The sequence below is a fragment of the Aquirufa sp. genome, from assembly GCF_044342065.1.
Taxonomy (GTDB): Bacteria; Bacteroidota; Bacteroidia; order Cytophagales; family Spirosomataceae; genus Aquirufa.
Genome location: NZ_JBIIQN010000023.1, coordinates 1 through 41,892 on the forward strand (window position 1 = coordinate 1; position 41,892 = coordinate 41,892).

At 41.2% G+C, this 41,892-nt stretch carries 43 protein-coding genes and 4 tRNA genes; 18 read left to right on the forward strand and 29 right to left on the reverse strand.

Annotated elements, in window-relative coordinates; all coding sequences use genetic code 11:
- The 7 genes from ACIQZ2_RS08615 to ACIQZ2_RS08645 all read right to left on the reverse strand — a co-directional run.
- A partial coding sequence (locus ACIQZ2_RS08615) for a GTP-binding protein (RefSeq protein WP_395768489.1) occupies positions 1-107 on the reverse strand: 107 nt, incomplete at its 3' end.
- 76 nt (positions 108-183) lie between these two features.
- Positions 184-255 (reverse strand) — tRNA-Thr (locus ACIQZ2_RS08620).
- Between the two features lie 94 nt (positions 256-349).
- Positions 350-422 (reverse strand) — tRNA-Gly (locus ACIQZ2_RS08625).
- Positions 423-470: 48 nt separating this feature from the next.
- Positions 471-553: transfer RNA gene (locus tag ACIQZ2_RS08630), tRNA-Tyr, on the reverse strand.
- 102 nt (positions 554-655) lie between these two features.
- Positions 656-1,891 (reverse strand): hypothetical protein, encoded by a 1,236-nt coding sequence (locus ACIQZ2_RS08635; RefSeq protein ID WP_395768449.1) that lies wholly within the window; start codon positions 1,889-1,891, stop codon positions 656-658.
- The gene (locus tag ACIQZ2_RS08640; RefSeq protein WP_395768450.1) at positions 1,888-2,631 is read right to left on the reverse strand and encodes a hypothetical protein; all 744 of its coding nucleotides are present in this window, start codon (positions 2,629-2,631) and stop codon (positions 1,888-1,890) included. The genes ACIQZ2_RS08635 and ACIQZ2_RS08640 overlap by 4 nt, the downstream gene beginning before the upstream one ends.
- Positions 2,628-3,185, reverse strand: a complete 558-nt coding sequence (locus tag ACIQZ2_RS08645; protein WP_395768451.1) for an RNA polymerase sigma factor — start codon at positions 3,183-3,185, stop codon at positions 2,628-2,630. The genes ACIQZ2_RS08640 and ACIQZ2_RS08645 overlap by 4 nt, the downstream gene beginning before the upstream one ends.
- A 98-nt stretch (positions 3,186-3,283) precedes the next feature.
- Here ACIQZ2_RS08645 and murI point away from each other — a divergent pair, with 98 nt between their 5' ends.
- The gene (murI, locus tag ACIQZ2_RS08650; RefSeq protein ID WP_395768490.1) at positions 3,284-4,093 is read left to right on the forward strand and encodes a glutamate racemase; all 810 of its coding nucleotides are present in this window, start codon (positions 3,284-3,286) and stop codon (positions 4,091-4,093) included.
- Here murI and ACIQZ2_RS08655 read toward each other — a convergent pair.
- The 18 genes from ACIQZ2_RS08655 to ACIQZ2_RS08740 all read right to left on the reverse strand — a co-directional run bounded on the left by ACIQZ2_RS08655 (position 4,090) and on the right by ACIQZ2_RS08740 (position 22,283).
- The gene (locus tag ACIQZ2_RS08655) at positions 4,090-4,380 is read right to left on the reverse strand and encodes a hypothetical protein (RefSeq protein WP_395768452.1); all 291 of its coding nucleotides are present in this window, start codon (positions 4,378-4,380) and stop codon (positions 4,090-4,092) included. The two genes, murI and ACIQZ2_RS08655, sit on opposite strands and share 4 nt — an antisense overlap.
- Positions 4,373-4,909 carry a DUF420 domain-containing protein gene (locus ACIQZ2_RS08660; RefSeq protein ID WP_395768453.1) on the reverse strand — a complete coding sequence of 179 codons (537 nt, stop codon included), beginning with the start codon at positions 4,907-4,909 and terminating at the stop codon, positions 4,373-4,375. Before ACIQZ2_RS08660 ends, ACIQZ2_RS08655 begins: the two co-directional genes overlap by 8 nt.
- Before the next feature lies 1 nt (position 4,910).
- A complete protein-coding gene (locus ACIQZ2_RS08665; protein ID WP_395768454.1) occupies positions 4,911-5,627 on the reverse strand; it encodes an SCO family protein in 717 nt (238 codons plus the stop codon).
- A 25-nt stretch (positions 5,628-5,652) separates the two neighbouring features.
- A complete protein-coding gene (locus ACIQZ2_RS08670; protein WP_395768455.1) occupies positions 5,653-5,964 on the reverse strand; it encodes a cytochrome C oxidase subunit IV family protein in 312 nt (103 codons plus the stop codon).
- An 18-nt stretch (positions 5,965-5,982) separates the two neighbouring features.
- Positions 5,983-6,750 (reverse strand): cytochrome c oxidase subunit 3, encoded by a 768-nt coding sequence (locus tag ACIQZ2_RS08675; RefSeq protein WP_395768456.1) that lies wholly within the window; start codon positions 6,748-6,750, stop codon positions 5,983-5,985.
- A 10-nt stretch (positions 6,751-6,760) separates the two neighbouring features.
- A complete protein-coding gene (locus ACIQZ2_RS08680) occupies positions 6,761-7,339 on the reverse strand; it encodes a heme-copper oxidase subunit III (protein ID WP_395768457.1) in 579 nt (192 codons plus the stop codon).
- Positions 7,336-8,190, reverse strand: a complete 855-nt coding sequence (gene cyoE / locus ACIQZ2_RS08685; RefSeq protein ID WP_395768458.1) for a heme o synthase — start codon at positions 8,188-8,190, stop codon at positions 7,336-7,338. Before cyoE ends, ACIQZ2_RS08680 begins: the two co-directional genes overlap by 4 nt.
- On the reverse strand, positions 8,191-9,084 hold the full coding sequence (locus ACIQZ2_RS08690; RefSeq protein WP_395768459.1) for a heme A synthase: 894 nt from the start codon (positions 9,082-9,084) through the stop codon (positions 8,191-8,193).
- 68 nt (positions 9,085-9,152) lie between these two features.
- On the reverse strand, positions 9,153-11,051 hold the full coding sequence (locus tag ACIQZ2_RS08695; RefSeq protein ID WP_395768460.1) for a cbb3-type cytochrome c oxidase subunit I: 1,899 nt from the start codon (positions 11,049-11,051) through the stop codon (positions 9,153-9,155).
- 39 nt (positions 11,052-11,090) lie between these two features.
- Positions 11,091-12,170, reverse strand: a complete 1,080-nt coding sequence (locus tag ACIQZ2_RS08700) for a cytochrome c oxidase subunit II (RefSeq protein WP_395768461.1) — start codon at positions 12,168-12,170, stop codon at positions 11,091-11,093.
- 33 nt (positions 12,171-12,203) lie between these two features.
- Positions 12,204-13,565 carry a quinol:cytochrome C oxidoreductase gene (locus tag ACIQZ2_RS08705; RefSeq protein WP_395768462.1) on the reverse strand — a complete coding sequence of 454 codons (1,362 nt, stop codon included), beginning with the start codon at positions 13,563-13,565 and terminating at the stop codon, positions 12,204-12,206.
- A 31-nt stretch (positions 13,566-13,596) separates the two neighbouring features.
- A complete protein-coding gene (locus ACIQZ2_RS08710; protein ID WP_395768463.1) occupies positions 13,597-14,205 on the reverse strand; it encodes a c-type cytochrome in 609 nt (202 codons plus the stop codon).
- A gap of 38 nt (positions 14,206-14,243) precedes the next feature.
- The gene (locus ACIQZ2_RS08715; protein WP_395768464.1) at positions 14,244-14,762 is read right to left on the reverse strand and encodes a DUF3341 domain-containing protein; all 519 of its coding nucleotides are present in this window, start codon (positions 14,760-14,762) and stop codon (positions 14,244-14,246) included.
- A gap of 28 nt (positions 14,763-14,790) precedes the next feature.
- Positions 14,791-16,191, reverse strand: a complete 1,401-nt coding sequence (nrfD, locus tag ACIQZ2_RS08720) for an NrfD/PsrC family molybdoenzyme membrane anchor subunit (RefSeq protein WP_395768465.1) — start codon at positions 16,189-16,191, stop codon at positions 14,791-14,793.
- A gap of 30 nt (positions 16,192-16,221) precedes the next feature.
- Complete coding sequence (locus ACIQZ2_RS08725; protein ID WP_395768466.1) at positions 16,222-19,269, reverse strand: TAT-variant-translocated molybdopterin oxidoreductase; 3,048 nt, start codon at positions 19,267-19,269, stop codon at positions 16,222-16,224.
- Between the two features lie 45 nt (positions 19,270-19,314).
- Entirely contained in the window at positions 19,315-20,526 is a 1,212-nt protein-coding gene (locus ACIQZ2_RS08730) for a cytochrome c3 family protein (RefSeq protein WP_395768467.1), read from the reverse strand.
- A gap of 212 nt (positions 20,527-20,738) precedes the next feature.
- Positions 20,739-20,809: transfer RNA gene (locus tag ACIQZ2_RS08735), tRNA-Cys, on the reverse strand.
- A 238-nt stretch (positions 20,810-21,047) separates the two neighbouring features.
- The gene (locus ACIQZ2_RS08740; protein ID WP_395768468.1) at positions 21,048-22,283 is read right to left on the reverse strand and encodes a metallophosphoesterase; all 1,236 of its coding nucleotides are present in this window, start codon (positions 22,281-22,283) and stop codon (positions 21,048-21,050) included.
- Positions 22,284-22,334: 51 nt separating this feature from the next.
- On the opposite strand from ACIQZ2_RS08740, the gene ACIQZ2_RS08745 reads away from it, so the two are divergent.
- Positions 22,335-23,123, forward strand: a complete 789-nt coding sequence (locus ACIQZ2_RS08745) for a hypothetical protein (protein WP_395768469.1) — start codon at positions 22,335-22,337, stop codon at positions 23,121-23,123.
- Positions 23,124-23,141: 18 nt separating this feature from the next.
- On the opposite strand, the gene ACIQZ2_RS08750 is transcribed toward ACIQZ2_RS08745, so the two are convergent.
- Positions 23,142-24,338 carry a M20 family metallopeptidase gene (locus ACIQZ2_RS08750; protein ID WP_395768470.1) on the reverse strand — a complete coding sequence of 399 codons (1,197 nt, stop codon included), beginning with the start codon at positions 24,336-24,338 and terminating at the stop codon, positions 23,142-23,144.
- A 174-nt stretch (positions 24,339-24,512) separates the two neighbouring features.
- On the opposite strand from ACIQZ2_RS08750, the gene ACIQZ2_RS08755 reads away from it, so the two are divergent.
- Both ACIQZ2_RS08755 and ACIQZ2_RS08760 read left to right on the forward strand, forming a co-directional pair.
- The gene (locus ACIQZ2_RS08755) at positions 24,513-25,031 is read left to right on the forward strand and encodes an HNH endonuclease (protein ID WP_395768471.1); all 519 of its coding nucleotides are present in this window, start codon (positions 24,513-24,515) and stop codon (positions 25,029-25,031) included.
- On the forward strand, positions 25,028-25,819 hold the full coding sequence (locus ACIQZ2_RS08760; RefSeq protein ID WP_395768472.1) for a DUF2520 domain-containing protein: 792 nt from the start codon (positions 25,028-25,030) through the stop codon (positions 25,817-25,819). The genes ACIQZ2_RS08755 and ACIQZ2_RS08760 overlap by 4 nt, the downstream gene beginning before the upstream one ends.
- Here ACIQZ2_RS08760 and ACIQZ2_RS08765 read toward each other — a convergent pair.
- A complete protein-coding gene (locus tag ACIQZ2_RS08765; RefSeq protein ID WP_395768473.1) occupies positions 25,812-26,276 on the reverse strand; it encodes a hypothetical protein in 465 nt (154 codons plus the stop codon). The two genes, ACIQZ2_RS08760 and ACIQZ2_RS08765, sit on opposite strands and share 8 nt — an antisense overlap.
- Positions 26,277-26,372: 96 nt before the next feature.
- Here ACIQZ2_RS08765 and prfA point away from each other — a divergent pair, with 96 nt between their 5' ends.
- Positions 26,373-27,443: a peptide chain release factor 1 gene (gene prfA, locus ACIQZ2_RS08770; RefSeq protein ID WP_395768474.1), complete on the forward strand. Its 1,071-nt coding sequence runs from the start codon at positions 26,373-26,375 to the stop codon at positions 27,441-27,443.
- A gap of 70 nt (positions 27,444-27,513) precedes the next feature.
- Here the strand turns inward: prfA and ACIQZ2_RS08775 are convergent, their stop codons facing one another.
- Entirely contained in the window at positions 27,514-28,542 is a 1,029-nt protein-coding gene (locus tag ACIQZ2_RS08775; protein WP_395768475.1) for a sensor histidine kinase, read from the reverse strand.
- A gap of 58 nt (positions 28,543-28,600) precedes the next feature.
- Here ACIQZ2_RS08775 and purB point away from each other — a divergent pair, with 58 nt between their 5' ends.
- The 12 genes from purB (at position 28,601) to ACIQZ2_RS08835 (ending at position 40,057) form a co-directional block, all read left to right on the forward strand.
- Positions 28,601-29,956: an adenylosuccinate lyase gene (purB, locus tag ACIQZ2_RS08780; protein ID WP_395768476.1), complete on the forward strand. Its 1,356-nt coding sequence runs from the start codon at positions 28,601-28,603 to the stop codon at positions 29,954-29,956.
- Positions 29,957-29,992: 36 nt separating this feature from the next.
- Positions 29,993-30,376 carry a VOC family protein gene (locus tag ACIQZ2_RS08785; protein WP_395768491.1) on the forward strand — a complete coding sequence of 128 codons (384 nt, stop codon included), beginning with the start codon at positions 29,993-29,995 and terminating at the stop codon, positions 30,374-30,376.
- Between the two features lie 188 nt (positions 30,377-30,564).
- On the forward strand, positions 30,565-31,974 hold the full coding sequence (locus tag ACIQZ2_RS08790) for an anthranilate synthase component I family protein (RefSeq protein ID WP_395768477.1): 1,410 nt from the start codon (positions 30,565-30,567) through the stop codon (positions 31,972-31,974).
- A gap of 6 nt (positions 31,975-31,980) precedes the next feature.
- Entirely contained in the window at positions 31,981-32,547 is a 567-nt protein-coding gene (locus tag ACIQZ2_RS08795) for an anthranilate synthase component II (protein ID WP_395768478.1), read from the forward strand.
- 2 nt (positions 32,548-32,549) lie between these two features.
- The gene (gene trpD / locus ACIQZ2_RS08800) at positions 32,550-33,539 is read left to right on the forward strand and encodes an anthranilate phosphoribosyltransferase (protein WP_395768479.1); all 990 of its coding nucleotides are present in this window, start codon (positions 32,550-32,552) and stop codon (positions 33,537-33,539) included.
- A gap of 60 nt (positions 33,540-33,599) precedes the next feature.
- Complete coding sequence (trpC, locus tag ACIQZ2_RS08805; protein ID WP_395768480.1) at positions 33,600-34,385, forward strand: indole-3-glycerol phosphate synthase TrpC; 786 nt, start codon at positions 33,600-33,602, stop codon at positions 34,383-34,385.
- Positions 34,385-34,984, forward strand: coding sequence for a phosphoribosylanthranilate isomerase (locus ACIQZ2_RS08810; protein WP_395768481.1), 600 nt, complete (start codon positions 34,385-34,387; stop codon positions 34,982-34,984). Before trpC ends, ACIQZ2_RS08810 begins: the two co-directional genes overlap by 1 nt.
- Entirely contained in the window at positions 34,981-36,174 is a 1,194-nt protein-coding gene (gene trpB / locus ACIQZ2_RS08815) for a tryptophan synthase subunit beta (protein WP_395768482.1), read from the forward strand. Before ACIQZ2_RS08810 ends, trpB begins: the two co-directional genes overlap by 4 nt.
- A 1-nt stretch (position 36,175) precedes the next feature.
- Positions 36,176-36,955, forward strand: a complete 780-nt coding sequence (gene trpA, locus ACIQZ2_RS08820) for a tryptophan synthase subunit alpha (RefSeq protein WP_395768483.1) — start codon at positions 36,176-36,178, stop codon at positions 36,953-36,955.
- Positions 36,956-37,062: 107 nt separating this feature from the next.
- Complete coding sequence (gene rplS, locus ACIQZ2_RS08825; protein ID WP_395768484.1) at positions 37,063-37,416, forward strand: 50S ribosomal protein L19; 354 nt, start codon at positions 37,063-37,065, stop codon at positions 37,414-37,416.
- Positions 37,417-37,535: 119 nt separating this feature from the next.
- Complete coding sequence (locus ACIQZ2_RS08830) at positions 37,536-38,684, forward strand: Gfo/Idh/MocA family protein (RefSeq protein WP_395768485.1); 1,149 nt, start codon at positions 37,536-37,538, stop codon at positions 38,682-38,684.
- On the forward strand, positions 38,681-40,057 hold the full coding sequence (locus ACIQZ2_RS08835) for a Gfo/Idh/MocA family protein (protein WP_395768486.1): 1,377 nt from the start codon (positions 38,681-38,683) through the stop codon (positions 40,055-40,057). Before ACIQZ2_RS08830 ends, ACIQZ2_RS08835 begins: the two co-directional genes overlap by 4 nt.
- Here the strand turns inward: ACIQZ2_RS08835 and ACIQZ2_RS08840 are convergent.
- Positions 40,054-40,764: an ABC transporter ATP-binding protein gene (locus ACIQZ2_RS08840; protein WP_395768487.1), complete on the reverse strand. Its 711-nt coding sequence runs from the start codon at positions 40,762-40,764 to the stop codon at positions 40,054-40,056. The genes ACIQZ2_RS08835 and ACIQZ2_RS08840 overlap by 4 nt on opposite strands.
- Positions 40,765-40,892: 128 nt before the next feature.
- Here ACIQZ2_RS08840 and ACIQZ2_RS08845 point away from each other — a divergent pair.
- A partial coding sequence (locus ACIQZ2_RS08845) for an acyltransferase family protein (protein WP_395768488.1) occupies positions 40,893-41,892 on the forward strand: 1,000 nt, incomplete at its 3' end.

The window sequence follows — 41,892 nt, forward strand, 5'->3', positions numbered from 1 at the left end:
AGAACTTTAGTGATAGCAGCTGTTAAAGTTGTTTTACCGTGGTCAACGTGGCCAATTGTACCAATGTTAACGTGGGGTTTACTTCGGTCAAAATTCTCTTTTGCCATGATTATTTAGTTCTTAATTAAGTTATAAAAAATTTCAAATTATACGTTTTCAAATTCGGCTTGCTTCCATGCCTAGAGCCTTTGAGCAGGATTGAACTGCCGACCTCTTCCTTACCAAGGAAGTGCTCTACCACTGAGCTACAAAGGCAAAACCTTGCGGCCATTCGGTTCGTCTCTTTCGACTCCCCATAAATAAAAATACTACTCAGGAAGCTTTTCCCTAAGTAATATTCTTTATTCTGAGCGGGAGACGGGGCTCGAACCCGCCACCTATAGCTTGGAAGGCTATCGCTCTACCAAATGAGCTACTCCCGCTGGCTTAACTTCTCCTGTAAAAAGAAGCTAAATGCATTTAAATAAATGTGGGGACAGATGGATTCGAACCACCGTAGGCATTCACCAGCAGATTTACAGTCTGCCCCATTTGGCCGCTCTGGTATATCCCCTCACTTTATTTCAACGAAACGTTTTGCTGAAATAGTTCGCAAAAGTACCTCCTTTTTTGATTTCTGCAAAGCACTCGCTAAAAAAAATGTGATATTTTTTTATTATAGTTTAAATCCGAAGCTAAATGCGGTTAATTGAGGACCATAATTCTTCTCAAACAAAGGTGTTAAATCATAATTAAAGAACAATTCTCCCACATGTTTTAATGCTACCTCTGCCTTCACCCCGTAACGGACCTGGTTCAAGTTGAAATTAGAACCATTTCGAGTTAAGTTATCAGTCTTTTCTTCAATGGTCTTCGTCCAACTATCCAATCGGTAACTCACATAACCCCCTAATCCGATCATTTTGATCGCCGACTGCTTGCTAAATACCACATGGGGTACAATCGGTAAAGAAATATAGGATGCGGTTAATTTATTTTTATTCAATTGAATTTCATTCTGCTGTGCATCCAGGATAGGTTGGAAATTCGTTGCCGATGCGGTTTTGGTTACCACGCGGTTATGATCAAACATGAAATTATACCAATCAAATGCAAAACCATATCCCAACTTAAAGGCACTTTTCTTGCCGCGTGCAATCGTAGCCGCAGAGGTGAAATCCAGACTTACAAATCGAGAACCTAATGGCTTAAGTTCTTTATCTGTATTGAGAAAGGGGCTCGGGTAAATGGCAATGACATTTTCTGGCATATCACCTGTCAGGCCATTAAGCCCAATATATACATTAAAGCCTTTTCTTTCATATAAATTCATTTTTTTATCCTTAGACTGGGTTTTGGTTGAATCTCTCCCCCAGATGACTTTTGTCTCCTCCCCATTCGCCTCTTTTACTTGGACACCATTCCAATCCACGTGTACTTCTTCCTTGCCATCTTTGACATGAATGCCATTCCATCCCACGCGAACTTCCTCTTTTCCATCACTTCGAATAACGATGGATTTTCCTAAGCTATCTTTTTTCACCCTAAAAACACGCTCATCATTCGGATAAGTCATTTTAAATGTTTTTTGAGGCGAATCGTATTGGGCTCCCGACTTGATTACACCAATTTTCACTTTACTATTCCCAATTTGTAATGAAAGACTACTATCGCCCTCCGAGTCGGTCCGAATAACCGTCCGAATTTGTTGCCATAAACTATCCGACAATACTAAGCCCTTGCTTTGAAAAACTTTATCCAATTCCTCCCGCAATGTTTTATTTTTATCGGGTTTCTCCCCAATGAGGGTTTGATTGCGTTTGTCAATTTTCAATAATAAACTATCTGGATTAGTTTTTCCAAAAAGTTGCTGGGTCAAGCCCAATAGTGCGATAATTAATAATGTTCTCATTGTATTTGAAATGTTTGTTTAATACTTTGTTCGGTACGATAAAAGGTATTTACTACCAGATGAATCCCGTCTTCTAAGGGGCGGTTCCCTTCTTTTAATTCCTGCCAGTTGAGCTGTTCACCTGCGGCTACTTGTTTAACTTGTTTCAAAATGCGCCCAATGAAGGTTTTTTTCTTGGTTATCACAGGGGAATCCTGCTGGGCTAACGCAATGGGTTTCGCGTTTTCCTCTACTGGATTGATGTCAATACGTACCCAAATCTCCTCTGCTTGCTCGGGTTTTTCCGCTGCCTTTGCTAGGGCCACACCCGGCTGTTCACTAACCACAACTTGCTCAATGTTTGATGTTGCTTCTTCCTGAGAAGGACTAAGGATTACGGGTTTCGGTTGGTTCTTTACAACATATGTATGGCGTATGTCTTTTTCCTCTTTCTTTTCTTGAACAACTACGTTAATCTGCTCGTTAACTGGCGCTTGAACCTTTGCCTTAGCCACGGTGTGATGGGTAGTGGGTGTGCTACTTTCCCAGTTAATTCCAATTACAATAGCTATTATTGCCGCCGCTGACCAGGTCCATGGACTTAAACTCACACGTGTCCACAGAGGCCTTGCCGGTTTCTCATCTAAACGGGTCGCCAGTTCATCCCATAATCTTGACGGGACCTCGTCGCTCGTCTCTTGAATTTGCTTTTGCCAAGCTTTTTCAAGCGCTTCCCAAGAAGTATTATTTGGCTCTTTCATGATTCAATTAATTTTAATTTTTGTTGGATCAACGTTCTTGCTCTTGATAATTGCGACTTAGAGGTTCCCGCTGATATGTTTAACTGGGTAGCTATTTCGTCATGTGTGTACCCTTCAATGGCATATAAATTAAAAACGGTTCGATAACCTGGAGGTAATTCTGCAATTAATGCTTCGATTTCATTTGTTCGTAAATGCATCAATACATCCTCAGGCTGTCCAATATCCCAAACCTCTTCAATATCTTGTGTTTTAACATCCCCTCGCTTTCGGATTTTCATCAAACACTCATTGACCATGATTCTTCGAATCCAACCTTCAAAACTTCCGACCTCATTAAATGTTTCCACTTTGGAGAATACCTTCATGAATCCTTCCATAAGCGCATCCTCTGTATCTGGACCTTGTCCCAAATAACGCCGACAAACGGCCATCATTTTTCCCGAATACCGATTAAATGTCGCATGTTGCCCTTTACGATCCTGTTTTTTGCAGGAATGCACCAATGCGCGCTCTTGTTCTTCGGGAGGTAAATGATTGTACAACGTTGGCAAAATGTTAATTAAACGTAAAGATGGCAAAAATGCAGAAATGGTTGCGTAGGTTTGAAAAGAAACCCAAAATTCCGTTCTTTACGGGGAATTACATAGCTATGCCAAACGCACAACCAATTGGGATTTTTGATAGTGGAATCGGCGGATTAACGCTGGCACATGCCATTACGGAGTTAATGCCCCAGGAAAATATTATTTACTTTGGTGACACCGCGCATCTTCCCTATGGAGACAAATCCGCGACATCAATCCAATCCTACTCGTTGAAAATTTGTAATTTTTTAATGGAAAAGAATTGCAAACTTATTTTAATTGCCTGTAATTCAGCATCAGCTGCAGCTTATGATTTAGTGAAGACCTACGTGGGCACGAAAGCCATTGTGGTCAATGTGATTGACCCTGTGATTGATTATTTAAACGATTCATGGGAAGGAAAGACCTTGGGTCTTATTGGTACCAAACAAACCGTTAATTCAGGTATCTATGCCTCGAAAGCCGAAGCATTAGGTAAGGGTATTCATATCAAATCACTCGCCACCCCTTTGTTGGCCCCCATGATTGAAGAAGGGTTTTTCAACAACAATATTTCTGAACAGATTATTAAAGAATATTTGGGTCACCCTAATTTAGCCCATATTGAAGGATTGATTTTGGGATGTACTCACTATCCGTTAATCAAGAAACAGATTGATGCCTATTTCCAGGGTACCATACCTGTGATTGATACGTCACGCATTGTCGCGGCCACGATTAAGGCGATTTTGTCCGAAAGAGATTTATTGATTGAGAATCAATCGATTCCTACACGCCAATTTTACGTTTCGGATTACACAGACTCATTCGAAAAGTCAACGCAAATTTTCTTTGGCGAGACGATTAAGTTGACCCAATACCCGATTTGGGATTAATTACTCTTGTTGAGTAATTGCGAAACGCGCTGACGTAATTGCCATTTAGCTATGCGTTCTTTTTGCTCCTGCTTGCTCTGTCTGAACCAAAGCCATGCAATAACGGCAACCAGTAAATACGGAGCTGTCAATAAATATAAAATTCCCGTGTTTAAGCCTGTTGCGATATTTGAACGGCCATTAGAAAGGGTACTTTCAACGGTAGTTCTACACATGGCGCATTGTGCCTGTGCATCCAATTGAAATAACATAATCAGTAAGGCGAGAAATAGAATACGCTTAAACATAATAAGGGGATATCATCAAATAAACAATTACTCCTGAAACTGAAACATACAACCAAATAGGATAGGCCCATTTAACCGATTTTTTATGAGCCTCAATTTCCCCGGTTAATGCGTGATATAATGACATTAGCACCAAACGCACCACACCAATCGAAAGAATAATGTGTGAGGAAAGCAAGAAAAGGTACACAGATTTAATAAGACCTTCACCACCAAATTTTGTTGATTCATTTGAAATGTGGTAAAGAATATACAAAACCAAAAATATGGCCCCTTGTAATACAGCGGCCCCCATGGCTTTACGGTGCCCTTCAATATTCTTCTTTTTAATAGCAACTAACGCTATAATTAAGCTGATCGCCGTAGTACTATTAATTACGCCAATAAAATGCGGCAAAATTTTCGTCCAATCTCCCAACGGTAATTTACTTGGTAAAGACAAGAGTCCTGCAACCGCTAAAGGAATAGCGACGGAGATCACATTAATGATCAAATTGTTTTTAGGTGATTTAGTTAATGTCAACATCATTTTATTCTGTACTATATATATTTTTCAAAACCTTGATTTCCATAATCATGCGGTCTACTTCTTTCTTATCTGTTCCGTTGTAAAATCCCCGAATAACGCCTAGCTTATCAACTAATACTAAACGCTCAGAATGGATAAAAGTTTCGTCAGGTGTTTTTATGGCAGCATCATATTCTGACGCATCAGCCAAAGGCACATGGAAGCCTTTCAAGATTAAAGGATAAATCACCTTTTTTGCCCCTGTTAAAAAGCTCCAGCGGGTAGAATCTGCATCAAAACGTTTGGCATAGGCTGAAAGCTTGCTAGGTTCGTCAAATTTTGGGTCAACCGAAATGGATATAAAACGAACTTCGGGGTCTTGGTTGAAAACGTCAGTTGCCCGGCTAACCTGTGAAGTGATTTTAGGGCAGATGGTTCCGCAGCGCGTAAAGAAGAAATTCGCTACGTAAATTTTCCCCTGTAGTGATTTTGATGAAAAAGCTTTACCTGATTCGTCGGTAAGTTCAAAAGCTGGAATCGTTTGAAAAACGGTATCCATTTCGGATTCATTCCAGCGAGGATTAAGGCGCTTTGCCATTTTGATTTCACCAGTAGCAGAATCAATTGCTGGGACATAGCGTGGCAAAGTGTAATGATTCGTGCCGAAAGTCTTTAGCCCTAAAAAGATAAAGACAGGCACTATTAACGTAAGTAATAAGATGCCTGTCTTCTTATTCATAATTCCTAAAAGGAAAATGGGTTGACTAATACATGTTTCCGCCTTCGTAGATCAAAGCTACTAATAGCCAAACTACAAAGAGTGTCGGAACTAAAATCATCCAAATCAATGACTTCACTTCATGCTTTAAGTGCATGAATTCCCCTACGATGTAAAATGCTTTTACGATGGTCATACCACAGAATATAGCAACGCGCAAGGTGTTTGCGGGCATTGTGAATGCGATAACGAATTCAATAGCCGTAAGGACTAATAAGATCCAAAATGTTTTCCAAATCGCTCCGGTGTTTGGAGGGGCAATTTCTTTTTCAGAAGTGTCGTGTGCTACGTGAGCCATAATATCAATGAATAAAGATTATACTAAATAGAAGAAGGTAAATACGAATACCCAAACCAAGTCAACAAAGTGCCAGTAAAGACCTACTTTCTCAACCATTTCATAATGTCCTCTGCGCTCGTAAACGCCAGTTGCCGCATTAAAGAAAATCAAGATATTCAAAATAACGCCTGAGAATACGTGGGTACCGTGGAATCCTGTAATGAAGAAAAATAGATCGGCAAAGGCAGGAGGACCATACGGGTTACGTACTAAATTCGCGCCTTCGATGGGTGTCATTACTCCGTCAACTAATTGCTTCGCTGCCAACGATAAATCTTCTGGCCCGTGAATAAAGTGTGTCCACTCCCAAGCTTGTGAACCTAGGAATGTAAAGCCACCTACAATTGTCCAAAGCATCCATTTCTCTACGTCTTTGCGATCACCACGGTGGCCAGCTTCTACGGCTAATACCATGGTTACCGAAGATGCAATCAAAATGAAAGTCATGATACCTACGAAAACCAAGGGCAATGACATTCCATGTAAAAATGGAACCGCCTCAAACACCTTTTCAGGGATAGGCCAGTGTGTCGTTGCAAAATAGAACGTATCAGGAGTTCCTTCCCATGCAGGTTGGCTGAAACGAATCATTCCGTAAGTAATTAATAGGGCTGAAAACGTAAAGGTATCCGATAGTAGGAAAAACCACATCATTAACTTTCCGTAACTCGCTTTTAAAGGTTCTGAACCACCAGACCATGAAAGGTTTTCGGGTACAGCAGGGGCAGTGTGTGCAACTGACATTGGTAATTGCTTAATTGTTAAATACTAAAAATAAAAATAAATATACCCATAAAGCATCTAAAAAATGCCAATAGGTGGCACAAATCTTAATTTGTGTCAAGGCTTTTGCGTTAATTTTCAGACGGAAGGCCCCTACTAAAGCGACCAACAATACAATCAATCCGGAGATTAAATGTAGCCCATGTAGGCCTGAAAATACATAAACAAAAGAACCTGACGGATTGCCTACAAAAAATACGTTTTTCTCCACTAACTGGATCCAACCATAATATTGCATTAGTAGGAAAACCAATCCGAGCACAAAAGTAATAGAAATACTAATTCGAAGCGCATTAAATCGGTCTTTTTTTGCAGCTAAATATGCAAAATGCATGGATATACTACTGCCTAGTAAAACCACGGTGCTGGAGTAAAACAAATCGGGCAATTCGAATTCAACCCAGTTGCCTTCTGCTTTTCTTACTAAGTATGCACTTGTGAATGCGGCAAATAACATGACAATGGAAACGATGAACAACCACATCGTAAAGATTTTTGGATTGACTGAGCGGGTCTCGTTCGCCGCTAATAGTTCTTCTGGATTTTTCATAACTTAACTTTATCAAATAAAAAGGCGATTTGAACAATTAATAAATAAATGAAGGAACCAAACATCATCCAGCGAGCGGCCTTATCTGTTGGCTTCATCATGAGGTAAAAGGTCTGTCCTAAGAACAAGCTACCTGCCACAATTGTTATAATGGCAGATGTAATTCCGGTCATTTGCATGATATATGGTAAGAATCCCAAAGGGATCAAAAATACCGTATAAATCATGATCGTAAATGCGGTCTTTAAATCTTTCTTACCCTCGTTTGGTAACATACGAAAACCCGCTTTTTTGTAATCAGCATCTGCTACCCATGCAATAGCCCAAAAATGTGGGAATTGCCAAAAAAATTGAATAGCAAATAAGATGCCGGGCTCCCAACCAAAATGTTGAGTAGCGGCCACCCACCCGATCATCGGTGGAAATGCACCGGGAAACGCACCTACAAATACGGAAATCGGACCTACACGCTTCAAGGGTGTATACACATAGCCATATAGTATGTAGGATAGCAATCCAATTGCTGCAGCTTTCCAAGTAAAATAACTCAAGATTCCGATTGCTAGCGCAGCAATGATTAGCCCATAAATTTGTGCATTTTGGGGAGTCAATGTTTGCGTAGGTAAGGGGCGATTAGCCGTTCGCTTCATCAACTTATCGAATTCAATTTCTTTTAATTGATTAACAATGTTGGCCGCTCCAGTTAGAAGAAATCCACCTAATGAGATTAGAACAATATCGATTGCCTTGTGCTCAACAGGCGCAAGTAAAAAACCAAAAGTACCCGAAAACGCCACAGTCATGGATAACCGTGATTTTAATAGGGCGATATAAGGTTTTATACGTGACATTTATGCGTTTTTTGTTTGAATCCAAGAGCTAATGTGCCAGCCCATTATAACAAGAGAGATTAATAAATGCACAGCTTGGCTGCCAATTGGTAACTCGAAATAGGCCATTAAAATGCCCGTCATAAATGAAATACCAATTAAAAACATAATCCCATGGCGGTAATATTGCAATGAGGAGTATTTAATTTTATTCCAAAGAATCAAGTGCCCTAAAACGATAAACCAAGAAAAAGTTCTGTGGATGATGTAGACAAAATCCAATTGAGAAATCCATTGGTTTTTTGCGCCTTCACCTAAAGACTTAATCACATGATCCATATTCTCACGCACTTGGGTGCCTAAGATTATTTGAATTAACACGAGAACCAAACTTATGCCTATCCATTGACGATTCTTCAGCGCAATAAGCTCTGATGAAGATTGATTGTTAATTGCTTTGACTAAAAAATAGATAACTCCAATTGACAATAACATATGGGTTGTCACCACACCTGGTAAAAGAAAGGAGTCTACCACATATTTTCCTAATACGGCATTGGCTAGAATGAGTAGGAGTCCAGCCAAAGTAGGGATGAATACATTACGTCCTTCACGGTATGCTAAAACAGTTGTGATTAAAACGATAAAGCCAGTCAGCGCACCAATCAACCGGTTGATGTATTCAATCCAGGTTTTGGTGGCATTGAATTCTACTTCCCCGTGTAATTTGTCTTGGTAAATTTGCTCGTAATGCAATGGTAATTCCTCCACCTTTGTAGGAGGGATAAAACGGCCAAAACACTTGGGCCAATCTGGACATCCCATTCCTGATCCCGTACTGCGAACGATACCGCCAGCGAGGATAAGCAAATAAATGCTCAGGAGTGAAAGAGTTGCAAATTTTTTAAAGGCCATTTTGGGGTAAAAAAAAGATGCATCTAAATGAGATTCATTCGGATGCATCTTTGATTTTTTCAGTTTAATTAACGGTTATAACTTTCGTTTTGAGCAGCCAATAAACTTTCAATTGCTTTTTCTTTTGCAACTTCCTCATTTTCCTCAGGTAAGTTTGATTCTGGTGTTGCAGAATATGGAACGTTTTGAGGGATGAAATCTGATTCAGCACCTGGCTTTGAATAATCATAAGGCCAACGGTATACCGCAGGAATTTCACCTGGCCAGTTTCCGTGACCTGGTTCTATCGGAGTCGTCCACTCCAACGTAGTTGAATTCCAAGGATTCTCTGTTGCTTTTTTCCCTTTAAACATCGAATAAAAGAAGTTCCAAAAGAAAATGGCTTGTGATGAGAATGTTAAGATTGCAGCAATCGAAATGAACATATTCAAATCAGTGAATGCTTCTTCACGACCATTGCCTAAGGCTGTAAATGAATAATACCGACGAGGAAAACCTGCGATACCCGTGTAGTGCATTGGGAAAAATACGCAATAAACACCTACGAAAGTCGCCCAGAAGTGAATGTATCCCAAGGTTTTATTCATCATACGCCCAAACATTTTTGGATACCAGTGATAAACCCCTGCCATCAATCCAAAAAATGAAGCAGATCCCATTACTAAGTGGAAGTGAGCTACTACGAAGTATGTATCATGTAAGTTGATATCCAACGCTGAATTACCCAGAATAATTCCTGTTACCCCACCTGAAATAAATAGGGAAACAAGTCCAATAGAGAATAACATAGCTGGGGTAAAGATCAAGTTACCTTTCCAAAGCGTCGTGATGTAGTTGAATGCTTTTACTGCAGAAGGCACCGCAATAATCAAAGTAAGGAACATAAATACTGATCCTAAGAACGGATTCATACCGGTTACGAACATGTGGTGAGCCCATACGATAAACGCGAGTACCGTAATTCCCATCAAGGATCCAATCATCGCGCGGTATCCAAAGATTGGCTTACGTGCATTGGTTGCAATGATTTCAGATGTCATACCCAATGCTGGTAACAATACGATGTATACCTCTGGGTGACCTAGGAACCAGAATAAGTGTTGGTAAAGAATAGCTGAACCACCTACATTTGGTAGTGCTTGTCCTTGAATATAGATTTCTGATAGGTAGAATGATGTACCAAAGCTTCGGTCGAAAATCAATAACAAGGCAGCTGATAATAATACTGGGAAGGATAATAATCCCAAAATAGCCGTAAAGAAGAATGACCAAATTGTTAATGGCATTTTGGTAAATGTCATACCACGAGTACGCAAGTTAATAATCGTACAGATGTAGTTAATTCCACCCATTAAAGATGACACAATGAAAAATGCCATTGAAGTCAACCACAATGTCATTCCTAATCCCGAACCTGGCATGGCTTGTGGCAACGCACTTAGTGGCGGATAAATTACCCATCCACCGGATGCAGGGCCTGTCTCAATAAATAACGATGAAAACATGATGGCAGATGACAAGAAGAAGAACCAGAAGGATAACATGTTAATGAATCCTGAGGCCATATCACGTGCACCAATTTGCAATGGTATCAAAAAGTTGGAGAAAGTTCCAGATAAACCTGCCGTTAATACAAAGAACACCATAATAGTTCCGTGCATTGTCACTAAAGCTAAATAAAACTCTTTGTCTAATTTACCAGACTCATCGATCCATCCTCCTAACAAAGGACGTAGCCATTCCAACTGCATTTCTGGGAAACCCAATTGTAAACGGAAAAGAATCGATAAAGATCCACCTAAAAATGCCCAGAGTATACCCATGATGAGGTATTGTTTGGCAATCGTTTTGTGATCTTCTGAGAAGATATACTTCTGAATAAAATTTGGCTCATGATGCTCGTGTTCGTGATCATGATCATGTGAATGAACGTGAACTTCTTCAGCGTGTGTTGTAGCAGTTGACATAGTAGTATATTTTTCTTCTTAGTGTTTTTATATAAATCTTTATAATGCTGCAGCGCTTGCAGTACTATCTGTCGTGATTGGTTCAGCAGGAATGTATTTGCTTGCTTTTGCTTTCAAGTTTGCAGGAACTTTTTCCAAATAAGCTGGATTCATCGCTAAGAATGGTTTTTGTTCAGCGCACCATTTTTTATAATCTTCTGGTTCATCTACGAATACCGTAATGGCCATTCCGAAGTGACCGCGGCCACAAATCTCCGTACAGTTTAATTTAAAGTTGAAATCCTTGTTGTTCAACTTCGCACGCATTTCGTCCGTTGACATGTTAGGCGTAAACCAAAATTTTGTTGGCATACCCGGCACGGCATCCATTTTTACACGGTGGTAAGGTAAATATACCGAGTGCAAAACATCTTGTGCATGAATTTTTAACAATACTGGCTTTCCTTTTGGAAGGTGTAATTCTGATGCTGTAAAGTCATCAAATGAATTCTTATCCGTATAGTCGATACCGATGCTATTTGTTTCATCGATTAACTTGTAATTATAATTACCTAATTGGTTATCATCATTACCCGCATAACGCACATACCATCCAAATTGGTGACCTGTGATTTCGATAACAACCGCATCGCTTGGCGCTTGAGACGTAATATCGCGCCAAGTTCTCCAGCCTGTGAAAACCAAGATTGCCATCACAACGGCAGGAATTACTGTCCAGATTAATTCCAACTTGTGGTTTACTGGATAGAATGTCGCTTTTCTATATTTATTGTAGCGGTATTTAAACGCAAAATATAGCAATAAGGTATTGGTAATAAAGAAAGCAAGTGTAACAACCGCCATAGATACCCAAAACATTTTATCGGTATCCAGACCGTGTTTAGATGCTGCTTCTGGTAGAAAATCAGGTAAGCTGTTTAAGAAAGACCAAACCCCTGCGATAGTTCCCAACAACCAAAAGATTAACATCCCGTATGCATTGGCATTATTACTCGAATCAACGGCTGATGACTCATCTTCTGCTTTGGCAAGGTTCTTATTTATTTTCATGCTTTTAGCAATTACAGAAATTGCTAAGATGAAGAAAACGACGGATAAAAGACCAATTAGGTAATTCATATATGTATTTGTTAAAATCGTAATCGCTTAATACTAAATATCGTGATGTAATGCTTCTGGTAAGAATGGGTGATTCTTTGCAATTAAAGAAGCTTTTGTCAATTCATCTGAAATCACATAAATGAAAGCAGATGCAAAAACGGTAACCATTCCAAACTCAACTAAACCGTAACCCCCATGTTTTCCTACTACACCTGGCATAATCATTTGGTAAAAGTCTATATAATGACCTGCAATGATTAAGAATGCCGCGATTTTCAAGAAAATTCGAGTTCTTTTGGCATCACGTGTCATAAGAACTAAAAAGGGCAGTAAGAAGTTTAAGATTACCATTAAAATTTCTGATGTTTTGTATAATTTATTATGTCCTTCCCATCGCTCTAAGAAATAAATGGTTTCCTCTGGTAGGTTGGCATAGTAGATCAACAAGAATTGCTCGAACCATACGTAAGTCCAGAAAATAGAGAATGCAAACATAAACTTACCTAAATCGTGTAAGTGGTTATCATTTACATAGCCCATTAGCCCTTTATCTTTTAAGTATAGTATAGCTAATACAATAACAGCATAGGTTGTTACATGCCAAGATGCGAACATGTACCAACCGAACATGGTTGAGAACCAGTGTGTATCGATGGACATTACCCAATCCCATGCAAAGATTGAACTAGACGCACCAAATACGACAATAAATGCAGTTCCGATTTTAACCATTTGTGTAAATAAATCAGTTCCACCAATGAGATCTTCCTCCAAAGATTTTTTACGCAACATGTTCCATAATAGAATCCATAATGCGCCAAAACCTACTAAACGGATTAAGAAGAAAGTTTTGTTCAAATAACCCGATTTGCCCTCAATGATTTTATCATAGTTCTCACTTCCTACTTCAGTTACGCCGTGGTGCATCCAGTGGAAAATAACATCTCCCTTGAATAAAAATACAGCTACCAAGATTGGCAAAGAAATATATAAAAACTTTGGGAAAGCCTCTGGAACACGCTTCATGACCGCAGACCAGCCTGATTTTGTTAAGTATTGCAAGGAAACAAAAAACATTCCGACAACGGCAATTCCCGTAAAGAATACAGCATTTAACCAAACGTTTGCCCAAATACGGTTTGTCCAATCGTAATGTTCTTCGGCACCTTCTTGGTGAGAAACGGCTCCGCCTGAAAGGTGTTCGCCAGCTGTTTCATGTCCTGCTTTAACTGCATCGTGTCCTGCATTCGCTACTTCGTGACCGCCAGCTTCCCCTTTTGACAAAAGGTAAATACCGAGCGCTAAAGCTACTAAACCAGCGATGAAAGCATAAATTATACGTTTTTTGCCTTCAGCACTAAATTCAAAATGCTCTTCAACGTTTGCTGGGGAAAAATGTGAATGTCCCGCCATCTTGATCTCTATTTAATTTAAATTGATTGAATTATTGTTTTTGTAACTCGTGAACATAAAGCACGATTTTCCACCGGTTTTCCGAAGTTATTTGAGAGCCATGTGGCCACATTCTTCCTTTTCCGTGCGTAATGACATGGTAAATATGTCCGTCATTCATTGTTTTTAATGCATCACTTGAGTAAACAGGTACTCCTTTGTAAGCCTTTGCCACTAACCCATCTCCCTTACCTGTTTCTCCATGACAATGCTGGCAAAAACGCTCATATTGAGTTTTACCTGCCTCGATGTTCTCTGGAGTAGCGGCGATTGGATTGTATAATGATTTCTCAGAATACGAAATACTATCATTTGGAATCGTTTTAGCGATCATTTCCTGAGCTAAAAATGCTTGCTTTAAGCTATCTGAACCTGTATAGCGTTTGCGAGCTACAGTACCTTGAACAGGTAAACGCATGTTCATGCCTAATGGGTTGATGGTATTGGTGTCTCCTTGGGTTTGAGTCATGGGTTCGTACCCAACCGAATGATACATGTTGGGAGCAAATTCTGTTCCCGTATCGTTCGGGTCTGTACCGCATGACATTAAGCCTGCAACTACACCAGCTAATAAAACGAATTTAATTCTTGGATTAAACATCTTGTTATGCTTCTTCGTGAACAATTGTTCTTGGTTAATTATTTAGTATTTACTTCTATTGCGCCAGAATCTTTCAAGGCTTTCTTAATATCAGCGGCACTTACTTTGTTTTTGTCAACATTGATTGCCATCACAAATTTATCATCTGTCGTACGGATATCTAATGGAAGCGTTTTATTTCCTGGCCACAAATCATTTGTGATACAGAAAGTAGAAACTAATCCAAAGGCAGTAAATAGTACAGTTCCTTCAAAGGTCACCGGTATCCAGTTTGGCAAGGCAAAGAAATCTTTACCCCCTATAATCATAGGCCAATCAAATACCATGGTATAGCTGATTAGTGACAAGGCACAAATCAAACCTAATGTTCCAAACATAAATGCCGCGATTGGTAGACGCGTACGCGCATGACCTACTGCTACATCTAAACCGTGAATCGGGAATGGGGTAAATACATCTTCGATTTTGATTCCTTTAGCCTTTACTGCTGTTACAGCATGTAAAACCTCATCCTCGTCGTCGTAAACTCCCAAAATGTAATTAGTTGTCGAACTCATATTGTTTTAATTTCGAATTGCTTGTTAATTATTCTTCTGTTTTCTTAGCCGCCTTTGCCTTTTTCGCTGGGAAATTTGAGGAAACGCCCTTCATTACCGATTTTACCTCTGCCATATTTACTACAGGTAAATACTTAGCGAATAGGAAGAATAAGGTAAAGAATAAACCAAATGAGAAAATGTAATCACCAATATCATACATCGTAGGGGAGAACATAGCCCATGAAGATGGGATGTAATCACGGTGTAGTGAGGTTACGATAATTACAAAACGCTCAAACCACATACCTACGTTTACTACGATCGATAAGAAGAATGAAACGAGCAAGTTGGTACGAATCGCCTTCGACCAGAATAACTGTGGAGAGATAACGTTACATGTCATCATCATCCAATATGCCCACCAATATGGACCTGTGGCACGGTTGATAAATGCATAACTTTCATATTCCACACCTGAATACCAAGCGATAAAGAATTCAGTTAAGTAAGCGATACCTACGACTGAACCCGTTACCGTGATAACGATATTCATCATTTCGATATGCTCGATTGTGATGTAATCCTCTAATTTGAAAACCACACGTGTAATTAATAATAAGGTTTGAACCATCGCAAAACCTGAGAAGATCGCACCCGCCACGAAATATGGAGGGAAGATCGTCGTATGCCATCCTGGGATAACAGACGTTGCAAAGTCCATGGATACGATTGTATGTACGGAAAGTACAAGTGGTGTAGAGATACCTGCCAAGATTAAGGACATGTACTCATAACGTGCCCAAGTCTTTGAAGAACCTGTCCAACCTAAGCTGAAAAAGCCATACCAAAATTTACGACCCTTTGTTGTCGCACGGTCACGAATCGTCGCCAAATCTGGTACTAGACCCATATACCAGAATAACAATGAAACGGATAAATACGTCGAAATCGCGAAAACGTCCCAAACCAATGGCGAGTTAAAGTTAACCCACAATGAACCAAATGCATTTGGAAGTGGTAAAGCCCAGTGGGCCAACCATGGGCGTCCCATGTGCGCAAGGATAAATGATGCAGCACAAAGTACGGCAAAAATGGTCATCGCCTCCGCAGAACGGTTAATAGAAGTTCTCCATTTTTGACGGAATAATAATAATACTGCTGAGATCAAGGTTCCCGCGTGACCGATACCAACCCACCAAACGAAGTTCGTGATATCCCAAGCCCAACCTACGGTTTTATTTAATCCCCAAACGCCAATACCTTGCCACCAAGTGTAGAATAGGCAATAAGCACCATAAATGAATACAAGACAAGAAATCCCGAATGCAATTTTCCATTCTTTGGTAGGCTCTCCTTCTACTTGTTTGCAGATATCGTGGGTAACATCGGAATAAGATTTTCCACCAGTAACTAGTTTCTCTCTTATGGGTGATACAACGTGCGACATATTTTTATTTACTTTTTTACGATTAAAAAATTATGCTTCTTTCTTAGCATCCTTGTTACGAACTTTCTTCAAGTAAGAAATATTGGGCTTCACGTTAATTTCTTCAATTACGTGGTAAGCACGACCCTCTTTCTCTACCAGTAATAATTTAGAGATTTCAGATGCTGGATCGTTCATATCTCCAAATGTAATAGCATTCGTAGGGCAAGACTGTGCACAAGCTACTTGGATTTCGCCATCTACTGGACGGCGCTTTTCTTTCTTAGCTGTCAACTTACCCTCTTGGATACGTTGAACGCACATAGAACATTTTTCCATTACCCCACGTGAACGAACGGTTACGTCTGGGTTAATTACCATACGACCTAAATCGTTGTTGAAGTGGAAATCAAAGTCATCTGTTTGGAAATAACGGAACCAATTGAAACGACGTACTTTGTATGGGCAGTTATTTGCGCAATAACGTGTTCCTATACAACGGTTGTAGGTCATTTGATTTAATCCTTCCGTTGAGTGTGTTGTTGCTAATACTGGACAAACTGTTTCGCATGGAGCGTTGTTACAGTGCTGGCATAACATCGGTTGGAATATAACCTCTGGATTATCCGAAGCAATTTCTAACCCTTTCAAATCTTCTACCTCCGCGTCAGATGAGTAATAACGGTCGATACGCATCCAGTGCATTTCCCGACGATTAATTACCTCTTGGCGACCTACCACCGGTACGTTGTTTTCCGCGTTACATGAGATAACACATGCAGAACATCCTGTACAGGTATTCAAGTCAATCACCATTCCCCACGCGTGGTTGTTGTATTCGTGGCCATTCCAAAGCGTTAAATCTGTTGCGTTTTTTTCGCCTTCAGACGTTTTAACACGCGGAGTGAAACTACCAGCTTTAGCATCTTTTGCAAAAGCTGCTAAAACGGTTTCTTGAACGACTGCTTGACGTGCCATCACCGTTTGGTGAGTTTGCGTTTGCGCGATATCTTTTGTTTCTCCGGTTGCAGAAACAGCAACACCTTGTGTACATGTTCCTACACAAGCGCCGTTGATTTCAGAAATAAATGGATAGGCATTTACACCTACGCCATCCGCAGATTTACCTGCTTTTGTGCGACCGTAACCGATGGCAATTGCAATGGTGTCTTGAGCTTGGCCTGGTTGAACTAATACCGGAAGTGATACTTTGTATCCTTTCGCGCTAACCTCAACAACATCACCTTGCTTTAGATTTAATTTAGTTGCAGTTGGTTGTGAAATGGCTGCATAATTATCCCAACAAGCCTTTGAAACTGGCTCAGGGAATTCCTGTAACCATGGGTTATTTGCTTGAGATCCTGTTCCTAAACCTACTTTCTCGTAAACAGCGATTTCTAAACTTGTAGATGTAGCAGCATATGCTTTTGAGATTGCCGCAGCGGCCGCAATTACATCAACAGATGGGCTTGATGCAGAAACAGTACCTGCGTTCGGCTCAAAAATTCCATTATGTAAGGCATTATTCCATGCAACTTTTCCTCCTTTTAAGATATTGCTTTCCCAATTGCTTTCTAAGTATGCTGCAAAATCACTTGGTAAACCTGCCCAAGTTAAGAAACTTGATTGTGCTTGACGTGTTTTGAAGATTGGGGAAATCGTTGGTTGAGTTAAAGAGTAGAAACCAGCTTTTGGCTCAGCATCATTCCATGACTCTAAGAAGTGCGAATCTGGTGCAATGAATTGACATAAAGATGCTGTCTCATCTGCACGATCGTTTGTTGCTAAACTAACTTCCACTTTCGGTAAAGCGGTTGCTAAAGCGGCTCCCATTGGGTGATTATATACCGGGTTTGCGTTGTAGAAAACAACGGCACCAATTTTACCAGCACCTGCTTCTTTAATGAAGTTGGCCATCGCCATATCATTACCTTGACGGTAGTTCAATGGGATTGCTGTATTTAATGTTGAGCCATAAGCACCAACTAAGGCGTTGGTAGCTGCAACGATTTTTTGAATTTCTGGATCATTTGATCCGGCAACGATGATGGAAGCACCTTTTGATGCCACTAAATCTTTTGCTGCTTTTTCTAAGTTTTCAACTTTAACCGCTGAACCAGCAATGCCAGCAGCACCTGTTAATTTGGCAACCGCATTATACAATGCTACAGCTACTAAACCCTCTTGAGATGGCTTGTATGTTGCACGGTAGTCAGCATTTGCACCAGTCGTAGACATGATTGTCTCAAACTGATAGTGACGTGACATATCTTTTTTGCCCCCTTTTTCAGAGCTAACCCGACGCGTAACCGCCCATTGTGAAGAAAATTCACTTGGGGCAATCCAAGAACCTAAGAAATCGGCTCCTAAAGAAACAATTGTTTTTGCTTTACTAAAATCAATGCTTGGGATAATGCCACCATGTGCAGCTGATAATCCGTATGCTGGATTTGCATCATAGGTGATATGCTGTGTTGTTGGGTATTTCGCCGCGAAATCAGCAATGACCTTTTTCGTCGTTGGCGAAAGAACCGTATTGGATACAATTCTTATTTGTCCTCCCTTGGCTGCTACTGCAGCTAATTTTGCGGTGAATTCAGCATCCAATTGTTTCCAATCTGTTGCTTTTCCGCCAATTTGAGGACCTTTTAATTTTTCGTTGTCATATAGACTCAAAACAGATGCATGCGCACGTCCTGAAAGTGCTCCTTTTGAAACCGAAGACAACTTATTTCCTTCGATTTTGATTGGACGACCTTCACGAGTCTTAACAAGGATGGAAGCGTAATCGCCACCATCTGTGTAAGTAGACGCATACCAGTTGGCAATCGTAGGCTCAACATCCTCAGGTTTGTTCAAGTAAGGAATGGTGTTTTTAACAGGTGCTTCACAGGCTGCTAATGAAACGGCAGCTACACCGAATCCCAACATCTTTAAAAAGTCACGACGATGAGTTCCAGAACCGTCAACTAGGGCTTCGCCTTTTGCATCATTTTCTGAGGGCATATTGCCAAACTCATTGTGGATATTTTTTACAAACGATGGTTCATTGGTTAACTCCTCGATCCCTTTCCAATACCTCTTGTTCGAATTTTCCATATAATCTTTCTTATTCAGACTAATTTTGAATCTATTGTAATATGATTAATAGTGACACTTAGAACATTCTAAGCCACCGATATTTTGTACTTTAAGTGGTGTTTTGCTGTCTTTGTTATGCACCTCTACTAATTTGTCGTAGTATGCATTTCCTTTAGCGTTAACATCTGTTTCACGGTGGCAATCGATACACCATCCCATCGTCAAAGATGAACGTTGCTCAACTACTTCCATTTTTTCAATTTCGCCATGGCAATTTTTACACTCTAAACCACCCACGTTAGTATGTTGTGAGTGATTGAAATAAGCTAAATCAGGCAAGTTGTGAACACGGACCCATTGAATAGGTTCATTATTTTCAAGGGCTCTATAGATTTTTTGAATTTCGGGTGATTCACGTTTGATTGCATTGTGGCAATTCATACAGATGTTAGCAGATGGAACATTACCTCCCTTTCCTTCATATACACCTGTGTGGCAGTAGTTGCAATTGATTTGATATTGTCCGGCGTGTAATTTGTGAGAAAACTTAATTGGTTGCTCTGGCGCATATCCTTGATGAATACCTACCCCATATGCTGCATCTATCGTGGCTTTACCTCCTAGTAACAAGGCCAAAACTAAAATGCCCGTTTTTACTGCTGAATTAGCTGCTAAAGCTTTCGCATTTTCGGCGATACGTTGCATTAAAGGATTTTCAGCATCGGTCTCACCTCCAGTGGTGATTTTGCTTAATGTACTAACGATTGATAGCAATGCGATCAAGACTAATACCATGATGATTAATAAACCAACTAAAAGCAATTCCAGCATTCCACCAGAACTTTGTGCTGCTGGCGCTGCTGAACCTTCTGCTGGTGCTGCCCCCGCTGCCGGTGCTGCTGGCGCTGCATTAGAAGCATCAACATAAGCCACGATACTTTTAATTTGAGCTTCTGTAAAGTTTGGATAAGCAGTCATAGCTGCCTTGTTAAACTTATTGTAAAGGTCTACCGCATACTTGTCGCCTGAAGCAATTACTGCCTGCGGATTATGTACCCACTTAACGATCCATTCGATTGGACGTCTTTCGCTAATCCCCTTTAAACCAGGGCCTACAAGTACTTCATCTGAGGTATTGTGGCATGCCGCACAGTTATTTTTGAATAGGGTTTCGCCTTCTGCTGCATCTTGCGCAAATGTTACGCTTAAGCTTGCTAATAGTATCGCAAAGGATAATAAGGTTTTAACGAGTGTTAATTTTTTGCAAAGCATCATCTTGGTTTTTCACATTTTAATTCAGTTCGCAAAACTACATTCCGAATTTTTAGGAAACAAAGTATTCGATAATCAATTTTAGGATTTTTTCTTGTTTTTAATATTATTTAGAATCTTTCAAAATAAGCAAGAAAAGAAAGTGTAATTTTTTCTAGAGTAGTTTGTACAAAATTGAGTTAAACTAAAAAACCTTCCACTAGGGAAGGTTTTTGAGGTTTCGAGCGGATTCGAACCGCTGTAGAAGGTTTTGCAGACCTCTGCCTAGCCACTCGGCCACGAAACCAATTAATCGGGATGTAAAAGTAGGTTTATTTTTAGAAAGGAACAAAGGGAAAGAGAAAAAAATAGTCTGTGCTTAGTCGCTGGTCACTAGCCTTAAGTTTTCAGTCCGCAGAGACAATTCCTAACGCTTAATTCTTTTTCCCAAAGTCTAACGTCCAACGTCCAACGTCTAAAGTCCAATGTCTAACGTCCAACGTCCAACGTCCAACGTCTAAAGTCCAACGTCTAAAGTCCAATCTCTAGCCCAACGTAAAAATGCTAATCTCCGGCGGCATCCCCACACGCCCTGGATACCCTAAGTATCCAAAGCCTCGATTAACATAAAGCTGCTGGCCATTTTCTTCATACAAACCGGCCCATTGCTTATAAATGTATTTGGCTGGTGACCATTTTGCAAAGCCTGGAATTTTTACACCGAATTGTGCTCCATGCGTATGTCCAGCAAATGCCACATCAATAGCATGGAATTTTTGGTTCTTCGTTACTTCAGCATTCCAATGGGTAGGATCGTGCGATAATAATAATTTGGTCGCAGCTTCCTCTGTGCCTTCATAAGCTTTTGATAGATTGCCATACCATGGGAACCGACCGATACCTATGTTTTGTACGCCAATTATCGCCAACTTTTCTCCTGACTCTGAAATAATGTGATTTTCATCCATCAGCAGGTTCCAGCCCATCAATTCATGCGCTTTCATTAAATCCTTTAAATTTTGCTTTTTTGCTCTAGGGGTTTTCCATTTCACATAATCCCCATAGTCATGATTGCCAAGGGTACTAAAAACGCCATATGGAGCCTTGATTTTTGAAAAAATGGTGAAGTAATCTTCGACTTCTTTCGATTCATTGTTGACCAAATCGCCCGTAAAGAATACCAAATCGGTTTTCTCCCGCATCAGCATTTCTACACCACCTTGTACAGCTGTTTTATTAAAAAAACTGCCTGAGTGAATATCGGAAACTTGAGCGATACGCATCCCGCGAAATTCTTTGGGAAGTTTAGGAATTTTTAAATTAACTTTTTCAATTCGATAGTCATGTGCGCCTGATAAAATACCAAAGGCAAACGTGGCAGCAGGAACGGCGCCAACAGCTAGTGCAGCTTGAGAAAGGAATTCATGCCGACTAATAGCGCTAGGGTCTTTCTTACGGATTTTATTTGTACCCCAACGGAAAAAGCGGGTGATGTCTTCGAGCAATAGGAAAATGATAATGAATAGTTTACTAAAGACGGAAATCATCACGATGGCCATGAAGGTAATTCTGAACTCATTTTTCCAAGCATGAAGTGGTAATGTGTTGTACGATATAATTCCTAATAAGACGAATGCTGAAAATCCCCAGAAAATATATTTAGCAGCTTTTTGCGTTTGAATACGCTTTTTTTTGAAGGCCGTTTTTACCGCCATCCAAACGTAATAATCCAAAGCAAATAGTATAATACTGATTATAGGCACAAAAAACATTTTATTCATATGGTTCTAAACTATCTTTACAATTCAATTGTTCCAAAGGTGCAAAAAATTATGAAAAAGAACTTAAGTATTTACGGAGGCGGTTGGGTTGGCGCACCATTGGCATTTAAACTAGCTTTAGCGGATTTTAAGGTGCAGGTTTCTGCATCGCAGGTACACCAGCAAGCTAAGCATCCCAAAGTTCATGTAGTTGACTTTCGTGCAACTGATGAGACAACCGAAGGTGAATGGGCATTGTTAAATCAATCCGCTATTCAAGTTTGGGCAATTCCACCTCGAAGAAAAAAAAATTCAGAGGTGCAATATTTGCGCATCGTACAAGCTTGGGTTGATGGATTAGATCCCCAAAAAGTAGAGAAAATCATTTTCCTTTCTTCCACATCGGTCTATGCCAATGTCTCCGCAATTGTTGATGAAAGCGCTGAGCTAAATGCAAGTTCATTGATGGCTCAGGCAGAAGCCATTATTTTATCTTCCCCTATTTCTTCTGTTATCTTGCGATTAGCCGGGCTAATGGGCGGAGATCGTTTCGTTGCCAAATACTTTTCAAACAAACGAAATGATGGCGCGAATTGTCCAGTCAATTATGTGCACAAAGACGATGTAGTAAACTTAATTGCACTTACCTGTGAGAAAATCCACTCGGGTATTTATAATATCGTTGCTCCAGAACACCCAACCAAACAGGATGTTGGAATGAATGATTGTGAAAAACGGGGTATGAATCCAGGCTATTGGGATTCTAGCCAACCGTGTTTAGGTGGAAAAATTGTTTCAGGGGATAAAATTGTCGAAGAACTGAGCTATGAATTCAGATGGCCAGACCCGATGGAGTTTTAAATTTTTCATCACAGACTTTCAACTCTTATCTCTTAATTCACTCACCGTCAACCAAGCCATTAATCCTGGCCCAATCGCTAAAGCATCTTCGTCAATATCGAATGTTGGCGTGTGAACACCACTCGTAATCCCTTTAGCATCATTCCGGATTCCTAATCGGTAAAAGCATGCATCTACATGATGCGTGTAGAAAGCAAAATCTTCTCCAGCCATCCACAGGTCTAAATCCACAACATTTTCCTCGCCCATGTAAGTTATTGCGGCAGCTTTGGCCCTGCGCGTTAATTCTGGATTGTTTTGCAAGAAAGGATAGCCCTTTAAGACTTCAAAAATCGCTTCGCCTCCCATGGCATCCGCAATACCTTCCGCTAATTTTTTCATTTTTGCGAGTCCGTCTGCACGCCAATTTTCATCCATGGCACGGAAAGTTCCGGCAATATTAACCTCATCAGGAATGACATTGGTTGCTCCCAATCCTTCTATTTTCCCAAAAGTTAAAACAGAGGGTAACTTTGGATTTTTATTTCGAGAAATAATCTGTTGCATCGCTACAATGATATGAGACGCAATGACAATGGGGTCTATGCATGCATCAGGCATTGCTCCATGCCCACCTTTGCCTATCACCTTAATGTATAGCTCATCGGTACTAGCCATGTACATCCCTTCACGGAAACCTATTTTGCCTACCGGAACGTTCGTGGCTACATGTTGGCCAAAAATACTTGCCGGTTTCGGGTTTTCTAAAACACCTTCCTTAATCATAATGCTCGCTCCACCGGGTGCTTTTTCTTCAGCGGGTTGGAAAATCAACTTCACAGTTCCTTCAAATTCATCTTTAATCGTTTGTAAAATATGTGCGGTGCCTAATAATGAAGAAGTGTGCACATCATGCCCACAAGCATGCATCACACCGGGGTTTAGGGATTTATACGGAACATCATTGGTTTCAATAATAGGCAAGGCATCCATGTCAGCACGCAAGGCCACCACTTTTTTCGTTGGATTTTTTCCTTCGATGATTGCAACAACCCCCGTATTTGCCAATCGGCTAGTCGTAATTCCCCAAGCTTGTAATTGTTTTTCCACAAACGCTTGTGTTGCCGTTTCCTGAAAGGATAACTCGGGGTGCATGTGTAAATGATGGCGGTTGCTTACCGTCTCTTGCGCTAATGAAATGGACAACGATTTAATTTTTTCTACCAGAGATGCCATGGGGCTATGCGTTAATTTTTACAAACCTACTAAAATAGCCTCAGAATGCCGTTTTATTCACGAAAATCGACCTTAAATTTTTATATCAAGTCCTTGTTTATCGGTTGATTATTTTATGTAACTTTAAAGCATGTGATGGATTTACGCAGGGATTACCTTATAACATTGAATGTCATGAGTCAGAAAGTTTTAGTCCTTAATCAAGATTACAGTGCATTGACAATATGCTCCATGCCGAAAGCATTTTTGTTAGTCTACCTGAATAAAGCTGAACTAATCGCCGAATCTAGCACTGAAAGACTCCATTCAATTAGTCAATCTTTCCCCTTTCCATCCGTCATTCGTTTAAACCGGTATGTTTATTTTCCCTACAAAGGGGTAGTTTTAACCCGACAAAATATCTTCAAACGCGATGGTAATCAGTGTCAATATTGTGGATCTCCTGATCACCTGACCTTAGACCATGTGATTCCCAAATCACGCCAAGGAAGGACCTCATGGGACAATTTAACAACGGCATGTAAATATTGTAATTCAAAAAAAGGGCACAAAACGCCAGAAGAAGCAGGGATGCTTTTGACGCGCCGACCGTTCAAACCATCCTTTGTTATGTTTTTGCGAAATTTTTCCGGAATTTTGGATAATCAATGGATGCCTTTTGTTGGGGCGAAACACGAAAAAATTCAGGAATGATTAAGATTTCATTTATTGGTGCAGGGCACGTGGCATGGCATATTTCACAGGCATTAGAAAATGCAGGTAATAGTGTTCAAGAAGTATTTAGTCGGGATCCCGAGAAAGCACGTGATTTAGTTAGCTACCTATACAACGCCCGTGTTCAAGAACATCTCGATTTTTCGGAATCAAGTTCCACCGTTTTTTTTCTCTGCGTACCCGAGTCGGCATATCCGCAGGTTTTGCCTGAATTGTTGCTACCCAAATACGCTACATTAGTTTTGGTAGCTGGAACAGCATCCCTCACCGAATCCATGATTCAGTATGACCCTTTGAGGGAAAGCACCAACCAGATCGGGGTTTTATTTCCGGTACAACATCTTCAAGCTGAAAGAAAAATCAGTTTGGCCAATGTACCCATATGCATAGAAGTACTAGTTGAAGAAACGGAGGCGACTTTGGTTCATTTAGCCAAGGATATTTCCAAGTCTATCTACCTCGTTAATGGAGAAGAACGAAAGAAGATTCATTTAGCAATGCTCATGGCAGGATTGTTTACTCAGCAACTTTGGCATCAAGCTCAAACCCTATTGGAATCCATCGAATTAGACAAGAGTTTGATACAAGGCGTTGTCCAAAATTATGTACAAGCTTTTTTTGCTAATCAAAGCCTACATGCCGATCAAGACCTTGCCAAATTGAGTGATTCTCGTGTGGTTTTTGACCAACAAGCCTTTATGATACGACCTGAAATGCAGGAGATATACAAGAATATGTTGGCCCTAGTGAAATCCAACCCTATTTAATTAAAGGTTTGTCCATTTGAATAATCACTTGTCGTTTACTAAATCCGATGAGCGTTACGTCTCCTTTTTGGTTGGGATAAATATAGAAAAGGCTGTCACCAGCACTATTTTTCTGAATGCTTGGTGGTATTTCTTGTTTTTGAGTTATCCCATATTCAATGGCCTCAAGCATTTCCACAATTTTGGCATCCTTCATGGATTGCTTTAAAATGTTTGTTGGCCCCGAAAGGATGAGTACCTTATTTTTCTGACTCAGTGAATCGACGGAGAGGCCTTTTTCTAAATTTACTTGTAAATCTTTGCCCCAAACATCCACTTGATTGACAATGTCTTGTGGTAAAACGCGTTTTACCTGCCTCTCACGTAATTCCTTAACGGCAGCTGTCGTGTCGATTCGCTTAGAAAAGTCACAGGCATAAAGTGTTAAAGCGAAGATAATGATCAAGAATTTTTTCATGGTATATGGGAGAAAGAACAAAGGTATTCAACTTGAGCAGAAAGGGCAATGAATTTAATTGTTATCTTTGCGCAGATTTTTTAACCCCGAATAGACATGCTGGAGCAGCTAGAAGCCATCCGAGAACGATTCATTGAAGTAGAACAACAAATTGCGATGCCAGAAATTGTTTCCGACTTAAAGAAGTTCAAAACTTTGAGTAAAGAATACAAAGACTTGCAAAAAATCGTTGATCAATACATCACCTATCAAAATTTGTTACAATCCATTGAAGAGGCGAAGACGGTTATTGCTACTGAGAAAGACGAAGATTTTCGTGATATGGCGAAAGCGGAGTTGGAAGAATTAGTTCCGGCTGAAAAAGAAATGCAAGAGGCATTAAAGGAGATGTTGATTCCTAAGGACCCCAATGATTCCAAAGATTGTATCCTTGAGATTCGTGGTGGAACAGGGGGAGATGAAGCGTCTATTTTTGCAGGAGATTTGTTCCGTATGTACCAGCGTTTCGCTGAAAAGCAGGGTTGGACTTTCCAAATCATGGATTTCACAGATGGTACAGCAGGTGGTTATAAAGAGATTATTATTTCCGTTCAAGGGGAAGACGTATATGCCAAATTGAAATTTGAATCAGGTGTTCATCGCGTTCAGCGTGTTCCTGCCACGGAATCTGCAGGCCGTATTCATACTTCGGCTGCCACTGTGGCCGTGATGCCAGAGGCGGATGAAGTCGATGTGCAGATTAACATGAATGACATTCGTAAAGATACCTTCTGTTCATCAGGTGCTGGAGGCCAATCCGTAAATACTACCTATTCTGCGGTTCGTGTAACCCATATTCCGTCGGGCTTGGTTGTGCAATGTCAAGATGAGCGTTCGCAAATCAAGAACTTTGATAAAGCGATGACGGTTTTGCGTTCACGTCTATATGAAATCGAATTAGCTAAACGCAATGCAGAAATTGCAGGAAGTCGCAAATCCATGGTAGGGTCAGGAGATCGTTCTGATAAAATCCGTACGTATAATTACCCGCAAGGACGCGTAACAGATCACCGGATCGGGCTAACTGTATACAATTTACCCACTGTTATGGATGGGGAAATTGGGGAATTTATTGAGCAATTACGTATCGCTGAAAATGCAGAACGTCTGACAGAAGGGGCGGTATAAATATAGTAGAGACGCGATACTTCGCGTCTCTTTTTAAGAAAATTAGACGCGAAGTATCGCGTCTCTACATCTACGCTTTCTCTAGCTTAAACTCAAATCGGGTGCCTTTATTTTGCTCCGACTGAACCGAGATTTTGCTGTTATGTGCTTGAACGATGTGCTTTACAATGGAAAGTCCGAGTCCTGTTCCTCCTGAGTTTTTTGCCCGACTTTTATCAACCCGATAGAAGCGTTCAAAGATCCGATGAAGATGTTCCTCTGGAATCCCGGGGCCATTATCTACTACCGATATGGTGTAAACTTTTTTCTTCTCGTTGATGATAATCTGAACGACACCTTTTTCTTTTCCATATTTGATGGCATTCACAATCAAGTTTAATATCGCTTGGGATATGCGCTGCGTATCGGCTTTAACCTGAATGTTTCCTTTAGGAGCAATCAGTTTTAGTTTAACGTCGCGTTTTTTGGCTTTTCCTTCAACTTGTTCAAAAATTTCCTCAATCAAGGGCCTCAAGTCAATATTCTTTTTTTCAATCTTGATTGCGCCCGTTTCAATCTGAGACACGGTGAGTAAATCTTGAACTAAATTGTCCAAACCATCCAAACTCTTGGCCGCTTTTTCTAAAAACTTCACACGAATTTCAATTTCTTCATCAGGGTTATCTAACAGGGTGTGAACGAAACCTTGCGCGGCAAAAATGGGAGTTTTTAACTCGTGAGAGACATCGGCTAAAAATTCTTGCCGGTATTTAGCGGCTTTTTTTAGATCCTGTACCTCACCCTCTTTTGTTGCAACATAGGTGTTTAATTCTTTCCTCAAGAGTTCAATGGGGTTTTCCTTTTCGACCAATTGTTTGCGTGGAGTTACACTGAAATCCTTCTTTTTTATCTGTTTAATTCGGTCATAGAGCGAGTTTACCTCTTGGAAAACCAAATAATCGAGAGCAAAATATATCAGCACCGATCCAAATATAAAACAGCTGATAAATCCGATGGTCATGGTAACCAAATCCGAACTTGGAATAAAAGAAAGAAACGCCGTCGTTACAATGGCGATCACCAATGCTAAAACGACCGAAAGATATCTAGGCTGTAACATGCTTGAAATTACGGATAAATTTTCAAAATGTTGTACCTTTGCGCTTTGAATAGAACTTATGGAATTAAATTTGCTTTCGGCGATCTCGCCAGTTGATGGTCGCTACCGTCGTCAAACCCAATCGCTCGCACCTTATTTTTCCGAGTTTGGACTTATTCAATACCGCGTTCGTGTAGAAATCGAATACTTCATTGCTTTGTGCGAAATCCCTTTAGCTCCTTTATCGAGCTTTCCAAAGGAGCATTTTTCAGCTTTGCGTTCGCTGTATACCCAATTCTCAGAAGCTGATGCCCAATGGATTAAAGAAACCGAAAAAGTGACGAATCATGACGTTAAGGCCGTTGAGTATTTCATCAAAGACCGCATGTTAGCCCTTCCAGGTGATTTAACTCCTTACGTGGAGTTTATCCACTTTGGCTTAACTTCTCAAGATATCAATAACACAGCGATACCTCTGTCAATTGCGGAGGCTCACAAAAACGTAATTCTTCCAGCATATCAAGGAGTAATTGCCATTTTGGATGCTTACGCTACAGAATGGAAGGAGATTCCATTATTGGCTCATACACATGGCCAACCAGCGTCACCAACCCGCCTTGGGAAGGAAATAAAAGTTTTTGTTGAGCGCTTAAATCGCCAATTGGATCTACTTGCGCAAGTCCCATTCACCGGAAAATTCGGTGGGGCTACCGGAAATTTCAACGCACACCAAGTGTCATTCCCCGAAATTAATTGGCCGGAATTTGCCGCTAAATTACATGCAAACCTAGGAATCACGCGTTCGAAATACACGACACAAATTGAGCATTACGATAATTTAGCTGCCTATTTTGATGGCTTAAAGCGTTTGGATACCATTTTGATTGACTTGTCACGAGATATTTGGCAGTACATATCGATGGGGTATTTCAAGCAAAAAATCAAAGCTGGGGAAATCGGCTCATCTGCGATGCCACATAAGGTAAATCCAATCGATTTTGAAAATGCCGAAGGAAACTTAGCGATGGCAAATGCCTTCTTTGAATTCCTAGCTGCCAAATTGCCTATCTCACGATTACAACGTGATTTGACAGATTCTACCGTGCTACGTAATGTAGGAACACCTTTGGCACATGTCGTGATTTCGTTGAATTCATTGCAACGTGGTTTGGGTAAATTGGAATTGAACAACAGCAAAATCCAGCAGGATTTAGAAGATAATTGGGTGGTTATTGCGGAGGCAATTCAAACTGTTTTGCGTCGTGAAGCATTTCCGAAACCATACGAGGCGTTGAAAGATTTAACACGTCACCACGGCAAGATTGACCAAACGGTCTTCCATAACTTTATCGATGGCTTAGCCGTGACCGATGCGATTAAAGCCGAATTGAAATTAATTAGCCCATTTAACTTCGTAGGCCGCGACGAAAACTAGACTGACAACTGTTAACTTTCCACTGACTACTGAATGATGAACCACCGCCTCATGCATATCGCCCTTGTGGTCGCCGATTACGACGAAGCGATCGCTTGGTATACCGAAAAACTTGGTTTTACCTTGATTGAGGATACACGCTTGAGCGATGTGAAACGTTGGGTATTAGTTCAGCCATCAGGGGAGGGTTCATGCCAATTGTTATTAGCAAAGGCTGCTACTGATGAACAAAAATCTCGCGTTGGAAATCAAACTGGCGGACGCGTTTTCTTATTTTTACATACGGATGATTTCGAAAAAGACCATCAAAATTTGATGAAGCATAACATTAAAATTGTCCGCGGTCCAGTCGTCGAAGAATATGGTAAAGTGCTCGTATTCGAGGATTTATATGGAAATTTGTGGGATTTAATAGGCTAAAATTTTGAATTAAGAGATTTCAGTTTACATTTGCATCAAATAAATACCAAAATGACAAAAGCAGCATACAACAAAAACTGGTGGCAAGGCTAATAATTCCTTGAACAGTTTTGCTGTGTGTACATGATATGTTTACCAAAGGCTTGCTGTTCTCAGTAAGCCTTTTTTTAATTTTGTTCCTAGAAAACATGTCTACAATACAAATTCGAACTGCAAGAAAAACGCTACTGGCTGATACTCTCACGCCAATCGGTATTTTCATGAAGATTCGTAAAAATTTCAAGAATTCCGTAATCCTTGAGTCGGCCGATTACCACGGTCGGGAACATGGGTTCTCCCATATTGCCTTTGACCCCATTGCCTCATTCGAATTGACTGATTCAAAGGTTTCCCAAAAATTCCCAGATGGATCAGTTGAAAATTTCACCCTGACGAATCGCCGGGATGCCGTTCAAACACTCAAAGCTTTTGCAGATCGTTTTGATTTCCAAAAAGAAAAAGGGGATTCGCCTATGGCTAATGGATTGTTTGGTCATATTTCATACGATGCGGTAAGCTATTTTGAGGATATCGAGATTCAAGCAAAAAATCCGGAGACAGAGATTCCATCTATTCGTTATTATGTGTATCGTTACGTGGTAGCGGTGAATCATTTCAATAATCAGATGTCTTTTTATGCGCATACTTACGATGGGTCGGAGCCGACCTTTGATACGATTACGTATTTGCTGAACATGCCGCATTACGATTCGGAGCGCTTTGAATTAGTCGGGGAGGAAACAAGCAACTTGACAGATCTACAAGTAAAAGAGATTGTGGAAACCTGTATCAAACATTGTTTACGCGGGGATGTTTTCCAAATTGTCCCATCGCGTCGATTTGCCCAAGGGTTTAAAGGGGATGATTTCCAGGTGTACAGAGCTTTACGCTCCGTGAACCCTTCTCCCTATTTGTTTTATTTTGATTATGAGCAATACCGTATTTTAGGCGCTTCGCCCGAAAAGCAAATCAAAATCGAGGGGGATGTGGCAGAGATTCACCCGATTGCGGGAACATTTAGGCGTTCAGGCGATGATGCCCGCGATGCGGAATTAGCCCAAGAATTATTGGCAGATCCCAAAGAAACAGCAGAACATGTGATGCTTGTCGACTTAGCGCGCAATGATTTGAGCCGTAGTGCGGACCAGGTCAAAGTGGAAACCTTCAAAGAAGTTCAATTTTTCTCGCATGTCATTCACCTCGTTTCGAAGGTGACTGGTCGTTTACAACAAGGAGTTAACCCGTTGCAGTTAGTGGCGGATACCTTTCCTGCTGGAACCTTGAGCGGCGCGCCGAAGCACAATGCGATGACAATTATAAATCGATTGGAACCAACAAACCGTGCCATTTATGGCGGAGCGATCGGGTTTATGGATTTTCAAGGAAACTTCAATCATGCGATTGCGATTCGAACGTTCTTGAGTAAAGGAAACACGCTGTATTTCCAAGCAGGGATGGGGGTAGTTGCCAAATCCGTCGTAGCGAGTGAAATGCAAGAGATACACAATAAACTAGCAGCTTTGCGTCGTGCATTGGAAGTTGCTTCCACTTTAAGCTAAGCCGATATGAAAAACGTTTTGGTACTAGACAATTATGATTCCTTTGTATATAATTTAGTTTACTTACTAAAGGAATTAGGCGCACACGTAGATGTGTTTCGCAATGATAAAATTACCTTGGAGGAGGTTGGCAAATACGATCAAATCCTCTTATCTCCTGGTCCGGGAATTCCTTCTGAAGCAGGAATCATGATGGATTTATTGAAGGAGTACAAGTCAAGTAAGAAGATTTTAGGCGTCTGCTTAGGTCATCAGGCGATTGCCGAGGCCTTTGGTTCGGAACTGCAAAACATGGGAGAAGTACTACACGGAGTAACGACCGAGTGTCAGGTACTCGACCCTACAGAACGCATGTTTTTGGATATTCCAGCCCGTTTTGAGGTTTGTCGATACCATTCGTGGACCGTAATTCCGGGTTCGATGCCTAGTGATTTAAAGATTACCGCGCAGGATGATAAAGGATATGTGCTGGCGGAGGCGCACACACAATTCGATGTGCGTGGGGTGCAGTTTCACCCTGAGGCGTATCTGACGCAACATGGTTTACAAATGATTAAAAATTGGTTGAAATAAATATGAAAAAGGTTCTAGAAAGAAGAGTAAGTGGAGAGGCGTTGTCAGAACAGGAGGCGCATGAAGTGATGTTGGAAATTGGAAATGGCGGAGTTAATCCAAGTCAAATCGCCGCATTTTTATCATCCTATTGGTATCATCCGATTCAAGTACATGAGTTAAAAGGTTTTGTTTCTGCTATGCTCGAACTTGCTGTGACAATTGATTTGTCGGAGTTCGATGCCATGGATGTTTGTGGAACAGGTGGAGATGGCAAGGATACCTTTAACATCAGTACGACTTCTTCGTTTATCATCGTAGGCGCAGGCCAAAAAATTGCCAAACACGGCAATCATGGAGTTTCTTCTTCAGTAGGTTCTTCGACGGTTTTAGAATTTTTGGGATTGAAATTTAACAATGACCCGAAAGTATTAAAGCGCAAAATGGAGACGTCGGGTATGTGTTTTTTACACGCACCTTTATTCCATCCTGCCATGCGTTTCGTAGGTCCGATTCGAAAAGAATTAGGCATGAAAACCTTCTTTAATTTATTGGGGCCTTTGTTGAATCCGGCAAATGTCAGTAAGCAATTAACCGGGGTGTATTCGCCCGAAGTATTCGATTTATATGCAGGATTCTTTAAGGATTCGAGTAAGAAGTATGGGATTGTTTTTGCGGAGGATGGCTATGATGAGATCTCATTGACTTCTAATTTTCGATTAGAAACAAATGCGGGCCGACTGGTTTATGCGCCTTCAGATTTGGGTTGTGACTATGTCCAACAATCCGAGTTGTTCGGCGGTGCGAATGTAGAAGAATCGGCCAATATGTTATATAAGATTTTACAACGGGAAGGAACGCCAACGCAAACAAATGCGGTATTAGCTAATGCAGGTGCAGCGTTATGGGTGGCGGAGAAAGCTCCATCATTAACGGATGGTTTTGCTATGGCCAAAGAGTCGTTGGAAAGCGGAAAAGCTTTTCAGGTATTCAAGAAGTTTATAATGGATTAAGTCGCGAACGGTCGCGAAAATAAATAGACGCGAAGTATCGCGTCTCTACAACTTAAGTATATGAGTATTTTAGATCAAATCATTGCCACCAAACGAGAAGAAGTCGCCGCCGCCAAAGCGCGCGTTTCTACCGCTGCATTGGAAAAGCAAGGCTATTTTGCCCGTGCTTGTCACTCGTTGGCGATGTCTTTGGTCCAACCGGCTTCTACGGGGATCATTGCGGAATTTAAACGTAAATCTCCGTCAAAGGGTATCATCAATGATTCCATGGGAGTAGACGAAGTGACGCGCGGATATGTCAATGCTGGGGCAGCCTGTTTGTCAGTGCTCACTGATACGCAGTATTTTGGAGGTACGTATGCCGACTTTGATTTAGCCCGTCGAACGAATCCCAACACACCTATTTTGCGAAAGGACTTCATGATTGATACATATCAAATCATTGAGGCGAAATCGATGGGTGCGGATGTGGTTCTGTTGATAGCTGCTGCATTAAGCCCGCTGGAAATCAAAACATTAGGTTCGCTAGCGCGTTCATTAGGAATGGAAACCTTACTCGAGGTACACGATGAAGAGGAATTGAATCGTTCGTTGGGCGATTATATTTCGGTAGTAGGTGTAAATAACCGGAACCTGAAGAATTTTTCCGAGCAAAATGTGGAGGCATCCAAAGTCCTTGCGGATAAAATTCCTGCACAATTTGTCAAAGTTTCAGAGAGCTGTATTTCGGGACCTGAGATTATAACTGAATTGAAAGGCTACGGATATCGAGGATTTTTAATTGGAGAGAGTTTTATGAAAACGAGCAATCCGGGTCAAGCATTAACTGATTTCTTAAAGCAATAATGATGAAGTGGAAGGTTTGTGGCATGCGGGATTTGAAAAATATCGAGGCAGTAGCTGCATGCGAACCGGATTACATGGGATTCATATGGGTGTCGAAATCTCCACGATATGTAGGGGCAGATTTTGTCATCCCGAATTTGCCAGCCAAAACAAAGGCAGTAGGCGTGTTTGTGAATGAGTCCACGGCCAACATACTTGCCCTGTCAAAAAAGGCTGGGTTTCAAGTCGTGCAATTGCATGGAGATGAAGGCCAAGAGGTCATTGACGAATTGCAAGCGGCAGGTTTGCTTGTTATCAAAGCTGTTAGTGTTGGCACGGAGCAGGATGTTAACGGATTGGATTTGTTGCCTGATTATTATTTGTTTGATACGAAAAAAGGATCGCAAGTGGGTGGAACAGGCGAGCGGTTTGATTGGTCTATACTAGAAGTATACAAACTTAATATTCCCTATTTTTTAGCTGGCGGTTTGGAAGAGGCGAGTATCAAAGAAGCAAAGCAATTACCGGGCTTATATGCCCTAGATTTTAATAGTAAATTGGAGCTGAGCCCTGGGTTAAAGGACTTAGCGAAGGTGAAGGATATAATGCAAAACATATGAAACAGTCATTTCAAGTTGACGAACGTGGATATTACGGGGATTTTGGCGGAGCCTTTATTCCAGAAATGTTGTATCCGAATGTGGAGGAGTTACGAAGCCGGTATTTGGATATTATGGCGGAACCTGCATTTCAAAAAGAATTTCAGTTTTTATTGAAGGACTTTGTAGGCCGACCGACCCCGCTCTTTAAGGCGGAGCGATTATCGGCCAAATACCAAACGAACATCTACCTCAAACGTGAAGATTTATGCCATACTGGCGCACACAAGGTGAACAATACGATTGGCCAGATTTTAGTGGCGAAGCGTTTGGGCAAAAATAAGATTGTCGCGGAGACGGGGGCGGGCCAACATGGCGTTGCGACGGCTACGGTTTGTGCGCTGATGGGCATGGAGTGTATCGTATACATGGGTGCCATTGACATTGAGCGTCAGGCTCCTAATGTGGCGCGGATGCGCATGTTGGGCGCCCAAGTGGTCGCAGCTCAATCCGGATCTAAAACATTGAAGGATGCGACTAATGAAGCGATGCGCCACTGGATTAATAATCCGGTTGACACGCATTACATCATTGGTTCGGTGGTGGGGCCACATCCCTATCCTGACATGGTAGCTCGATTCCAGTCGGTGATTTCAGAGGAAATACGTATTCAGTTGCAAGAGAAAGAGGGGCGAGATTATCCTGATTATGTGATTGCCTGTGTGGGTGGCGGTTCGAACGCGGCGGGTGCGTTTTACCATTTTTTGGATGAGCCACGTACCCAATTGATTGCGGCAGAGGCTGCAGGAAAAGGGGTTAATTCGGGGCATTCGGCAGCAACAACCTTTTTGGGAAAACCAGGGGTTTTGCACGGTAGCAAAAGTTTATTAATGCAAACGGAAGATGGTCAGGTCATTGAACCTTATTCGATTTCGGCAGGCTTGGATTACCCGGGTATCGGGCCGATGCATGCGAATTTATCGTCTACGGGGCGTGCTCGGTTTTTTGGCATAACAGATGCGGAGGCTTTGGATGCGGCGGTTGAATGTTCTGTTTTGGAGGGAATTATTCCGGCATTAGAGACAGCACATGCGCTGGCGGTGTTTGAAAAATTACACGCGAAGCCGGAAGAGGTTATTGTGGTGAATTTGTCGGGCAGAGGGGATAAAGATTTGTCCACGTATCAGCAGCACTTAAAATTGAATGACTAAGATGAATCGGATTACAAAATTATTTGCGGAGGCTACTGAGCCGATATTGAATGTATATGCGACTGCGGGGTACCCTAATTTTGGGGATACGATGACGGTATTACATGCCTTGCAAGAAGGCGGTGTTGATATTATTGAGATTGGAATGCCGTATTCAGATCCAGTTGCGGATGGGGAGACGATTCAGCAATCGAATCAAGTTTCTTTAGATCAAGGAATGACTGTGGCGTATTTGTTTGAGCAATTAAAAGCGATGCGTCAAACCATCACGGTTCCCGTATTATTAATGGGGTACATTAATCCGGTTTTACAATATGGGGTGGAGGCATTTTGCAAAAAATGTGCGGAAGTAGGTATTGATGGGGTGATTTTACCCGATTTGCCGATGGCCGAATATGAGTCGGAATATCAAGCAATCTTTGAGCAATATGGATTGTATAACATCTTTTTGATTACGCCTCAGACAACGGATGCGCGTATTGCGCAAATTGATGCGATAAGTAAAGGATTTATTTACATGGTTTCTTCGGCAAGTACTACAGGTGCTAAGACGGGGATTTCAGATATCCAGGAAACGTATTTTAAGCGAATTAATGGGATGAATTTGAAAAATCCACGCTTGATTGGCTTTGGCATATCGGATCGTGCGAGTTTCTTGAAAGCTTCTGAATCAGCGGCTGGTGCGATTATTGGGAGTGCATTTGTTAAGTTATTGGGGCAGGCCCAAGATCTTCGTGGCGAGATCGTGAGTTTTGTGCAATCAATAAAAGGGAAAAAGTAATTGATTGTTTTTAGAAAGAAATATTTTTCCTATCTTTGCAACCCAATCAGCAATTTTATGTACGAAGTGACCGCTGAGTGCTGATATTACACAAAATAAAAAGTCAGATGAGTGATTTAATTAAATTTGTAGAAGCAGAAAACGCAACGCGTCGTGCTGAGCATCCAGAATTTGCAGCTGGAGACACAATTAATGTTCACGTGAAAATCCGCGAGGGTAATAAGGAGCGTGTTCAGGTATTTCAAGGATTAGTAATCCAACGTAAGAATTCAGGTGCAGGTGAATCTTTCACAGTTCGTAAAATTTCCAACGGTATTGGTGTTGAGCGTATCTTCCCAATCTTATCGCCAAACATCGATAAAATCGAAGTATTGCGTCGTGGTAAAGTGCGTCGTGCACGTTTATTCTACATGCGCGGTAAGCAAGGAAAAGCGGCACGCGTTAAAGAGAAGAAAAAATAGGTTTGAGATTTTTTTATATAAAAGAAAGCTGTTCAGAATTGAGCAGCTTTTTTTGTGAATTATATTCAGTAGGAGTACATTTTTTTTTACTTTTAGGAATAGAATAAACCTATTCCTACATGAAATCGAATGCTTCGAATCGTCGGAAGTTCCTTCACGACGCAAGTTTGTTAAGTGGCTTGGCCTTTATGCCATCAGTTAAAGACGCTACCTCCTCCTTTGTTAAAGGTGCCCCAGAAAAAGTTATTGCTCCTCGTTTGCGTTTTGGGGTCGTGGGCATTAACCACGGACATATTTATTCCATGGCCAATTCGATTATTCGCGGTGGCGGTGAGTTTGTTTCATACTATGCAAAAGAGCCTGATTTGATTAAGGAATTTGCGAAAAAATATCCGCAAGCCAAACTGGTTAAGTCCGAGGCCGAAGTTATTGAGGATCCCAGTATTAAATTAATTCTCAGTTCGATTACGCCAAATGAGCGCGCACCCTTAGGTATTCGCGTGATGCAACATGGGAAAGATTACATGGTGGATAAGCCTGGAATTATCAGCTTAGAACAATTAGCCGAGGTTCGTAAGGTTCAAGAAGAAACAAAACGAATTTATTCAATTTCATTCAGTGAGCGTTTTGAAAATAAGGCTACGGAACTGGCCAGCCAATTGGTCGCGCAAGGAAAGATAGGTAAGGTGATGCAGACGCTGGGAACGGGTCCGCATCGGATGAGTGTCAATTCGCGCCCGGAATGGTTTTTTGATACGAAATATTATGGAGGCATCATTACCGATATTGCCTCACATCAAGTAGATCAATTTTTACATTTTACGGGTTCGACGCAAGGAGAGGTTGTTGCTTCACAAATTGCTAATCATCACCATCCGCAGTATCCGAAATTTCAAGATTTTGGGGATTTGATGTTGCGTAGCAATAAAGGTTCTGGATATATCCGGGTAGACTGGTTTACGCCGGATGGCTTGAATACTTGGGGGGATGGTCGTTTGACGATTTTAGGAACGGATGGTTATATTGAAGTACGTAAGAATACCGATATTGCATCTCCGCATGGAACAGGTAGTCATCTATATATTGTAACGAATAAGGAGACATTGTACGTTGATTGCAAGGATGTGAAGTTACCTCATGGTGAATTACTTGTCGACGATGTATTGAATCGTACGGAGACGGCGATGACGCAAGCACATTGTTTTTTAGCTACAGAACTCGCATTAATTGCACAGAAAAATGCAACCAACATATCTATCAAAGCATGAAAAGGAGAAACTTTATTAACAACTTAGCCATTGGGGCAGTAGGGACATTAGGTTTCCCGACAATCGTTCCGGCACACGTATTGGGTGGTAAAGATGCCCCTAGTAACAAGATTAATATTGGTCAAATAGGTTGCGGAAGAATTGCACGTACGCATGATTTGCCGGGAACATGGAAGCATGAGAAGGCGCGTATTATGGCGGTGTGCGATTTGGATCGTCATCGGACGGAGGAGACCAAGCAATTGGTTGAGGAGTATTACACCAAAAAAACGGGTCAGTCGAATTACATCGATGTGAAGATGTATGATGATTACCGAGAGATGTTGCTGAATAAGGATATTGATGCGGTGATGATTAGTACCCCGGATTTTTGGCATGCGCAACCAGCGATGGAGGCGGCCTTAGCAGGGAAAGATATTTATTTGCAGAAGCCGACTTCGTTGACGATTCATGAGGGGCGCCAACTCGCCAATGTGATTAAGAAAACGGGTCGTATTCTTCAGGTGGGGACGCAACAGCGTTCAACCTCTCAATTTCGCATTGCCGCTGAATTAGTTCGTAATGGCCGTATCGGGAAATTGCATACCGTGAAAATTGGTTTACCTGGTGATCCATCTGGCCCGCCAGCGCCTGAGATGCCAATACCCAAAGGATTTAATTATGATATGTGGTTAGGTTCTACGCCTTATGTGCCGTATACTGAAATTGCGGTTCACCCGCAGAAAGGATATGATCGCCCGGGATGGTTACGCATGGAGCAGTTTGGTGCAGGTATGATTACGGGATGGGGGCAGCATCATTATGATTCAGCAGCCTGGGGAATGGATACGGAGTATACGGGACCTATTTCTGTGGAGGCCGTAGCTGAATTTCCTAAGTCAGGATTGTGGAACGTGCATGGCGATTTTATGTCGAAAGCTGAATATGCTAATGGTATCACCATGTATACCTCAGGGGGGTATCAAAATGGGATTCGTTATGAAGGTTCAGAAGGATGGATTTTTGTATCTCGAGGAGATTATGCTGCTACGCCGAGTGACCCTACGGCTAAAGTCCGTTCGAAGGCTTTAGATGCATCCAATCCAAAGATTTTAGAATCGGTAATTGGGCCAAATGAGTTACACCTATATCATTCGGAAGACCAACATGGTAACTGGCTTGATTGTATCGAATCTCGTAAAGAGCCTATATCGCCTATTGAAATAGGTCATCGGGCTTGCACGGTTTGTCTAATTACCCATGTAGCTATGAAGGTACCTGGGAAGTTACTATGGGATCCTACGAAAGAACATTTTGTGAACAATAAGGAAGCAAACACCTGGTTGCGTCGTACACAGCGGGCACCTTATGGAACGGACCGGGTGAAGGTTTAGATTTTTTCGACCTTACGTACGTTTTTGTTGATGGTATCAGACTCTACGATACCATCGCGTAAACGAATTATACGGTGGGCATATTGGGCAATATCGTCTTCATGGGTAACCATAACGATGGTATTGCCTTTTTTATGCAATTGATCAAAAAGATCCATGATTTCGTAAGAGGTCTTGGTGTCTAGGTTACCTGTTGGCTCATCTGCCAACAATATCGATGGGTCATTTACTAAGGCACGAGCTACTGCTACACGTTGTCTTTGTCCACCTGACAGCTCATTTGGTTTGTGAAGTGCCCGATTGTCCAAGCCAACGCCTTTTAGCGTTTCCATGGCAATTCTAGTTCGTTCAGATTTGGAATAGCCGGCATAAATTAGGGGAAGCGCTACATTCTCCAAGGCAGATTGTCGGGGTAATAAGTTAAATGTTTGGAATACAAAACCGATTTCCTTGTTGCGGACGGCGGCTAATTCATTTTCTGACATGGTTGAAACATCTTGACCATTCAGTATATAGGAACCAGTGCTAGGTGTATCTAAGCAGCCGACAATATTCATTAACGTGGATTTACCTGAACCTGACGGCCCCATGAAAGCTACATATTCACCCTTGTTTACAGAGATTGTCACGTCTTTTAGCGCGTCAATAATCTCTTCTCCCATCACGTAGCGTTTGGAAATATGGCTGGTCTCAATAATTTTTGTCATGGTATCAGAAAAATTCGAATCAAAAATACATGCTTCCGCTGATAAAGTGGGAACTTTTCGACGAAAGATATTTTGTGGGGATGAAACGGTTATAGGAAGGATAAGAGGTTTTCCTTAGTTTTGTTGCTATGAAATACATCCCTGCGCTAGACGGAGTTCGTGCTTTGGCGATTTTGTTGGTCTTGATTTATCATTGGTACCCTGAAGGGGAAGGGATTAATGTCATGCCAAATGGCCCTATCGGCGTGACATTGTTTTTCGTTTTGAGTGGATATTTGATTTCGAATATCTTAATGGAGCAGCAGTCCTTGGGGACTTTTGCCCGGTCGTTTAAAAACTTTGTGGTTCGACGGGCGCTACGGATTTTTCCAATTTATTTTCTGGTTTTGATCGGGCTATTGGTTTTAGAGCGTTTTTCTGTTTTGGTGAATACAGACTTTTATACGCATCCGGGTTATTACTGGACTTATCTAGTTAACTATTGGATTGAGTTACATGGGAACTGGTCGGATGCGCTTTCGCCTTATTGGTCACTTTCCGTGGAGGAGCAATTTTATTTGCTTTGGCCTTTTTGCATGTTGTTATTGGCTACACGTTTACGTGCTTATTTCTTGTGGTTTACGGTCGTTTTTGGGGTGGTTTATCGGTATTTCTCGGTTCATGTTTACGGTGGATTGGGAGTGAGTATGTTTTCCTGTGTCGATACATTTGCTTGGGGAGCGTTGCTAGCTCATTACCTCCGTGCAGGGCAGTCGGCAGTACTTGCGGTATGGATTAAGCGTTTGATTATTCCGGTGGGTTTTTGCTTTTTGATGTTGTGTTTGCAACATACGGATGAAGACCTAATAAGGCAGTTATTTTTTAGAACATTTACCTCTTTGGTTTCTGTGGCTTTGTTGTTTTATGCAATGCAGCCGGGGATTTTTTCGAAAGTCTTTTCATTTAAACCTTTTCGATTGATAGGTCAAATGTCTTATGGCTTGTATTTGTATCATATGGTGGTGCCAGATTTGTTTTATCAAATCGCGTCACGTTTGGGGATAGCGATTCCTATCTTGCCCTTTCAAATTATCCCAATAGGAGTACTCAGTTTATCAGCTTATTTATCGTATCGTTTGATCGAATCGC

What these genes read in the sequence shown, in the direction of transcription:
- ACIQZ2_RS08660 (WP_395768453.1), bottom strand. Translation starts at nt 4,909, where the DNA reads ATGATGTTGACATTAACTAAATCACCTAAAAACAATTTGATCATTAAT.
- ACIQZ2_RS08695 (WP_395768460.1), bottom strand. Translation starts at nt 11,051, where the DNA reads ATGTCAACTGCTACAACACACGCTGAAGAAGTTCACGTTCATTCACAT.
- ACIQZ2_RS08665 (WP_395768454.1), bottom strand. Translation starts at nt 5,627, where the DNA reads ATGAATAAGAAGACAGGCATCTTATTACTTACGTTAATAGTGCCTGTC.
- ACIQZ2_RS08810 (WP_395768481.1), top strand. Translation starts at nt 34,385, where the DNA reads ATGATGAAGTGGAAGGTTTGTGGCATGCGGGATTTGAAAAATATCGAG.
- ACIQZ2_RS08710 (WP_395768463.1), bottom strand. Translation starts at nt 14,205, where the DNA reads ATGTTTAATCCAAGAATTAAATTCGTTTTATTAGCTGGTGTAGTTGCA.
- ACIQZ2_RS08680 (WP_395768457.1), bottom strand. Translation starts at nt 7,339, where the DNA reads ATGAAAAATCCAGAAGAACTATTAGCGGCGAACGAGACCCGCTCAGTC.
- ACIQZ2_RS08690 (WP_395768459.1), bottom strand. Translation starts at nt 9,084, where the DNA reads ATGGCCTTTAAAAAATTTGCAACTCTTTCACTCCTGAGCATTTATTTG.
- ACIQZ2_RS08765 (WP_395768473.1), bottom strand. Translation starts at nt 26,276, where the DNA reads ATGAAAAAATTCTTGATCATTATCTTCGCTTTAACACTTTATGCCTGT.
- ACIQZ2_RS08725 (WP_395768466.1), bottom strand. Translation starts at nt 19,269, where the DNA reads ATGGAAAATTCGAACAAGAGGTATTGGAAAGGGATCGAGGAGTTAACC.
- prfA (WP_395768474.1), top strand. Translation starts at nt 26,373, where the DNA reads ATGCTGGAGCAGCTAGAAGCCATCCGAGAACGATTCATTGAAGTAGAA.
- ACIQZ2_RS08635 (WP_395768449.1), bottom strand. Translation starts at nt 1,891, where the DNA reads ATGAGAACATTATTAATTATCGCACTATTGGGCTTGACCCAGCAACTT.
- rplS (WP_395768484.1), top strand. Translation starts at nt 37,063, where the DNA reads ATGAGTGATTTAATTAAATTTGTAGAAGCAGAAAACGCAACGCGTCGT.
- ACIQZ2_RS08705 (WP_395768462.1), bottom strand. Translation starts at nt 13,565, where the DNA reads ATGGCGGGACATTCACATTTTTCCCCAGCAAACGTTGAAGAGCATTTT.
- ACIQZ2_RS08840 (WP_395768487.1), bottom strand. Translation starts at nt 40,764, where the DNA reads ATGACAAAAATTATTGAGACCAGCCATATTTCCAAACGCTACGTGATG.
- ACIQZ2_RS08655 (WP_395768452.1), bottom strand. Translation starts at nt 4,380, where the DNA reads ATGTTTAAGCGTATTCTATTTCTCGCCTTACTGATTATGTTATTTCAA.
- ACIQZ2_RS08700 (WP_395768461.1), bottom strand. Translation starts at nt 12,170, where the DNA reads ATGAATTACCTAATTGGTCTTTTATCCGTCGTTTTCTTCATCTTAGCA.
- ACIQZ2_RS08760 (WP_395768472.1), top strand. Translation starts at nt 25,028, where the DNA reads ATGATTAAGATTTCATTTATTGGTGCAGGGCACGTGGCATGGCATATT.
- ACIQZ2_RS08795 (WP_395768478.1), top strand. Translation starts at nt 31,981, where the DNA reads ATGAAAAACGTTTTGGTACTAGACAATTATGATTCCTTTGTATATAAT.
- ACIQZ2_RS08730 (WP_395768467.1), bottom strand. Translation starts at nt 20,526, where the DNA reads ATGATGCTTTGCAAAAAATTAACACTCGTTAAAACCTTATTATCCTTT.
- ACIQZ2_RS08830 (WP_395768485.1), top strand. Translation starts at nt 37,536, where the DNA reads ATGAAATCGAATGCTTCGAATCGTCGGAAGTTCCTTCACGACGCAAGT.
- ACIQZ2_RS08745 (WP_395768469.1), top strand. Translation starts at nt 22,335, where the DNA reads ATGAAAAAGAACTTAAGTATTTACGGAGGCGGTTGGGTTGGCGCACCA.
- ACIQZ2_RS08790 (WP_395768477.1), top strand. Translation starts at nt 30,565, where the DNA reads ATGTCTACAATACAAATTCGAACTGCAAGAAAAACGCTACTGGCTGAT.
- ACIQZ2_RS08750 (WP_395768470.1), bottom strand. Translation starts at nt 24,338, where the DNA reads ATGGCATCTCTGGTAGAAAAAATTAAATCGTTGTCCATTTCATTAGCG.
- ACIQZ2_RS08775 (WP_395768475.1), bottom strand. Translation starts at nt 28,542, where the DNA reads ATGTTACAGCCTAGATATCTTTCGGTCGTTTTAGCATTGGTGATCGCC.
- murI (WP_395768490.1), top strand. Translation starts at nt 3,284, where the DNA reads ATGCCAAACGCACAACCAATTGGGATTTTTGATAGTGGAATCGGCGGA.
- ACIQZ2_RS08835 (WP_395768486.1), top strand. Translation starts at nt 38,681, where the DNA reads ATGAAAAGGAGAAACTTTATTAACAACTTAGCCATTGGGGCAGTAGGG.
- trpA (WP_395768483.1), top strand. Translation starts at nt 36,176, where the DNA reads ATGAATCGGATTACAAAATTATTTGCGGAGGCTACTGAGCCGATATTG.
- trpC (WP_395768480.1), top strand. Translation starts at nt 33,600, where the DNA reads ATGAGTATTTTAGATCAAATCATTGCCACCAAACGAGAAGAAGTCGCC.
- purB (WP_395768476.1), top strand. Translation starts at nt 28,601, where the DNA reads ATGGAATTAAATTTGCTTTCGGCGATCTCGCCAGTTGATGGTCGCTAC.
- ACIQZ2_RS08715 (WP_395768464.1), bottom strand. Translation starts at nt 14,762, where the DNA reads ATGAGTTCGACAACTAATTACATTTTGGGAGTTTACGACGACGAGGAT.
- ACIQZ2_RS08740 (WP_395768468.1), bottom strand. Translation starts at nt 22,283, where the DNA reads ATGAATAAAATGTTTTTTGTGCCTATAATCAGTATTATACTATTTGCT.
- nrfD (WP_395768465.1), bottom strand. Translation starts at nt 16,191, where the DNA reads ATGTCGCACGTTGTATCACCCATAAGAGAGAAACTAGTTACTGGTGGA.
- ACIQZ2_RS08670 (WP_395768455.1), bottom strand. Translation starts at nt 5,964, where the DNA reads ATGGCTCACGTAGCACACGACACTTCTGAAAAAGAAATTGCCCCTCCA.
- ACIQZ2_RS08785 (WP_395768491.1), top strand. Translation starts at nt 29,993, where the DNA reads ATGAACCACCGCCTCATGCATATCGCCCTTGTGGTCGCCGATTACGAC.
- trpD (WP_395768479.1), top strand. Translation starts at nt 32,550, where the DNA reads ATGAAAAAGGTTCTAGAAAGAAGAGTAAGTGGAGAGGCGTTGTCAGAA.
- ACIQZ2_RS08755 (WP_395768471.1), top strand. Translation starts at nt 24,513, where the DNA reads ATGAGTCAGAAAGTTTTAGTCCTTAATCAAGATTACAGTGCATTGACA.
- trpB (WP_395768482.1), top strand. Translation starts at nt 34,981, where the DNA reads ATGAAACAGTCATTTCAAGTTGACGAACGTGGATATTACGGGGATTTT.
- ACIQZ2_RS08640 (WP_395768450.1), bottom strand. Translation starts at nt 2,631, where the DNA reads ATGAAAGAGCCAAATAATACTTCTTGGGAAGCGCTTGAAAAAGCTTGG.
- ACIQZ2_RS08675 (WP_395768456.1), bottom strand. Translation starts at nt 6,750, where the DNA reads ATGTCAGTTGCACACACTGCCCCTGCTGTACCCGAAAACCTTTCATGG.
- cyoE (WP_395768458.1), bottom strand. Translation starts at nt 8,190, where the DNA reads ATGTCACGTATAAAACCTTATATCGCCCTATTAAAATCACGGTTATCC.